This is a genomic window from Pseudomonas sp. GW822-FHT02E03, assembly GCF_058802325.1.
In genome coordinates this window covers 56,951-113,912 of record NZ_JBXAOA010000013.1, presented here as the reverse complement: position 1 = coordinate 113,912, position 56,962 = coordinate 56,951, and the positions used below count along the sequence as shown (strand labels likewise).

Here is a 56,962-nt window from a genome sequence, read left to right as displayed (position 1 = left end):
GTCCCGCCCAACGTCTACATCGACGCCCCGACCTTGAGCCCGGCAGTGCTCGAAGAGCTGCGCGACGCGCTGTTCAGCGTGCGCGGCGTGCAAGCGGTGACGGTGGTCGACATTCTTCCCGGCCAGCGCCGTCACTTGCAGCTCGATGCGTTGCTCGCCGCCATGACCGACCCGGTGTTGGCCCTCGACAGCGCTGGCAAGGTGCTGCTGGCCAACCCGGCACTGATAGCCCTGTACGGCCGCGAACCGGCGGGTGAAAGCATCAGCGAGCTGTTTGCCGACCCGGCGCTGCTCGACACGTTGCTGGAAAACGGCTTCCGCCTGCCGCTGCGCGAGATCACCGTCAACGGTCAGACCCTGCTGCTGGACGCCACGCCGATCACCGACGCCGGCGCGCTGCTGACCCTGTATCAACCGAACCGCTTGGGTGAACGCCTCTCGGCGCTGCACCACGACCATGCCGAAGGCTTCGACGCGCTGCTCGGCGAATCCCCGGCCATTCGTACGCTCAAGGCACGCGCCCAGCGAGTCGCAGCCCTCGATGCACCGTTGCTGATCCAGGGCGAAACCGGCACCGGTAAAGAGCTGGTGGCTCGCGCCTGCCACGCCATCAGCGCTCGCCACAGCTCGCCGTTCCTGGCCTTGAACTGCGCGGCATTGCCGGAAAACCTCGCCGAAAGCGAACTGTTCGGCTATGCCCCCGGGGCCTTCACCGGCGCGCAACGGGGCGGCAAACCGGGGCTGATGGAACTGGCCAACCAGGGCACGGTATTTCTCGACGAGATCGGTGAAATGTCGCCGTACTTGCAGGCGAAACTGCTGCGCTTTCTCAACGATGGCAGCTTCCGTCGGGTCGGTGGCGATCGCGAAGTGAAGGTCAATGTGCGGATCCTCAGCGCGACCCACCGCGATCTGGAAAAAATGGTCAGCGAAGGCGCCTTCCGCGAAGACCTGTTCTATCGCCTCAACGTCCTGAATGTCGAAGTCCCGCCGCTGCGCGAGCGCGGCCAGGACATTCTGCTGCTGGCGCGCTACTTCATGCAGCAGGCTTGCGCGCAGATCCAGCGCCCGGTTTGTCGCCTGGCGCCGGGCACTTATCCGGCGCTGCTAGACAATCGCTGGCCGGGGAATGTGCGGCAATTGCAGAACGTGATCTTCCGCGCCGCGGCGATTTGCGAAAGCAGCCTGGTGGACATCGGCGATCTCGATATCGCCGGCACTTCCGTGGCGCGCCAGAGCGATACCGAAGTCGACAGCCTCGAACAGGCCATGGAAGAATTCGAGAAAACCCTGCTGGAAAAGCTCTACGTCAGCTACCCCTCGACCCGCCAACTGGCCAGCCGCCTGCAAACCTCCCATACCGCGATTGCCCATCGATTGCGTAAGTACGGCATACCTAACAAACCGTAAGGCTTGTGGCTGAACACAATCCCCTCAACACCACAAAACCCTGTGGGAGCGGGCTTGCCCGCGATGGCTATCTAACATTCGGCATAGAGGTTGAATGTAATGGCCCCATCGCGGGCAAGCCCGCTCCCAGAGGTTCTGCGCTACTGTTCAAAATCATCTTCAAAAACGACCTCCATCTGTACTGAAAGCGCTACAGTGGAATGAAATCGCTACACCATCCCCTGATCACGGCTGTGCAAGGCTTTGATCCACCTCAGCTTTTTTCTTCAGTCTAGGCTGTAGCGATTTCGCTACAGCTAGTCCATTCCAGCTCTTTGCAAAAACCAATAAACCATTGATTTATAAAGAATAAATAACATTGGCCGCGATTTTGCTAGGTAACCCCTCATAAATCATGGGCATTGCCCCTGCATTCAATCGCGTCCACCAGACGAGTCTGGCCCCCTTAGGAGTTTCCATGAGCGAGTTGCGTTTTACTGAAGATCACGAATGGCTGCGCACCGAAGCTGACGGCACCGTCACAGTCGGCATCACCGCTTTCGCGCAGAACGCCCTGGGCGACGTGGTTTTCGTACAACTGCCTGAGCTGCAGTCCTACGACAAAGGCGCTGAAGCCGCCACCGTGGAATCGGTAAAAGCCGCCAGCGGCGTGTACATGCCACTCGACGGCGAAGTGCTGGAAGTGAACCCGGCGCTCGACAGCAGCCCTGAACTGGTCAACGAAGATCCGCTGGGCGAAGGCTGGTTCTTCCGCTTCAAGCCAACCGACGCCTCGGCTGTCGGCCAATTGCTGGATCAAGACGCTTACGACCGTCTGATCAAAGCCAACGCTGAAGCCTGAGGAGCGCTGACATGACTCAAATTAATCTCGGCACTGCCAACGAATTCATCGCGCGCCACATCGGCCCGCGTGCCGGCGATGAGCAAGCCATGCTCAACAGCCTCGGTTTCGACTCCCTGGAAGCTCTGAGCGCCAGCGTCATTCCCGATAGCATCAAAGGCACCAGCGTCCTCGGCCTGGAAGACGGCCTGAGTGAAGCGGATGCCCTGGCGCTGATCAAATCCATCGCCGGCAAAAACCAGCTGTTCAAGACCTACATCGGTCAGGGCTACTACGGCACTCATACGCCGTCGCCGATCTTGCGCAACCTGCTGGAAAACCCGGCCTGGTACACCGCTTACACCCCGTACCAACCAGAAATTTCCCAGGGCCGTCTCGAAGCACTGCTGAACTTCCAGACCCTGATCAGCGACCTGACCGGCCTGCCGATCGCCAACGCCTCCCTGCTCGACGAAGCCACCGCCGCTGCCGAAGCCATGACCTTCTGCAAACGCCTGAGCAAGAACAAGGGCAGCCACGCGTTCTTCGCCTCGGTTCATTGCCACCCGCAAACCCTGGACGTGCTGCGCACCCGTGCCGAGCCGTTGGGCATCGACGTGGTGGTCGGCGACGAGCGCGAACTGGCTGACGTGACGCCGTTCTTCGGCGCTTTGCTGCAATACCCGGCCAGTAACGGTGACGTGTTCGACTACCGCGAACTGACCGAGCGCTTCCACGCGGCTAATGCGCTGGTCGCCGTCGCGGCTGACCTGCTGGCCCTGACCGTGCTGACTCCGCCAGGCGAATTCGGCGCCGACGTGGCCATCGGCAGCGCGCAACGCTTCGGCGTGCCGCTGGGTTTCGGTGGCCCGCACGCGGCCTACTTCTCCACCCGTGATGCGTTCAAGCGCGACATGCCGGGCCGTCTGGTCGGCGTTTCCGTGGATCGTTTCGGCAAGCCGGCCCTGCGCCTGGCCATGCAGACCCGCGAGCAACATATCCGCCGCGAAAAAGCCACCAGCAACATCTGCACCGCTCAAGTACTGCTGGCCAACATCGCCAGCATGTACGCCGTGTACCACGGCCCGAAAGGCCTGACGCAGATCGCCCAGCGCATTCATCACCTGACCGCGATCCTCGCCAAAGGCTTGAGCTCATTGGGTCTGACCGTCGAGCAAGCCAACTTCTTCGATACGCTGACAATTAAAACCGGCGTTAACACCGCCAAGCTGCACGACCAGGCGCGTGCTCAGCAGATCAACCTGCGCGTCGTCGATGCTGAACGTCTGGGCCTGTCGCTGGACGAAACCACGTCGCAAGCTGACGTTGAAACCCTGTGGAGCGTGCTATCTGAAGGCAAGGCACTGCCGGACTTCGCCGCCCTCGCCGCCTCGGTCGAAAGCACCCTCCCGGCCGCGCTGGTTCGCCAGTCGCCGATCCTCAGCCACCCGGTGTTCAACCGTTATCACTCGGAAACCGAGCTGATGCGCTACCTGCGCAAGCTCGCCGACAAGGATCTGGCCCTGGATCGCACCATGATCCCGCTGGGTTCGTGCACCATGAAACTCAACGCCGCTAGCGAAATGATCCCGGTGACCTGGGCTGAATTCGGTGCCCTGCACCCGTTCGCCCCGGCCGAGCAAAGCGCCGGCTATCAGCAACTGACCGATGAACTGGAAGCGATGCTCTGTGCCGCCACCGGTTACGACTCGATCTCCCTGCAACCCAACGCCGGTTCCCAGGGTGAATACGCAGGTCTCTTGGCGATCCGTGCCTACCACCAGAGCCGTGGCGAAGACCGTCGCGACATCTGCCTGATCCCCTCGTCCGCCCACGGTACCAACCCGGCCACCGCTAACATGGCCGGCATGCGCGTGGTCGTGACCGCCTGCGATGCCCGCGGTAACGTCGACATCGAAGACCTGCGCGCCAAGGCCATCGAGCACCGCGAACATCTCGCGGCACTGATGATCACCTACCCGTCGACCCATGGCGTGTTCGAAGAAGGCATCCGCGAAATCTGCGGCATCATTCACGACAACGGCGGCCAGGTGTACATCGACGGCGCCAACATGAACGCCATGGTCGGCCTCTGCGCACCGGGCAAGTTCGGCGGCGACGTGTCCCACCTGAACCTGCACAAAACCTTCTGCATCCCACACGGCGGTGGCGGCCCGGGCGTCGGCCCGATTGGCGTCAAGTCGCACCTGACGCCGTTCCTGCCAGGCCACGCCCAGATGGAACGCAAGGAAGGCGCGGTCTGCGCGGCACCGTTCGGCAGCGCGAGCATTCTGCCGATCACCTGGATGTACATTCGTATGATGGGTGGCGCGGGTCTCAAGTGTGCTTCGCAACTGGCGATCCTGAATGCCAACTACATTTCCCGTCGCCTCGAAGAGCATTACCCAGTGCTGTACACCGGCAGCAACGGTCTGGTGGCGCACGAATGCATCCTCGACCTGCGTCCGTTGAAAGACAGCAGCGGCATCAGTGTCGATGACGTCGCCAAGCGCCTGATCGACTTCGGCTTCCACGCCCCGACCATGTCGTTCCCGGTGGCTGGCACGCTGATGATCGAACCGACCGAAAGCGAATCCAAGGAAGAACTGGACCGCTTCTGCGACGCCATGATCCGCATCCGCGAAGAAATCCGCGCGGTGGAAAACGGCACGCTGGACAAGGACGACAACCCGCTGAAAAACGCGCCGCACACCGCCGCAGAAATCGTCGGCGAGTGGACTCACCCGTACAGCCGCGAGCAAGCGGTGTACCCGGTAGCGTCGCTGATCGAAGGCAAGTACTGGCCACCGGTCGGTCGCGTCGACAACGTCTTCGGCGATCGCAACCTGGTCTGCGCCTGCCCGTCGATCGAAAGCTACGCTTAAAAAAAGCAGCCTCAAGCGGCAAGCCTCAAGCTGCAAGAAAGAGCCGATCGGCTTTGACTTGCAGCTTGTAGCTTGCCGCTTACAACTACTCCAACGGAGGCCAACCATGTCGTTAAGCGTGTTCGACCTGTTCAAGATTGGCATCGGCCCCTCCAGCTCCCACACCGTCGGCCCGATGCGCGCCGCTGCGCGTTTCGCCGAAGGTCTGCGCCGTGAAGGGCTGCTGGCCGCAACCACCTGCGTCAAAGTCGAGCTCTACGGCTCGCTCGGCGCCACCGGCAAAGGCCACGGCAGCGACAAGGCTGTGTTGCTGGGCCTGGAAGGCGAACACCCGGATACCGTAGACACCGAAACCGTCGCCGCTCGCCTGCAAGAAATTCGCGGCAATGGTCGCTTGAACCTGCTCGGCGAACACAGCATTGCGTTCAACGAGAAAGAACACCTGGCGATGATTCGCAAACCGTTGGCCTATCACCCCAACGGCATGATCTTTCGCGCATTCGATGCCGCTGGCCTGCAAATCCGCAGCCGCGAGTACTACTCGGTTGGTGGCGGGTTCGTGGTCGATGAAGACGCTGCCGGTGCCGACCGCATTGTCGAAGACGCCACCCCCCTGACCTTCCCGTTCAAAAGCGCCAAGGACCTGCTCGGTCATTGCACCACCTATGGCTTGTCCATCAGCCAAGTGATGCTGACCAATGAGAGTGCCTGGCGTCCGGAAGCGGAAACTCGCGCCGGTTTGCTGAAGATCTGGCAAGTGATGCAAGACTGCGTCGCCGCTGGTTGTCGCAACGAAGGCATTTTGCCCGGTGGGCTGAAGGTCAAACGCCGGGCTGCAGCGCTGCATCGGCAACTGTGCAACAACCCGGAATCGTCACTGCGCGATCCGCTGTCGGTGCTCGACTGGGTCAACCTGTACGCCTTGGCGGTCAACGAAGAAAACGCCAACGGCGGACGCGTGGTCACCGCGCCCACCAATGGTGCAGCCGGAATCATCCCGGCGGTGTTGCATTACTACATGCGCTTCATCCCCGGAGCCAACGAAGACGGCGTCGTACGCTTTCTGCTGACGGCCGCCGCGATTGGCATTCTGTACAAGGAAAACGCCTCTATCTCCGGCGCCGAAGTCGGCTGTCAGGGCGAGGTTGGCGTCGCCTGTTCCATGGCCGCCGGCGCCTTGTGTGAAGTGCTGGGCGGCACGGTGCAGCAGGTGGAAAACGCCGCCGAAATCGGCATGGAACACAACCTCGGCCTGACCTGCGACCCGATTGGCGGATTGGTGCAAGTACCTTGCATCGAGCGCAATGCCATGGGCTCGGTCAAGGCCATCAATGCGGTGCGCATGGCCTTGCGCGGCGACGGTCAGCACTTCGTCTCCCTCGACAAAGTCATCCGCACCATGCGCCAGACCGGCGCCGATATGAAAAGCAAATACAAGGAAACCGCCCGTGGCGGTTTGGCGGTCAACATTATCGAGTGCTGATGCGCGCATCTGCACTATTTTCAGGAGCTGGATATGTCCACCGAACAACTGTTGAAAACCCCGTTGCACGCACTGCACCTCGAACTCGGCGCCCGCATGGTGCCGTTTGCCGGCTACGATATGCCGGTGCAATACCCGTTGGGCGTGATGAAAGAACACCAGCACACCCGTGATCAGGCCGGGTTGTTCGATGTTTCGCACATGGGCCAGATCCGCCTGACCGGTGCCAACGCTGCCAAGGCCCTGGAAACGCTGGTGCCGGTGGACATCATCGATTTGCCGGTGGGCATGCAGCGCTACGCAATGTTCACCAACGAGACCGGCGGCATCCTCGACGACCTGATGGTCGCCAACCTCGGTAATGACGAACTGTTCCTGGTGGTCAACGCGGCCTGCAAGGATCAGGACCTGGCGCACTTGCGCAAGCACATTGGTGAGCAGTGCACGATCGAGCCACTGTTCGAAGAACGCGCATTGCTGGCGTTGCAAGGCCCGGCCGCGGTCACCGTGCTCGCACGCCTGGCGCCTGAAGTTGCGAAGATGACCTTTATGCAGTTCGCCCGCGTGAAGCTGTTGGGCGTGGACTGCTTTGTCAGCCGTTCGGGCTACACCGGTGAAGACGGTTTCGAAATCTCCGTACCGGCCGCCAATGCCGAAGCCCTGGCTCGCGCCCTACTGGCTGAACCGGAAGTGGCGGCCATCGGTCTCGGCGCTCGCGACTCCCTGCGCCTGGAAGCCGGCCTGTGCCTCTACGGCCACGACATGAACACCGAAACCACCCCAATCGAAGCCAGCCTGCTGTGGGCCATTTCCAAGCCTCGTCGTGCCGATGGCGCGCGGGCCGGTGGCTTCCCCGGCGCTGAAACCGTGTTCGGCCAGCAGCAAGCCGGTGTCAGCCGCAAACGCGTTGGCCTGCTGCCGCAGGAGCGTACGCCGGTGCGCGAAGGAGCAGAGATCGTCAACGAAGCCGGCGAAATCATCGGCAGCGTGTGCAGCGGCGGCTTCGGTCCGACCCTCGGCGGTCCTTTGGCCATGGGTTACCTCGACAGCGCTTACATCGCTCTGGATACGCCGGTTTGGGCGATTGTTCGTGGGAAAAGGGTGCCTTTGCTTGTAAGCAAAATGCCATTTGTTCCACAACGCTACTATCGTGGTTGATCGACCGTTTCTATAAGTAACGCGGTTGCGTTAACAGTGCACTAATCTGTAACGCAGCCGCCATAAAACAGTGCGAACGTTTCGTTTATGAACGTTACTTATAACGATCGAAAACAACTGAACAACTCCATCGAATAAGCCGGCGCTAGTGCCATCAACCCGAGGAAACACGGGCCTTCGCAGGGCTTGTTTTTTCTCCCGTAGTTGGCGTAGAGTTTGTTCACTGTGTTTGCATGGGTCGCTTGGAATCGTGACCTGGGCAGTAGCCTACAAGTTAGCTACATCCCGTTCGACGTCTTCTTACTCTCCTGCAACCAGCCCCAGTACTCTTTCACCAGAAGGAGACTGTCATTCATTTTTGCGTCAAAGGAAATAAGAAATGTCCCAACGTCAGAGCGGTACCGTCAAGTGGTTTAACGACGAGAAAGGTTTTGGTTTTATCACTCCAGAAAGCGGTCCGGATCTGTTCGTACATTTCCGCGCTATTCAGGGCAACGGCTTCAAGAGCCTGAAAGAAGGCCAGAAAGTGACTTTCGTTGCTGTGCAAGGCCAGAAAGGCATGCAGGCTGACGAAGTACAAGCAGAAGCCTGATCTTCTGTAGCGAAAAAGCCCCTGATACTGATATCAGGGGCTTTTTTGTGCGCGTAAATCCGTAAAATGGCTTCTTTTTCCGCTCAGAGGCTGCCATGTCGAAACACCTGCTATATCCACAGGGCGACTTCCCCGCCGTCGGCCTGGGTCGTCGCCTGGCAGCGATGTTCTACGACTTCCTGTTATGCACCGCCCTGCTGATCGTCACCAGCGGCGTTTACAAGATGATCCAGATGGCGATCATCGGCGAAGGCCAAATGCGTGCCTTGACCGAAGCCGGTGCACTGGACGGTGATCCACTGCTATCGACGGTGCTGTTGTTCGTGCTGTTCGGTTTCTTTGCCAAGTTCTGGACTTGGTCGGGGCAGACGCTGGGGATGCAGGTGTGGGGCATCCGCGTGCAAAACGCCGACGGCTCATCCATCAGCCTGTGGCAGGCTCTGTTGCGCTTTGTGGTGTCGATCGCGTCCTGGATATGCCTCGGGCTGGGGTTCTTCTGGTCGCTGTTCGACAAGCAGAAACGCAGCTGGCATGACATCTACTCCAATACCCAGCTTGTACGGATTCCAAAGAAGACAAAGTGATTCAGCCATACACAAATCAATGTGGGAGCGGGCTTGCTCGCGAAGAGGGCATATCATTCAACATTGATGTTGTCTGACACACCGATTTCGCGAGCAAGCCCGCTCCCACAGTTTTTGCATCTTGACTGACAGACCTCAGGCGTTGCCGGCCAACTTCATCCGCGCCGCCTGCGTGAAATCAAGCATCCGCTTCAACGGCCGCACCGCCTGCGGAATCAACGCCGGGTCGACGAAGATCTCGTTAGTCCCTTCCTTCAAGCTCTTCAGCGTGCGCTCAAGCGTGTTCATCGCCATCCATGGGCAATGTGCGCAACTACGGCAGGCTGCGCCGTTACCGGCCGTTGGCGCTTCGATGAAGACCTTGTCCGGACACAGCTGCTGCATCTTGTAGAAGATGCCACGGTCGGTGGCGACGATCAGGGTCTTGTTCGGCAGACTTTGCGCCGCAGCGATCAGCTGACTGGTGGAACCCACCGCGTCGGCCAACTCGATTACGGCAGTCGGCGATTCCGGGTGCACCAGGATGGCCGCATCCGGGTACAGCGCCTTCATGTCTTCGAGCTGCTTGGCCTTGAATTCTTCATGGACGATGCAGGCACCGTCCCACAACAGCATGTCGGCACCGGTCTTGCGCTGGATATAAGTGCCCAGGTGCTTGTCTGGTGCCCAGATGATGGTTTCGCCGTTATCCATCAGGCTTTCGACGATTTCCAGCGCGCAGCTGGACGTCACCACCCAGTCCGCACGCGCCTTGACCGCCGCCGAGGTGTTGGCATACACCACCACCGTACGTTCCGGATGCTGATCGCAGAACGCCGAGAACTCGTCCACCGGGCAACCCAGGTCCAGCGAGCAAGTCGCTTCCAGGGTCGGCATCAGTACACGTTTTTCAGGGTTGAGGATTTTCGCGGTTTCGCCCATGAACTTCACACCGGCGACCACCACAGTCTTGGCCGGGTGGGCATTGCCGAAGCGGGCCATCTCCAGAGAGTCGGAGACGCAACCACCGGTTTCTTCGGCCAGGGCCTGAATGACGGGATCGCAATAGAAGTGAGCAACCAGCACCGCGTCCTGAGCCTTGAGCTCGGCAGCGATGGCAGTACGGTAATAAGCCTCTTCCTCGGCCGTCAGCGGCTTGGGCTGCTTGGCATCGAGGTGGGCTTGAACCAGAAGGCGTTCGGAAATCTGCGTCATGTTCGCAAGACCTGCAGGCGCTTTCGCGCGAAAGTCGAGTATACACCCGGCTCCGGACCCTTATGGGTACCGCCGGGAGAGTGAGTATTCATCAGGCATGGACAGCGTTGAAGCTGCGCAAGGCTACAGAATATCCCGTGGATGCAAAAGATGATTCTGACCTGCGTCACCCGGACTGAGCCGACCTCAAATCGCGGGCAAAAAAAAACCCGGAAATCCTCACTTACGTGGGCCTTCCAGATTTTTTAAAATGGTGGGTCGTGTGGGATTCGAACCTACGACCAATTGGTTAAAAGCCAACTGCTCTACCAACTGAGCTAACGACCCGCTGTGTGGTGGCGCGTATAATACTGATTTTTAAGGACTATTCAACACCTAATTTGAAATAAATTAAAAATAAGGTGTTGGGTCAGTCACACCGGCCGCCGCGAAGCCTTCTGCACGCAGGCGGCAGCTGTCGCATTTACCGCAGGCGCGGCCATTATCGTCTGCCTGATAGCAGGAAACGGTCAGCCCGTAATCGACGCCAAGCTTCACGCCCGCTTGAACGATCTGCGCCTTGCTCAGGTTCTGCAGTGGCGCCTGGATACGGAAGCCCTGCCCTTCTACCCCGGCCTTGGTCGCCAGGTTAGCCATGCGCTCGAAGGCTTCGATGAACTCGGGACGGCAATCCGGGTAACCGGAGTAATCCACCGCGTTAACGCCGATAAAGATGTCACGCGCGCCCAGCACTTCGGCCCAGCCCAGCGCCAGGGACAGAAACACGGTGTTGCGCGCCGGCACGTAAGTCACCGGGATACCTTCACCCGGCGTTTCCGGCACGTCGATACTAGTGTCGGTCAACGCCGAGCCGCCGATGCCGTTCAGGTTCAGGCCGATCACCTTGTGCTCGACCACACCCAGGTCGCGGGCGACGCGTGCGGCGGCGTGCAATTCGGCGTGAGACCGCTGACCGTAATCGAAGCTCATGGTGTAGCAGCGGTAGCCTTCAGCGCGGGCCATGGCCACGACTGTCGCGGAGTCGAGGCCGCCGGACAGCAGGATGACCGCACGTTTTTCTGCAGTGTTCATTTGTTCACTCATTTCAGCGCCCCGGCTCGTCATTCCAAAGATATTTATGCAGCTGCAATTGCAGGCGCACAGGCAGATTGTCCGCCACCACCCAGTCCGCCAGATCACGCGCGTTCAGGTCATGGTGACTCGGCGAGAACAGGACTTCGCCGGCACGCTGATCCAGGCCGTACTGAATCAGCTTGGACACGGCCCAGTCGTAGTCTTCCCGCGAGCAGATGACAAACTTTACCTGATCGTTAGGCGTGAGCAGCTCGATGTTCTCGTAGCGGTTGCGGTGTGCTTCTTTCGAACCCGGGGTTTTCAGGTCGACGACGCGACTGACCCGCGGATCGACCGCCGAGATATCCAGCGCGCCACTGGTTTCCAGCGACACTTCGTAGCCGGCATCACACAACTGCTTGAGCAAGGGAATGGCATTCGGTTGCGCCAGGGGCTCGCCGCCCGTGACACAGACATAACGCGGGCGAAAACCGGCCACTTGCTCGAGGATGTCATCGAGCGTGCGAATGGTGCCGCCAGTGAACGCGTAGGCGCTGTCGCAGTATTGGCAACGCAATGGGCAACCGGTCAGGCGCACAAAAACAGTGGGCAGCCCGGCAGTCCGCGTTTCACCCTGCAACGAGTAGAAAACTTCGGTAATTCTCAATGTGTCTTGCATAGTCGCCACGGGCGTAACAGCTAAACAGGCTGTCCGCCTCCGTCAGGCACTTCAAGGAACCTCGCCAACGCGCAGATCCCAAAAAGCGTGTTTCATAAAAAGGGCATGAATTCTAACGAAAAAACCCGCGACAAGCGCGGGTTTCTTCTAAACGCATCAAGCAAGCTTACATGCGCTGCAAATCGCGTTGAGCCAACTGGGCGGCGGAAGTGCCCGGATACTGGGACACAACCTGCTGCAGAATGCCTTTGACCCGGTCGGTATGACCGAGGCGGCGCTCTACATCAGCGAGCTTGTACAGCGAGTCAGGCACTTTGGGGTGCTTGGGGTACAGCTGCGAAACCTTGGCAAATGCCTGACCTGCGCCTTGCAGATCGCCTTTGGCCAGGTTCACTTCACCCAACCAGTACTGGGCGTTGCCCGCGTACTGGCTGTTCGGGTATTTGCGCAGGAATGCGGCGAAAGCCTGGCTGGCCTTGTCGAAATCCTTGGCTTTGATCAGGTCGAAGGCTGCATCGTAATACAGCTTCTCCTTCGCCGGATCAGCCGGTTCGCCACCCGCGGCAGGCGCTTGAGCGGCTGCCGCTCCCGCATCTGCGCCGGCTGCTGCACCGGGGGCATTCAAGTTGCCACCGGTGGAAGAATTATCAGGAGTCGCGGCTGGTGCAACGCCGGTTCCTATGCGCCGATCAAGATCCTGATATCGCTCCAGGTTCTCTTGCTTCATGCGCGCTACATCATTTTGCAGAACTTCGATCACACCCTGTTGGCGTGAGATCTGCTCCTGCATCGATTGCAGTTGGTTGAACAGCTCGCCCTGTGCCGAGACAGGGGCCGAAACCCCTCCCCCGGCATAGGCGCCGTTCGTACCGTAACCCGCAGGCGGATAACTACTCCCGCTATTGTTATAGCCGGAGTTGTCCTCGACCACAGGAACCGCAGCCCACACCGCGAGCGGTGCGAGGCTGAGAGCCAAAACAGTTACAGCACGACGGCACGTTCGCATGACGAATTACTTACGCAGTTCGACGCGACGGTTTTGAGCCCAGGACTGCTCGTCGTTGCCGGTAGCAACTGGACGCTCTTCGCCGTAGGAAACCAGTTCCAGCTGAGCTGGGGAAACACCTTGCAGTACCAGGTAACGCTGAACGGCTTTCGCACGACGCTCGCCCAGTGCCATGTTGTACTCACGAGTACCACGTTCGTCGGTGTTGCCTTCCAGAACAACGCGAGCGCCGTTTGCTTTCAGGTCTTTGGCGTGAACGTCCAGAGCGCGCATGGCTTCTGGCTTCAGGTCCGAGCTGTCGTATTCGAAGTAGAAGGTGGTGATTGCGCGCAGAGCAGCTTCTTCGCTCAGGGAGCCGTCAACAGCACCAGTGTTAGCGCCGTAACCAGCGTTTGGATCAACAGCGCCTTCACCGGCGTTGTCGCCGCCTTTGGACGAGCAACCTACAGCTACAGCCATGGCCAGAGCCAGCGCAGCAAATTTACCAAACTTCAGCATTTCCATCGTGAAACTCCTAATGAACCCCAGTGTGTTAAGTACAACGTGTAGCGCCGCGTCAGTTCAGGTAAGGGGACCAGGACGGTTCTCTGACTTCGCCTTGTGCGGTAGGAAGCGGGAGCCTCACGCGTCCATTAATGGACACGAGCATCAAGACTCCCCGGCCCTGCTGGCGGGTGGCGTAGATTACCATGGTGCCGTTGGGCGCAACAGTAGGCGACTCGTCCAGAGTGCTATCAGTGAGGATCTTTACACTACCGCGCTGCAAATCCTGGGCCGCCACCTTGAAATTGGTGAAGCCTTCCTGACGATGGATCATCACCAGGGTCTTTTCATCGGCCGACAGTTTAGGGTTGGCGTTGTAGTTACCGATGAAGGTCACACGCTCCGCACCACCACCGCCTGCGCTGGTTTTGTAGATCTGTGGCTTGCCGCCACGGTCGGAGGTGAAGTAGATGGTCGAACCATCCTTACCCCAGAACGGTTCGGTGTTGATGCCCTGACCGTTGGTGACGCGACTGATCTGACGCGAACCCAGGTTCATCACATAGATGTCCGGGTTACCGTCTTTCGACAGTACGAATGCCAGACGCTGACCATCCGGCGACCAGGCTGGCGCACCATTCAGGCCTTCGAAGTTGGTGATCTGCTCACGGCGACCGGTGTCGATATTCTGCATGAAAATGCGCGGACGCTTCTGCTCGAACGACACGTAGGCAATACGCTTGCCATCCGGTGCAAAACGCGGCGACAGGATCGGCTCGCGCGATTGCAGCAGTGTCACGGCACGGGCACCGTCATAGTCCGAACGTTGCAACGTGTAGCGAGTGTTCTTCTCGGAGAACCGCTCGGCCGTCACGTACAGCAGACGAGTCGAGAACGCACCTTTGATACCGGTGAGTTTCTCGAACGACTGGTCGGAGATGTAATGCGCCATGTCACGCAGTTGATCGACGCTGCCCGACACGCTGCCGGTCAGCACTTGCTGCTCGGTGGCGACGTTGAACAGTGCGTATTGAACCTGCAGGCGACCGCCCGCTGGAACGATACTGCCAACCATAATGTACTGGGCGCCAACAGCCTTCCAGTCACGGAAAATGATTTCGCTGGCCTGGCTTGGCTGGCTGATCATGTTCTGCTTTGGAATCGGTGCGTAGTAACCCGAGTTACGCAGGTCGTTACCGATGATTTCGGCCATGTCATCCGGCAGCACGGTGCCACCCTGGAAACCGAATGGCACTACGGCAATTGGAGTTGCCTGGGAGCTACCACTGCTGACCAGGATATTTTTTTCATCTGCCGTGGCCAGTCCTGCAAAGCAGAACATGACTACAAGCAGTCCTCGAAGAAGGTTTCTCACAAGGCTAGATCCTCAGGTGTGAATGTCATCTTGAATGAACGATAGGGTGCGAAATCAGCTGGCTTCAGCCCCTGCATTTCGGTCAATCGACCAATATTTTTTACTGCCGCTACCGCTGAACTGTCGAACGGCACATCACCACTGGAACGGGCAACCGATACGCCGGAGATCGTTCCGTCAGGCAGCATGTTGATTTGCAGGATCACTTTCATGCCCTTGCGGGCCGACGGTGGCTGCGCCCAACCTTCAGAAGCACGCGAGCGAATCAGGTCATCGAAGTTGCCGGCGACTTCGTCACCCTGCTCATCGGCCAAGGCCTGCTGACGCTGCGGCGTGTCGGAAAGCAAATCTGCCAGGGCCTGAGCCTTTTTCTCATCGACGGATTTACGTGCCGCTTCCTGCGATTTTTTCTTCGCGGCATCGGCAGCAGCTTTCTTCTTCGCGTCTTCGGCGACTTTCTTCTTCGCCTCTTCAGCTTCAGATTTCTTCTTGGCGTCTTCGGCGGCTTTCTTCTTCGCGTCTTCGACGATCTTTTTCTTCGCTTCTTCAGCGGCCGCTTTCTTGGCCTCTTCTTCAGCAGCTTTCTTGGCTTCTTCTTCAGATTTCTTCTTGGCTATATCAGCCAATTGTTTCTCTTCGGCCTTTTTGGCTTCGGCGGTCTTCTTGGCTTCATCGGCTTTCTTGGCTTCATCAGCCTTTTTTGCCTCTTCCGCTTTCTTCGTCTCGTCGGCCTTCTTGGATTCTTCGGCTTTTTGAGCCGCATCTTCCTTCTTTTGTTCCGCGGCCTTGATCGCTTCCTGTTCGATCTTTTTCTGTTCCATCTGTTCGACTTCGGTCTGGCGCGCAGCAGATTTCTGCGCTTCACCCGCAATCTTCTGATTGGTCTGGGTGGTCGCCCGACTTTTCGATTTCAACTGGTACAGGGTCGCCTGGACGATCGGCTTGGCCGGCGGCAGCTCCGGTGTGAAGGCAAAACTGACGAACAGCATGCCGAACACCAGCACGTGCAAGACAATCGCCCAGACACTAGGCCAGAAGTAGCTTTCCGAGGCGGACGGCTCTCGCATTTGCTGCATCAGGGTGCCTCGGTAATCAAGCCAACATTACCGACCCCGGCTTTCTGCAACCCGCCCATCGCGCCCATGACGGAGCCGTAATCGACAGTCTTGTCGCCGCGAATGAATACCTGGGTACGCTTGCCGCCTTCAGTACCGGCGCGAATGATCTTGGTCACCGCGTCAGTCATTTGCGGCAAGGTCATGGCCTTGTCCTGCTGCTTATCGGTGTCGACTTCGCTGCCAAGGTTCCAGTAGTAGGTCTTGTCAGACTTGATCGAAATGGTCAGGACTTGAGTGTTGTTGTCCTGCGGCAAGGCTTCGCTGGAAACCTTGGGCAGATCAACTTTCACGCCCTGATTGAGCATCGGAGCGGTCACCATGAAGATGACCAGCAGCACCAGCATCACGTCGATGTAAGGCACCACGTTCATCTCGGCAACCGGCTTGCGCTTTTTGCGAGCTCGAGCGATTAAAGCCATTGGAAATTACCTGCTTATTCTTCGCTGGTGTGCACTTTGCGGTGCAGGATCGCCTGGAATTCATCGGCGAAGGTGTAGTAACGGCCCAGCAGGGTTTCGCTGCGAGCAGCAAAACGGTTGTAGGCGATTACGGCCGGGATGGCGGCGAACAAGCCAATCGCGGTAGCAATCAGTGCTTCGGCGATACCCGGAGCCACGGTGGCCAGGGTCGCTTGCTGGGCAGTGGCCAGGCCACGGAAGGAGTTCATGATGCCCCAGACCGTACCGAACAGACCGATGTACGGGCTGACGGAACCGACGGTGGCGAGAAACGGCAGGCTCTGCTCGAGTTTTTCTTCCTCGCGGGAGATGGCCACGCGCATGGCACGGGCCACGCCTTCCATGACCGCTTCCGGGTCAACGCCTGACTGCTGACGCAGACGGGAGAATTCCTTGAAACCGGCACGGAAGATTTGCTCCACACCCGAATCCGGATCAGGGTTGCTACCGGCCTGACGGTAGAGTTTGGACAGGTCGATACCGGACCAGAAGCGCTCTTCAAAGCTCTCCAGGGCACGTCGACCGGCGCGCAGCAAGTTGCTGCGCTGAAAGATCATGATCCATGAGGTCACCGATGCGGCTACCAGGATCAGCATTACCAGTTGCACCACGATACTGGCATTGCTGACCAGGCTCCACATGGAGGAATGGTCGACGACGTTAGCTTCCACGCTTTATCTCCTGCTTTGAGTGTGTACCCGCGCCGCTCACGTCGGCAAAGGCCGCACGTAGAGTTTCGGGAATGGCCCGGGGTTTCAAACTGTTGGTGCGCACACAGGCCACCAGAAACTGCCCTTCGCAGAGCAGCACATTATCCGTAGCCCGCCTGACCTGCTGTTTGAAGCGCAGGCTGACCCGGTTCAATTCAATTACTTCAGCGCTTACCAGCAGTTCGTCGTCCAGTCGCGCCGGCGCGTGGTAACGCGCTTCGCTGGAATGCACGACAAACAACAGGTCCTCCCCTGCCAGCGCCGACTGGGCAAAGCCCAGCTCCCGGAGCCGCTCGGTTCGAGCCCGTTCCATAAACTTGAGGTAATTGACGTAATACACGATGCCGCCCGCATCGGTGTCCTCGTAATAAACGCGACAACGATGTGCGAACGGCTCAAGCCCGTTTTGCGCGCGCATACTCTAGTGCTTACTCCTCAGGTTGCCAATCCGGCCAGGCAACTGTTTTTCATTGATTCGCGGCTTTCTGGTGAAAGTACGGTCCTGGGACCGCACAAACCCCGAATAAATCAGCGCGCAAAGGTTACTAATCGTCCACGGCATCGAGGAACTCGTCTACCACGGGCATCTCGCCTAATCGTGACGGGATGTTTAAACCGAAGTGCAGGTACGCATGTCGAGTGACCACCCGCCCCCGCGGAGTGCGCATGATATAGCCCTGCTGGATCAAATACGGCTCCAGCACGTCTTCAATGGTGTGACGCTCTTCGCTGATCGCCGCCGCCAGACTGTCCACCCCCACCGGCCCACCGTCGAACTTCTCGATCATGGTCAACAGCAGGCGTCGATCCTGGTGATCGAAGCCACGCTCGTCGACATCCAGCAGGTTCAGCGCCAGGTCGGCGATCGGCTTGGTGATGTGGCCTTTGGCGCGAACCTCGGCGAAATCCCTCACTCGGCGCAGCAAGCGGTTGGCGATCCGCGGCGTGCCACGGGCACGGCGGGCGATTTCGAAGGCGCCTTCCGGGTCCAGCGGCAAACCGAGAATGTTCGCCGAACGGCTGACAATCGTTGCCAGGTCGGCGGTGTTGTAGAACTCCAGACGCTGAACGATCCCGAAACGGTCGCGCAACGGGTTGGTCAGCATGCCGGCCCGGGTGGTTGCGCCGACCAGGGTGAACGGCGGCAGATCGAGTTTGATCGAGCGCGCGGCCGGCCCTTCGCCGATCATGATGTCGAGCTGGAAATCTTCCATGGCCGGGTACAGGACTTCTTCGACGATCGGCGACAACCGATGGATCTCGTCGATGAACAGCACGTCATGAGGCTCAAGGTTGGTCAGCAACGCCGCCAGATCACCCGGACGCTCGAGGACCGGCCCCGAGGTGCTTTTGATCGACACACCCATTTCCTGGGCAATGATGTTGGCCAGGGTGGTTTTACCCAGACCCGGAGGGCCGAAAATCAGGGTGTGATCCAGGGATTCATTGCGCCCACGCGCGGCCTGGATGAACAACTCCATTTGCTCGCGAACAGTCGGCTGGCCAATGTATTCGGCCAGGCTGACGGGACGAATCGCCCGGTCCTGGACTTCCTCGCGGTCACGGGGACCACCCGTGGCGGCGATCAGACGATCAGCTTCAATCACTTAGATCATTCCCTTCAGGGCACGACGAATCATGTCTTCACTGCTCAAGCCTTTCTCCTTGATCGCGGAAATCGCCTTGCTGGCCTCCTGCGGCTTGTAGCCCAGGGAAATCAGCGCGCTGACCGCGTCATTTTCGGCGGTGGCGACCGGAGCTGGCGCATCTGGCCCACCCGGCTGGTTTGGCACCAACGCGAACATCGCTGGCACGGTTTCCCACGCCTTGAAGCGATCCTTGAGTTCCACCAGCAAACGCTCGGCCGTTTTCTTGCCCACGCCCGGCACCTTGGTCAGGGCCGAAGTGTCCTGGGACTGCACGCAACGAACCAGCTCGTCGACCTCCAGGCTCGACATCAAGGCCAGCGCCAGTTTCGGCCCCACACCATTGAGACGGATCAGCTCGCGAAAAAAGTCTCGCTCGCGCTTGCCAAAGAAGCCATAGAGTAACTGCGCGTCTTCGCGTACGACCAAATGGGTATGCAAGGTCAGCGGTTCACCGACCGACGGCAAGCGATAAAGCGTGGTCATGGGGACTTCCAGCTCATACCCCAGACCGTTTACATCCAGAATCAGGTGCGGCGGCTGTTTCTCAGCCAAAGTGCCGCGCAAGCGTCCAATCACGTTTCAGATCCTTGAGCCTTGGCCAGATCAGTGCTGGCGACTGAAAGAACAAAGGTTTTGCGCCGACAACACAGGCGCAAAACCCTCATTCCATAAAAAATGATTGCTGATGCTATCAGAGACGCAGGCGCCCGCCACGACTGCGTGCTGTGCCCAGACCATGGGGCAACAGGCTGGAACGGGTGTGAGCGTGGCAAATCGCGATGGCCAGGGCATCCGAAGCATCGATTTGCGGCTTGCTGGTCAATTTCAGCATGTGCATGACCATCATTTGCACTTGTTCCTTGTTCGCCCCGCCGGTGCCGGTCACCGCTTGTTTGACCTGGGTCGCGGTGTATTCGGCGATTTCCAGGCTTTCCTCGGCACCGGCCACGATGGCAGCGCCGCGGGCCTGACCGAGCTTGAGGGCGGAGTCGGCATTGCGCGCCATGAAGACCTTTTCGATGCCCATGGTCACCGGACCGTAGGTCTGGATCACTTCACGTACGCCCCGATAGACGATTTGCAGGCGCTCGTGCAACTCGCCGGAGCCCGTGCGAATGCACCCCGATGCCACGTACACGCAGCCACGCCCGGTATCACGTACCACGCCATAACCGGTGATACGCGAACCGGGGTCGATACCAAGAATTAAAGTCATAACGCCTGCGGGTTAGGTAAGAGCACGATATTCAATACAGCGAATAACAAATGTGGGAGCTGGCTTGCCTGCGATGGCGTAGGCACATCAAACAATGATGTAGCCTGACACGCCGCCATCGCAGGCAAGCCAGCTCCCACACTGAATCTTAGTCGCCCTTATCCGAGCTGTGCGGCGACCGACTCTGGGATATCCGCGTTGGAGTACACGTTTTGCACGTCATCCAGGTCTTCGAGCATATCGATCAGCTTCAGAACCTTCTCGGCGCCTTCCAGGTCCAGTTCGGCACTGGTGGTCGGCAGCATGACGATTTCCGCGTCATCGCCCTTGAAGCCTGCAGCCTCCAAAGCGTTGCGAACGGAATAGAAGCCGGCGAACGAGGTGAACACGTCGATTGAACCGTCTTCGTGGGTCACCACATCATCGGCGTCAGCCTCCATGGCCGCTTCCATCAGCGCATCCTCATCCACGCCTGGCGCGAAGGAAATCTGCCCCTTGCGCTCGAACAGGTAGGCCACCGAACCGTCGGTGCCGAGGTTGCCGCCGCACTTGCTGAACGCATGGCGAACAGCCGCTGCAGTACGGTTGCGGTTGTCGGTCATGCATTCGACCATCACCGCTACACCGCCCGGACCGTAACCTTCGTAGGTCAGCTCGACCATGTCGTCGGTATCGGCGGCGCCAGCGCCGCGGGCCACTGCGCGATCGATGATGTCGCGGCTCATGTTCGCACCCAGCGCTTTATCCAGCGCCAGACGCAAGCGCGGGTTGGAGCCTGGATCACCGCCGCCCTGACGAGCAGCAACCGTCAGTTCACGAATCCACTTGGTGAAAATCTTGCCCTTCTTGGCATCCTGACGTTCTTTGCGGTGCTTGATGTTCGCCCACTTGGAATGACCCGCCATAACTCGCTCCGAATTATCTTTGAAACATTGCCCGCCACGCCATGATGCGCCAGCCAGCAAATAAAAATCTCGACCGTTCTATAAAGAAAGGGCGCATCCGAAGATGCGCCCTTCTGGTCAGCCTTACTCAGCTTTCGGCGTTTCGCGCAGACGAATGTGCAGTTCGCGCAATGCCTTGGCATCCACCAGCCCCGGTGCCTGAGTCATAACGCAGGCAGCACTCTGGGTTTTCGGGAAGGCGATTACTTCACGGATCGACTGGGCGCCGGTCATCAGCATCACCAGACGGTCCAGACCGAAGGCCAGACCACCGTGCGGCGGCGCGCCGTATTTCAGGGCGTCGAGCAGGAAGCCGAACTTCTCTTCCTGTTCCGCTTCGCTGATACCCAGCAGACGGAACACCGACTGTTGCATTTCCTTGCGGTGGATACGGATCGAACCGCCACCCAGTTCGGTGCCGTTCAGGACCATGTCGTAGGCACGGGACAGCGCGGTTGCCGGGTTGGCTTCCAGTTCTTGCGGCGTGCACTTCGGCGCGGTGAACGGGTGGTGCAACGCGGTGAAGCTGCCGTCGTCGTTCTCTTCGAACATCGGGAAGTCGACAACCCACATCGGTGCCCACTCGCAGGTCAGCAGGTTCAGATCGTGACCAACCTTGATCCGCAGCGCGCCCAAGGCTTCGCTGACGATCTTCGATTTATCAGCGCCGAAGAACACGATATCGCCATCAACTGCACCGACGCGATCGAGGATCACGTTCAGGTTAGCCTCAGGGATGTTCTTGACGATTGGCGATTGCAGACCTTCAACGCCTTTGGCGCGCTCGTTGACCTTGATGTACGCCAGGCCCTTGGCACCGTAGATGCCGACGAACTTGGTGTAGTCGTCGATCTTGCTGCGCGGCATGCTTGCCGCGCCTGGAACGCGCAGAGCGGCAACGCGGCATTTCGGGTCGTTGGCAGGGCCGCTGAACACCTTGAAGTCGACTTCTTTCAGTTGATCGGCAACGTCAACCAGTTCCAGCGGGTTACGCAGGTCCGGCTTGTCGGAACCGTAACGACGCATGGCCTCTTCGAAGGTCATGTGCGGGAAGTCGCCGAACTCCAGGTCCAGCACTTCCTTGAACAGGTTGCGGATCATTTGTTCGGTGATGCCCATGATCTCTTTTTCATCGAGGAAGCTGGTCTCGATGTCGATCTGGGTGAATTCAGGCTGACGGTCGGCGCGCAGATCTTCGTCGCGGAAGCACTTGGCGATCTGGTAGTAACGGTCGAAGCCGGCGACCATCAGCAGCTGCTTGAACAGCTGTGGCGATTGCGGCAAGGCGAAGAAGCTACCGGCGTGAGTACGGCTCGGCACCAGGTAGTCGCGAGCGCCTTCTGGCGTGGCGCGGGTCAGAATCGGCGTCTCGACATCGAGGAAGCCGTTCTCGTCCAGGAAGCGACGGATGCTGGTGGTCATACGCGAACGCAGACGCAGCTTCTCGAGCATTTCCGGGCGACGCAGGTCGAGGAAGCGATAACGCAGGCGGGTTTCTTCACCGACGTCGGAGAACTCGTTCAGCGGGAACGGCGGGGTTTCCGCTTCGTTCAATACTTCCAGCTCGTAGCCCAGCACTTCGATCATGCCCGACGCCATGTTGGCGTTGGTGGCACCGGCCGGACGCAGGCGCACCTTGCCGGTGATCTTGACCACGTATTCGCTGCGCACGCGATCGGCGGCGGCGAAGGATTCAGCGCGGTCCGGGTCGAACACCACCTGGGCCAGACCGTCACGATCACGGATATCGAGGAAAATCACCCCACCGTGGTCACGACGACGGTGGACCCATCCGCAAAGGGTAATTTCCTGGCCTTCCAGGCTTTCGTTCAGTTGGCCGCAATAATGGCTGCGCATCATGGTAGTGGTTTCGCTTCTCGTAATTCGAAATTCGGTTGGAGGTCTTGCCGCACCCCCACACTTGAATAAGGTGCCAGATGATGCAAGAGCTCGCGCGTGTCATTCAGCCCGGGCGCTAGACCCTAGTCAGCTTTGTCGCCACCGGCCAGATTTTTCTTGGAACCGGTCTTGAAGTCGGTTTCGTACCAGCCGGTGCCGCTGAGGCGGAAGCCCGGCATGGACAGCATCTTTTTAAGCTCTGGCGCCTGGCAGGCAGGGCAGTCGACCAGCGGTGCTGCGCTGATCTTTTGAATGGCTTCCAACTGATGACCACAGGAAGCACATTGATAGTCGTACATCGGCATGGGGGTTGTCTCGGCGATCAGATTGCTACCGCGCATGCTGGGCTTTGCGGCAAAGGGCGGGATTATATCCATTAAATGCAGCCTGTGCAGCCGTAAGACTACACAGACCGACACTCGACCCGATCAACCGCCATCGTCAGGCCATGACCGGGCAACCTCCTTCCTTCAGGCTGTGCACGACGCAGACAACCCGCACCAGCCCGGTGAAGTTCTTTACCCCGCCGTGACGCAGATGCACTTCGCGATCCACGTGGGACAACAGCGCACTGACCGAGCAGCAATTGACCTTGGCCATATCACCCAAAATATCCCAATAAACCTGCTCCAGCCGCAAACAGGTCGCAAAGCCATTCAAGCGCACTGACCGGGATGATGGCTGGGCCAGGCCCATATCGAATTCGCTGACAAATGAATCAATCCTTACATCCTTGAGTGGACCGACCCTCCCCTCGCTTCGCCTGTCTTGATAAACCATAGCGTTGACACTCCTTTGCCATCCTTGCTGCTTATAAGAGTCATATTCCGTTTCCTTATAAAAGCGCAGGCGCACAGGCATATCCAGATGACTTTATGACCATCAACGTAGGATAAGCCAACAACGGAGGGGAGATCATGGAGCACGTCCTAGGCCGGACGTTTTCCCACAAGTACTGACGCAACATCACTCAATGAAGAGGCAAAAGATCCGAGGAACACTGCGCGCGAACAACGATCAGCAAGCGTCACTCGCACACCGGCCAGTGGAAAGCACCGCTGGACCGCCTGATTTGAGTAGCTGCGGGCTTTGCTGTTAAATAGGCAGTGTGTCGCTACCGCCTATTTTCCGGGGGCTGCGCATAGGCTGATAGCGGGAACGTGTCCAACGCCTCTTATTGTTCCGAAGCGAACCGTGCTCCATCAGCTCTTCCTTGTGATCCGTCTTAACGTGAGTTAATCAAAATGTTGAAAATCGTCCACCTGCTAATGGGCGCAGCAGCCTTGCTGCTGTCCTTCATCCCTAGCCTGCGATCCGAAGCGCTACCTTACCTGCAACAACCCGATGCGCTGTACCTGGCCTTTTTCGGCCTGCTCAACCTCACCCTTGCACCTGTTATCCCTTACTGGAACAAAGGCCCACGTCATCAACTGCAAAACCTGGTCAGCGCCTTGCTGGTTCTGGCTGTCGTATTGCAAACACTGACATTGTTCGCCCCGATGCCTGTCATCGCCGGTCAACCTGCCGTTCTGTTCAGTCTGGTCGTTGCCCTGATCGCCATTCTTTTGCACCTGGCCGTCAGCTTCTACAAATCTTCACCGGCCGCCGCCTCGCCAAGCTATGACATGAGCAACCGCGATACTGGCACCGTTAAATGGTTCAACACCTCCAAAGGCTTCGGCTTTATTTCCCGTGATTCCGGCGATGATATTTTCGTGCACTTCCGGGCAATTCGCGGTGAAGGCCACCGTGTTCTGGTCGAAGGCCAGCGCGTGGAGTTCTCTGTGATGAACCGTGACAAAGGCCTGCAAGCCGAAGATGTGATCGCCGCCCTGCCGCGTCGCTGATTCCAAGGCTAAAAAAAACCGCGAACGGCCCAGGCTGTTCGCGGTTTTTTTATGGCCTGCTCTTCACTAATGAGGCTCAGTAATGTGGCGGCGGCGCCTCTTCTTCGAAGGATTCGAACTGACCAACCATTTCCTCCTGCCGCTTGAGCAACGCAGCCATTTGCAGTTGCAGGCGCTCCACTGCGCGTTGCTGCGTCGCCAGCACATCACTCAATGCCTGGATGGTGTCATCCTGAAACGCCAACTGGCTTTCCAGATCGGTAACGCGTTCTTCCAGGCTCATGACTCAACCCTCCAGAAACGTGAAGTCATCGGTCAACACCAGACGCAGCCGTTCGCGAATTGTCGCGATCTGCTCTGGACTGTAGGGTTTGGCCGGCTGCTTGCCCCAGACCGGAGCTGGCCAGGCGGCGTCCTCACGCTTGCGCACAATCACATGCATGTGCAACTGGCTGACGACATTACCCAGGGCCGCGACGTTCAACTTGTCCGCATCGAACGAGTCCTTGAGCATTTCTGCCAGTGCGGTGGTTTCCTGCCACAGCTGCTGTTGATCTACGACATCTAATTGAAATATCTCACTGATATCCTCGCGGCGGGGCACGAGGATGAACCACGGGTAGTTCGAATCATTGGACAACAGCAACCGACAGAGCGGGAAATCGCCGATAGGCAACGTGTCTTGTTGAAGTCGTGGATCTAAAGCGAACACAGCGCACACTCCCCTCTGGTGATCTTTTTTCAGCTTAGCGCCCCATTGCGAAAGACGGCGCACCAAGCGACAGGACGGCAGCATACCTGCGAACGCCACACGCTTCACGACGAACTGCCACCTGCTGCGCCCTACGGGCGCCCCGACATGAGCCATTTTGATCCGGTATGCACCATGACAGAACCAGCCGCCGCACAAAAAATGCCGAAATGACCGATAAACGACGGGCCGTTCGAATCCACGACAAAGCGACACTGTGTGAATTCGGTACAGCAATTGAAATTTTTTGCACCAAAACCGCACAACGCGTCTACGCTCAGTGCGTCAGCATCCGCTAACTACTCACTGGCGGGGTGAACCGGTAACATTTTTGGTTGTCGCCCCCACTGGATCGATGTGGTAAACACGATGCGAAGCATGGCGTCAAGCTCAGGTACAACGAGCTTGAACCCCCCGGTTTTATGAGGTTTTTACAGCAACAGGCAGGCCTTTGGAAAAAAACAGCAACAGAATTCCGATTTGTGCACGCTTGTTGCATTCACACCCGTATCGTCTATAAGCGCTCCGCTGGAAGTGGAAGCCTTAAGGCCAATAAAAACAGCGGCAGGGTTGCCCGATGGAGATTCAAGTGCAGGACAAGGGACTCTTTTTTACCGACGCTCAAGCCATGGAAAACAACGTTGAAGTTGTCAGTCCGATTGCGTCGGGATTGTGAATTTGCGACATCTACCGAGCCATTTGCGACAGGGTCGTAAAGAAGCTGAAAGGTTAGATGCGCAAGTATCGCCAACATGGTCGGCGTGATATAAGTTTGCGCCGACACAAAAAGAAAGAGCCGCCCGGATAATAAAACAGGCGGGACGGCAGTACTCTTCTAAAAACCAAAGGAGCAAATCACGATGCGCGTGATGAAGTGGAGCATGATCGCACTGGCAGTTGCAGCAGCAGCCAGTACTCAAATGGCTACGGCCGCACCGTTTGTAAGTGACCAGGCTGAAGCCAAAGGTTTTGTTGAAGACGCCAAGTTCGACTTGCTGCTTCGCAACTATTACTTCAACCGTGACAGGAAAGACGGCGCAACCGATCAGAAAGACTGGACACAGGGCATCTGGGGCAACTTCAGCTCCGGTTACACCCAAGGTACCGTAGGCGTCGGCGTTGATGCGTTCGGTTACCTGGCTATCAAACTGGACGGTGGCGACGGCACCGGCGGCACCGGCAACATGAGCCGCGATGCCGATGGCGACGTTAACGACAGCCAAGGCAAAGCCGGTGCGGCCGCTAAATTCCGCATCTCCAAAACCGAGCTGAAAGTCGGCGACATGCAGCCAAGCACTGCTCCAGTGTTCGCTATTGGCGGTTCCCGTGTTCTTCCTCAAACTGCCAGCGGTTTCCAACTGCAGAGCAGCGAAGTCAAAGACCTTGACCTCGAAGCCGGTCACTTCTATTCGGCGACCAGCCAGGACAGAAACGCTCGTGACGGCGGTCTGTGGGCAACCTACGCTGGTGTAGAAGCTGACTCCATCGACTACTTCGGTGGCAAGTACGGCATCACCGAAAACTTCAGCGCATCGTTGTACGGCGCCAAGCTGGAAGACATTTGGAACCAGTACTACGCCAACCTGAACTACACCATCCCAATGGGTGGCAGCGAGTCGCTCAACCTGGACGGTAACATCTACAACACCAAAGATACCGGTGATGCCAAAGCGGGCGAAATCAGCAACACCGCGTTCTCCCTGGCAGCCGCTTTCTCGTTCCTGAAAGCGCACACCATCACTGTCGCCTTCCAGAAGGTTAACGGTGACACTCCATTCGACTACATCGGTGTGGGCAAGAACAACCGCGGCGGCGACTCGATCTTCCTCGCCAACTCCATCCAGTACTCTGACTTCAACGCCCCTGGCGAGAAGTCTGCTCAGGTCCGTTACGACCTGAAAATGGCTGAGTACGGCGTTCCAGGTCTGAGCTTCATGACCCGTTACGTAAAAGGCTGGGACATCGACGGCACCAACACTCCTGCAGGCAGCCCTTACGCTGGCCTGTACGGCGAAGACGGCAAGCACAACGAAACCAACTTCGAAGCCAAGTACGTTGTTCAGTCTGGCCCGGCAAAAGATCTTTCCTTCCGCATTCGTCAAGCATGGCACTTCGCTAACGCTGACGAAGGTGAAGGCGATATCAAAGAGTTCCGCCTGATCGTCGACTACCCGATTTCGGTTCTGTAATTGCCGAAAGTCAGTTCGCGGTAATCAAAAAAAGGCCCATCTTCGGATGGGCCTTTTTTATTGGTTACAGCATTGTGTTTAATGGATCGGGCTCTTGCAGAACAAGTCTGACCGAAAGGTCAAACATGTATCGAAGACCAATCATTACACCGTTGCCGATTCCTGCATCACTCGAATAACCCGCTGCGGAAATGGAATATCAATACCGGCAGTCTTCAACCGATCGCGCGATTGCTCGTTAAACATGAACATCACATTCCAGTAGTCAGCGGTCTTCACCCACACCCGCAGGGAAACAGTGATCGAACTGTCACCCAGCATGGAAATTACCGCTTCGGGTGCCGGATCAGCCAATACTCGCGGGTCCTTGGCCAGTTCCAGTAACACTTCACGGGCCTTCTGCAAGTCCGCCTCGTAAGCCACGCCGACGTCAAACACGACCTTGCGCGTCGGCTGACGGTTGGTGTTGGTGATAATGCCGTTCGACAGATTGCCGTTAGGCACGATGATGGTTTTGTTATCACCGGTACGCAGCACAGTGTGGAAGATCTGGATGCTATCAACAGTACCCGCAACACCTTGAGCTTCGATCCAGTCACCGATGCGGAACGGACGGAACAACAGAATCAGCACGCCGCCGGCGAAGTTCGCCAGGCTGCCCTGCAACGCCAGACCGATCGCCAGGCCAGCAGCACCGATCGCTGCGACGAACGAGGTGGTTTCCACGCCGATCATCGACGCTACGCTGACGATCAGCAGAACCTTGAGAATGATGTTCGCCAGGCTGCTGATGAAACCTTGCAGCGCCAGGTCGGCGTTACGCAACGCCAGCAGGCCGCCAAGCTTTTGCGTGACTTTGTTGATCAGCCACCAGCCGACGGCCAGGGTAATCACCGCCAGCAGTACGCGACTGCCGTACTCCATGATCATCGGAATCCAGGCTTGGGATGCCTTGACCAGGTTGTCCACTTCAGCATTCAAATCCATCTTTTTTCTCCTGATTTCCGGCTACCCGGCACGCAAAAAATGAGCGGCAGAAAGACCCGCCGGGTTAAGCACAATCGATGCGGGAGCGGCGGTGCGACGATTCGACTTGCTCGCGAAAGCGGTGTGTCATTCAACAGTGATGTTGACTGATACGCCCTCTTCGCGAGCAAGCCCGCTCCCACAGGTTCCCGCTTGAAAAGTCAGTCGCGGAAGTTATTGAACTGCAGCGGCATGTCGAACGTCTTGGCGCGCAGGGCTGCAATAGCTTCCTGCAAATCGTCACGCTTCTTGCCGGTGATGCGCACTTGCTCGCCCTGAATGGCGGCCTGGACCTTGAGCTTGGCGTCTTTGACGTGAGCGACGATTTTCTTCGCCAGCTCTTTGTCGATGCCTTCCTTGAGGACCGCTTCCTGCTTCATCAACTTGCCCGACGCGTAGGCATCCTTGACTTCAAGGCACTGCACATCGATCTTGCGCTTGACCAGGGCCAGCTTGAGGATCTCGATCATCGCTTCGAGCTGGAAATCGGCTTCCGCGGTCAGGTTGACGGTCAGGTCCTTTTCCTTGAACTCGAAGGTGCCTTTGCCTTTCAGGTCATAGCGACGATCGAGTTCCTTGACGGCGTTCTCGACCGCGTTGGTGACTTCGTGTTTGTCCAGTTCGGATACCACGTCGAACGACGGCATGTAATCTCTCCAATAAAAGGCGCGCTCGATAACGATGGAGCGCGCTTGGCTTGCGGTTAAAATCGGGCTCATTATAACGGGTCTTTTCCAACCGATACTGCGAGCCTCACATGCCAGCGTCAAACCGAGCAAAAAGCTGATGTCCACGCCTTGGCATATTCTGGGCGCCGGCAGCCTGGGCACCCTTTGGGCCACACGTCTGGCGCGGGCTGACGTGCCGGTCAGGCTGATCGTGCGGGACGCGACACGTTTACAGGCCTATCGGACGGCTGGCGGTTTGACGCTGGTCGAACATGGCAAAGCGCAGTTGTATCCGGTGCCGGGCGAAACAGCCGACAGCGACGGGCCCATCAGCCGTCTGCTAGTGGCCTGCAAAGCCTACGACGCCGTAACAGCCGTGGCCCGCCTCGCCCACCGGTTGACACCCGACGCCGAACTGATCCTGCTGCAGAACGGCCTCGGCAGTCAGGACGCGGTTGCCGCGCAGGTGCCTCAGGCGCGCTGCATCTTCGCCTCCAGCACCGAAGGCGCGTTTCGCGATGGCGACTGGCGCGTGGTGTTCGCCGGTCATGGCTACACCTGGCTGGGGGATGCGGGCCATCCGGTAGCGCCGATCTGGCTGGAGGACTTGAGCGCCGCCGGTATTCCCCATGAGTGGAGCACCGATATCCTCACAAGGCTGTGGCGAAAACTGGCGCTCAATTGTGCGATCAACCCGCTGACCGTGCTGCACGAATGCCGCAACGGCGGTTTGCAGCAACATCATTGCGAAGTCGCCACCCTGTGCGCCGAGCTCACCGAGCTGCTTGAGCGCTGCGGCCAACCGGCAGCGGCGCAAAACCTCCGGGAGGAAGTCGAACGAGTGATCCAGGCCACCGCGGCCAATTTCTCATCGATGTACCAGGACGTCGCGAGTCAGCGCCGCACAGAAATCAGCTACCTGTTGGGCTATGCCTGCAAGGTCGCGTCGCGGCATCAGTTGAACCTGCCCCACCTCAGTCAATTGCAGGAGCGCCTGATTGCTCATCTGCGCAGCCTTGGATTGCCCAGCGACTGAGCAGCGGCTACGCTGGCCACTTGTTCCTTTTTAGCGATGAACCTGATGCCATTGCGCCAGCGCCTTGAAAACCTTCCAGTCGGCCAGAAATTGCTGGCCGCCCTGCTGGTGCTGTTGACCACCGTTTTGCTGGTCGCCAACCTGACCTTTATCAGCGCCGCCTATTACATTTCCCAGGAAAGCATGGCTCCTCAGGCCTTGCAGACCATCGGCCGACTGGTGTCCAACCCAAGCCTGATCTCCGACGCCTTGAAGTCGCCACAAACCGCCGAGCGCCTGCTCAACGAACTCAACAGCTATACACCGTTGCGTGCGGCCGCGCTCTATGACGGTAAAGGTGTGCTTCTGGCGCAGCTGCAGCAGGGAGACGAGCTCCATCTACCGGAGCATTTCCGGCATCTGGAAGCCTGGCAAGCCATGGAGTTTCGCAGCAACCAAGTGATCACCCTGCCCCGCCCCGGTACCGCGCCGGGGCACTTGCTGCTGGTAGCCAGCAGCGAATTGCCGATGGCGTTCTATACCGGGACCCTGACCGCCAGTTTGGGGATTCTGATCTTCAGTGTGCTGTTATGGCTGGTGATTGCCCGGCAGATCAAACGCCTGATTACCCGGCCGATCCATCAGCTCGAAGAGTTGTCCCGGCAAGTGACCCGGGAAGAGAACTACGCCCTGCGCGCCTCTCGCGGCAACCACGACGAAATCGGCAGCCTCGCCGAAGCGTTCAACACCATGCTCTCGCGCATCGAGGCCCGGGAGCAGCAACTCAAGCGCGCCCGCGACGATTCCCAGGCCGCTTACGACCAGGCTCAGGGGCTGGCCGAAGAAACCCGTCACACCAACCGCAAGCTGGAACTGGAAGTTCAGGTGCGCAGCAAGATCGAAAAGAAACTCACCGGTTTCCAGAACTACCTCAACAGCATCATCGACTCCATGCCGTCGGCACTGATCGCCCTCGACGAGCAGCTCTACGTAACCCAGTGGAATCAGGAAGCCAGCGCCCTGTCCGGCACACGCCTGGACGAAGCCTTGAACCAGCCGATCTTCCTCGCCTTCGAACCGCTCAAGCCATTCCTGCCGCAACTCAGGCAAACCGTCGAGCAGCACACCGTGGCGAAAATCGAACGCGTGACCTGGCTCAAGGACGAAGAGCCCCGGCACTACGCCCTGACGTTCTACCCTTTGATGGGCGGTGCCGGGCGCGGCGTGGTGATCCGGATCGACGACATCACCCAGCGTCTGTCCCTGGAAGAAATGATGGTGCAGTCGGAAAAAATGCTCTCGGTCGGCGGCCTCGCCGCCGGCATGGCTCACGAGATTAATAATCCGTTGGGCGCGATCCTGCACAACGTACAGAACATTCGTCGGCGTCTGTCACCCGATCTGCCGAAAAACCTCGAACAGGCCGAGCAACTCGGCATTGAGCTGGAAACGGTCAACCAGTATTTGAAAGCTCGCGAAGTGCCGCAGTTACTCGATGGCATTCAACAGGCCGGCGCCCGGGCGGCGAAAATCGTGACGCACATGCTCAGCTTCAGCCGCCGCAGCACCCGGCAGATGGCGCCCTGCGATTTGCCGGCGTTGATCGATCAAGCGGTGGAGATCGCCGGCAACGACTTCGACCTGGCCATCGGCTTCGACTTCAAGGGGCAGGCGATCATTCGGCAGTTCGATCCGGCACTGGGCCCGGTGCCCGGCACTGCCAACGAACTGGAGCAGGTGCTGCTCAACTTGCTGAAAAACGCCGCACAAGCCATTCACCAACGTACCGACGACCGCGAACCGGGGCGGATCATTCTGCGTACAAAACTGAATCCGCCATGGGCGGAAATTCAGGTCGAGGACAACGGCATCGGCATGAGCGAGAACGTGCGCAAACGTACGTTCGAGCCGTTCTTCACCACCAAGGAAATCGGTCAGGGCACCGGCCTTGGGCTCTCGGTCTCGTACTTCATCATCACCAACAACCACAAGGGCCAGATGGAAGTGCAATCGACGCCGGGCCAAGGCACCTGTTTCACCTTGCGCCTGCCGTTGTCAGGCACTCCGGTGGTCTCTCAAGAACTCAATCAGCTGTCGAGGTAACCATGGGCTTTCGCTTGTCGAAGATTTACACCCGCACTGGCGACAAAGGCGAAACCGGGCTCGGCGATGGCCGCCGGGTGCCCAAGGACCATCCGCGCATCGAGGCCATTGGCGAAGTCGATACGCTGAACAGCCAGGTGGGTGTGCTGTTGGCCGGGTTGGCGGCGCAAAGTGATACGTATCCGGGGTTGAACGAAGTGATCGAGGTGTTGGCGCCCTGCCAGCATCGGTTGTTCGACTTGGGTGGCGAACTGGCGATGCCGGTGTATCAGGCACTGAACACGGCAGAAGTCGAGCGCCTGGAGGCGGCAATCGATGTGTGGAATGAAGAGTTGGGGCCGCTGGAGAATTTCATTCTGCCCGGCGGTTCGGCGCTGATCGCCCAGGCTCACGTATGCCGCTGTCTGGCGCGCAGCGCCGAGCGACGGTGTCAGCAGTTGAATGCGATCGAGCCATTGGCCGGGGTTGGCCTGGCGTATATCAATCGGTTGTCGGATTTGTTGTTTGTGGCGGCGAGGTTGATTGCCAAGCGTCAGGGGGTTGCCGAGATTTTGTGGCAAGCGGCTGCGAAGCCAGAGGGTTAGTCGGCGAGTCCGAAGACGCCATCGCGGGCAAGCCCGCTCCCACAGGGATCAGTGTCGTACACAAACCTGTGTCCACCACGGACCACTGTGGGAGTGGGCTTGCCCGCGATGGCGCCAGCAGCAACACCGCAGAATCAAGCCTCAGGCCAAAACGCCCGAATCCCCGCCACACCCTGCGCCCCTGCTTCCCAAGCCTTTTGCCGCTCCGCCGGACCAACCCCGCCGAGCAAAAACACCGGCTTGCTAAAGCCTTCGATCAAGGTAGACGCCTGCTCCCAACCCAATGGCAGCGCATCCGGATGAGTCTGCGTCGGCTGCACCGGCGACAGGGTCACGAAGTCCACGCCCATCTGCTCGGCCAGTGCCAGCTCCTCAGCATTGTGGCAAGACGCTGCCAACCAGCGCGACGCCGGTAGCGGACGCCCGGCCGCCGCATACTTGCGCAACTGCGCCGACGTGATGTGCCAACCGGCGGACGGGAAGTCCCCCAGCCATTCAAACGGCCCCTTGATCATCAACTGCGCCTTGCCGGCACACAGCCCCGCCGCATCCACCGCCAGATCGCGGTATTGCGGGTCGTAGCCGTTGGGCGCGCGCAACTGAATCAGCTTGATGCCGCCAGCGATGGCTTTCTGGATACCGCGCAGCAAGGCCGGGGTTTCCAGACCCTCCGGGGTAATCAGGTAGTCGCCGGGCAAGCGTGCAGCGGCGACGATCGGCTGGTTGGCGGCCGGAAACTCGTAGTCCACCAGTTCCCGCGCGGTCACCCAGGCCAAAGGCTGACCTTCGGCGCCATGGGGTTCGCCGGTAAACGCCGAGACTTCCCAGACATCCAGCAACACCTGCTTGTCCGGGTAGTCGTGGCGGACTTTGATCATCGGTCGCGCGGTATTGACCACGATACCCAGCTCTTCGTGAAGCTCGCGAGCCAGGGCCGTTTCGACGGATTCGTCTTCCTCGACCTTGCCACCGGGGAACTCCCATAAACCGCCCTGATGCTGGGTGTCGGCACGGCGGGCAATGAGGATCTTGCCGCTGCTATCGCGGATAACCGCGGCTGCTACATGGACTCGTTTCACCGCTCTATTTCCTCCAGACCTGCCTTCCGCCAGGCCTTGAAGGCTGGCCATTGGTAGATGGTTTCGACATAGGCCGCATCGGCTTCGGGCAGTTTTACCTGATAGGTGCGCAGGCGTACGGCGATCGGTGCAAAAAACGCATCGGCCAGGGTCGCACCGCCAAACAGGAACGGGCCGGTTTCAGTCGCGGCGGCGCGACATTCAGCCCATAACGCCAGCATGCGCTCGATTTCAGCCTGAACCTCAGGCGGGGTCGGCGACAGTGGCGCATCGTGGCTCAGGTCGAACGGCATATTGCTGCGCATGGCGAAGAAACCGCTGTGCATCTGCGCGCACGCCGAACGCGCCTGGGCACGGGCAGCAGTGTCTTTGGGCCAGAGCCCGGCATCGGGGAATTGTTCGGCCAGGTATTCGGCAATCGCCAGGGAATCGGCGATGGTGCCGTGTTCGGTTTTCAGCAGCGGGACTTTCCCGGTCGGCGAATGCTTGAGCACGCGCTCGCGAGTGTCCGGCTGGTTCAGCTTGATCAGTTCTTCGGTGTAGGACGCGCCGGTCAGGTCAAGGGCCAGGGCGGCGCGCAGGGACCAGGAGGAATGCAGTTTGTCACCGATGATCAGGTGGAGGCTCATGTTCGGGCGCCTTTTGGTAAGTGGAACAGGCCAGAATTTCTAGTGTCTGGCCGTCCGTCATCGCGGGCAAGCCTGCTCCCACATTGACCGAGTCAGCCGCACGATTGACGGCTGACACTGAACCCTGTGGGAGCGGGCTTGCCCGCGATAGCGTCGACTTGGTCTTAAGTACGGTACTCGGCGTTGATCTTCACGTATTCGTGGGACAGGTCAGTGGTCCAGATGGTTTCGCTGCATTCACCGCGACCCAGCTCGATACGGATGGTGATTTCTTCCTGTTGCATCACTGCCGCGCCCTGGGCTTCGGTGTAGGTAGCGGAGCGAGCGCCGCGGCTGGCGATGCACACGTCACCGAGGAATACGTCGATCTTGCTCACGTCCAGGTTCGGTACGCCGGCACGGCCCACGGCAGCCAGAATGCGGCCCCAGTTCGGGTCGGAGGCGAACAACGCGGTCTTGATCAGCGGCGAATGGGCCACGGTGTAACCGACGTCCAGGCACTCCTGGTGATTGCCGCCGCCGTTGACTTCCACGGTGACGAACTTGGTCGCGCCTTCGCCGTCGCGCACGATGGCCTGGGCCACGTCCATGCAGACTTCGAACACCGCTTGTTTGAGCAAAGCGAACAGCGGACCGCTGGCTTCGGTGATTTCCGGCAGTGCTGCCTGACCGGTGGCGATCAGCATGCAGCAGTCATTGGTCGAGGTGTCGCCGTCGATGGTGATGCGGTTGAACGACTTGTTGGCGCCGTCCAGCAGCAGGTTTTGCAGCACCTCGCGGGAAACTTTAGCGTCGGTGGCGATGTAACCGAGCATGGTCGCCATGTTCGGGCGGATCATGCCCGCGCCTTTGCTGATACCGGTGACGGTGATAGTCACGCCGTCATGCTGGAACTGGCGGCTGGCACCCTTGGGCAGGGTGTCGGTGGTCATGATGCCGGTAGCGGCGGCTTCCCAGTTATCGACCGACAGGTCGTCAAGGGCGGCTTGCAGCGCGCCTTCGATTTTTTCGACCGGCAGCGGCTCGCCGATCACACCTGTGGAGTACGGCAGCACCAGGCTTGCATCGACGCCAGTCAGCTCAGCCAGCTTGGCGCAAGTGCGTTCGGCGGCAGCAAGGCCTGGTTCGCCGGTGCCAGCGTTGGCATTGCCGGTGTTGGTCAGCAGGTAACGTACCGGGCCTTGCACGCGTTGCTTGGCCAGGATAACGGGAGCGGCGCAAAAAGCGTTCAGGGTGAACACGCCCGCGACCGTGGAACCTTCGGCACAGCGCATGACCACGACATCCTTGCGCCCCGGGCGCTTGATACCGGCCGAGGCGATACCGAGTTCAAAACCGGCAACCGGGTGCAACGTTGGCAAAGGACCAAGACCAACAGCCATGAATGCGCTCCTTAAAAAGTAGTGTCTGCACCGTCATCCCCGTTCTTTTAACGTGGCGCGGTGGTTTAAATGGCAAAACGCCGCGACGGCATAAGCCGGTCGCGGCGCGGGTATTTCAGCGTATGAAACGGGTTTACTGGATCTGCCCGTGGCAATGCTTGAACTTCTTGCCCGAACCGCAGTAGCACAGCTCGTTACGGCCCAGTTTCTGCTCGTTGCGCACCGGTGCGGTGGCGAGGGCTACGTCGACCTCTTCACCCAACACTTCCGGTTGCTCCAGGCCAGGTGCTTCGTCGTGCTGGAACTGCATGCGCGCAGCCAGTGCTTCGGCTTCCTGACGCAGGCGAGCTTCTTCTTCGATCGGATCTTCGCGGCGGACCTGAACGTGCGACAGCACACGGATCGAGTCGCGCTTGATCGAATCCAACAGCTCGGAGAACAAGGTGAAGGACTCGCGCTTGTATTCCTGCTTCGGGTTCTTCTGCGCATAACCACGCAAGTGGATGCCGTGACGCAGGTGGTCCATGGTCGACAGGTGGTCCTTCCACAGATCGTCCAGTACGCGCAGAACGATTTGCTTCTCGAAGGTACGCAGTGCTTCGGCACCGGCCTGGTCTTCTTTCTCGTTGTACGCGGCGATCAGCTCGTTCATCAGCTTTTCGCGCAGGGTCTCTTCGTAGAGGTGATCGTCTTCGTCGAGCCACTGCTGGATTGGCAATGCCACACCGAAGTCGCTCTGCAACGCCGCTTCCAGACCGGCCACATCCCACTGCTCAGGCAGCGATTGCGGTGGAATGTGCGCGCTGACAGTTGCGTTGAGCACGTCCTGACGGAAATCGGCGATGGTTTCGCCGATGTTGTCGGCGGCCAACAAACTGTTACGCATGTGATAGATCACTTTACGTTGTTCGTTGTTGACGTCGTCGAACTCGAGCAGTTGTTTACGGATGTCGAAGTTGCGGCCTTCAACCTTGCGCTGAGCCTTCTCGATGGCGTTGGTCACCATGCGGTGCTCGATCGCCTCACCGGACTGCATGCCCAGCGCCTTCATGAAGTTCTTCACCCGGTCAGAGGCGAAGATGCGCATCAGGCTGTCTTCCAGCGACAGGTAGAAACGGCTGGAACCGGCGTCGCCCTGACGACCGGCACGACCGCGCAACTGGTTGTCGATACGGCGCGATTCGTGACGCTCGGAAGCGATCACCTGCAAACCGCCCGACTCCAGCACTTGCTGGTGACGTTTCTGCCAGTCGGCCTTGATCTGGGCAATCTGCTCAGGGGTCGGGTCTTCAAGCGAAGCGACTTCCACTTCCCAGTTACCGCCCAACAGGATGTCGGTACCACGACCGGCCATGTTGGTGGCGATGGTCAGCGCGCCCGGACGACCGGCCTGAGCGATGATTTCGGCTTCCTTTTCGTGGAACTTGGCGTTCAGAACCTTGTGTTCGATGCCTTCCTTCACGAGCAGGCTGGACATGTGCTCGGACGTTTCGATGGTGGCGGTACCCACCAGCACCGGACGGCCCTGAGCCATGCACTCCTTGATGTCGCCGATGATCGCCGCGTATTTCTCTTCGGCGGTCAGGAACACCAGGTCGTTGTAGTCCTTACGCGCCAAAGGTTTGTTCGGTGGGATGACCATGACCTGCAGGCCATAGATCTGATGAAACTCGAACGCTTCGGTGTCCGCGGTACCGGTCATGCCGGACAGTTTGTTGTACAGACGGAAGTAGTTCTGGAACGTGGTCGACGCCAGGGTCTGGCTCTCGGCCTGGATGTTCAGGTGTTCCTTGGCTTCGATGGCCTGGTGCAGGCCTTCGGACAAACGGCGACCCGGCATGGTACGGCCGGTGTGTTCGTCGACCAGTACGACCTGGCCGTCCTGCACGATGTATTCGACGTTGCGATTGAACAGTTTGTGCGCGCGCAGACCAGCATAAACGTGGGTCAGCAGACCGAGGTTATGCGCCGAATACAGGCTCTCGCCTTCAGCCAGCAGGCCGACGCGGGTGAGCATGTCTTCGATGAACTGGTGACCGGCTTCGTTGAGTTCGACCTGACGGGTCTTCTCGTCCACGGTGTAGTGGCCAGCCTTGGTGACTTCGCCTTCGACTTCTTCGACGTGCAATTCCAGCTGCGGGATCAGTTTGTTGATCTCGATGTACAGCTTGGAGCTGTCCTCGGCCTGACCGGAAATGATCAGCGGGGTACGAGCTTCGTCAATGAGGATGGAGTCGACTTCGTCGATCACGGCAAAATTGAGTTCGCGCTGGAATTTTTCTTCCATGCTGAACGCCATGTTGTCGCGCAGGTAGTCGAAACCGAATTCGTTGTTGGTGCCGTAGGTGATGTCGGCGGCGTAAGCAGCGCGCTTTTCTTCCGGCGGCTGGAATGGGGTGACCACGCCGACCGTCATGCCGAGAAATTCGTAGAGCGGACGCATCCAGTTGGCGTCACGGCGGGCCAGGTAGTCGTTCACCGTCACAACGTGCACACCCCTACCGGACAGCGCGTTGAGGTAAACGCCCAGTGTCGCCACCAGGGTCTTGCCTTCACCGGTACGCATTTCCGCGATCATGCCTTCGTGCAAGGTCATGCCGCCGATCAGCTGGACATCGAAGTGACGCATACCCATGACACGCTTACCGGCTTCGCGGGCGACCGCAAAGGCTTCTGGCAGCAGTTTGTCGAGGGTTTCCCCTTTGGCGAGGCGGGCCTTGAACTCGTCTGTCTTGGCACGCAATTGATCGTCCGAAAGGGCCACCATTTGCTCTTCGAAGGCATTGACGAGCTGCACCGTCTTGAGCATGCGCTTGACTTCACGCTCGTTCTTGCTTCCAAAAAGTTTCTTTAACAAAGGCGCAAACATATCGGCAGGATCTTCCACACTAAAGGGATGGAGGGCGGCCCCGTGAGTCGCCCGTGCAGCCCTCATGGCCGCATGCGAACGAGTATTCTACCCGGAAACGATGGTGAGGAAAGTGGCGTTATTCCACGATGCATGCACTGCGCTATGACGGGGCTCACTTAAAATAAGGGCATTTTGCTGAACTTCAACCCATCAAGGGCACAAGTTACTTGTTGATTTAATGGGTAAAGCGCTCGCAAAGCAATGGGTCGGGGGCAGCGGGTGCTTTCTGTTACCATGGCCGCTCTGTTACTTCAGGTGTCTGATCATGGCATTTCGCCCTCTCACGGCCAGAGCACCCGCCGTTCTGCTTCGCGAAGCCAAACCGCTGAAAGCCATTTTTGGCCACGCTCAACGCCTGGGTCATTTACAACGCCTGGTGGAAAGTCAGTTGCAGCCGGCGGCCCGCGAGCACTGCCATGTAGCGTCGTGGCGCGAAGGCAGTTTGCTGCTGATTGTCACCGACGGCCACTGGGCCACCCGCCTGCGTTATCAACAAAAGCGTCTGCAACGGCAGTTACAGCTGTTCGACGAGTTCGCCAGCCTGACGCGAATTCTGTTCAAGGTTCAACCGCCTACCGTTCAGCAAGGGGCTGCGGGGCATACGATAAATTTGTCGACCGATGCGGCGGCGACCATTCAGGCGACGGCCGATGGCATCAGCGATCCGAACCTGCGGGCGGCCCTCGAACGCCTGGCGGCTCACGCCAAACCCAAAACCTGACATAAAACCAAAGTGGGAGCGGGCCTGTGGCGAGGGAGCTTGCTCCCGCCGGGCTGCGAAGCGGCCCCAAAATGGGACTGCTTCGCAGTCCAACGGGAGCAAGCTCCCTCGCCACAAGCCAGCCCCCACATTTTGATTGCCCACTGGCTATCGGCGTTTGCTGCCACCGAGCAATGAGCCCATCAACCCGCGTACCAATTGTCGGCCCAATTGATTCGCCGCCTGTCGCATCGCTGATTTCAATGCCTGGCCTGCCGCTGTGCCGAGGAATTCCCCAGCCTGTTCGGTGAAACTCGGCTCTTCAGGTGCAGGTTTGCCCGGCACGGCTTCGGGATCCGGCGCCAGCCCTTTACGCCCCATCAGCACTTCATAAGCCGATTCGCGATCGACCGGTTTGTCGTAACGCCCCTTGAACGGCGAACCGGCGATCAGCACGGTGCGCTCGGTCTCGGTCAGCGGCCCGATCCGCGATTGTGGCGGTGCAACCAATACACGCTGGACCATCCCGGGTGTGCCCTTGTCCTGTAAGGTGCCGACCAGTGCCTCGCCGATCCCCAACTCGGTCAACACCGACAAGGCTTCAAATGCCGGGTTCGGCCGGAAACCGTCGGCCACCGCGCGCAGGGATTTCTGCTCTTTGGCGGTGAATGCGCGCAAACCGTGCTGAATGCGCAGGCCCAGTTGAGCCAGTACATCATCCGGCAAATCACCTGGCGATTGGGTGACGAAATACACCCCCACGCCTTTCGAGCGAATCAGTCGCACCACTTGTTCCAGACGCTCCTGCAACGCCTTGGGCGTACCGGCGAACAACAAGTGCGCTTCGTCGAAAAACAGCGCCAGCAGCGGTTTCTCGGCATCGCCGCGCTCCGGCAGTTGCTCGAACAGTTCGGCCAGCAGCCACAGCAGGAACGTCGCATAGACCTTCGGTGCTTCATGCACCAGACGGCTGGCATCGAGCAAGTGAATGCGCCCGCGACCATCCACGGCCGGTTGCAACATGTCTTCCAGCTGCAGCGCCGGTTCACCGAACAATGCTTCGGCGCCTTGCTGTTCCAGCGTCGCCAGACGGCGCAACAGCGCCTGGCTGGAACCGGTGGTCATCAACGCGGCGTCATCCCCCAACAACTCGGGGTTGTCGCGCAGATGATTGAGCAGCGCCTTCAAGTCCTTCAAATCCAGCAGCAACAACCCTTCGCGGTCGGCCACCTTGAACGCTGCATAGAGTGCCGACTGCTGGCTGTCGGTCAGCTCCAGCAGGCTGCCGAGCAACAACGGGCCCATTTCGCTCAAGGTTGTGCGCAGTGGATGGCCGGACTGACCGTTAATGTCCCACAGGGTCACCGGATACGCCTGAGGCTTATGGTTCAGCCAAGGCATGCCGGCGATCCGCTCGGCGACTTTGCCTTGAGGGTTGCCGGCAGCGCCCAGGCCGCACAGGTCGCCTTTGATGTCCGCCGCGAACACCGCCACGCCGGCGTCGCTGAAGGCTTCGGCCAGACGCTGCAAAGTGACGGTTTTACCAGTCCCGGTAGCCCCCGCTATTAGCCCGTGACGGTTGGCCAGGCGCATGGCCTGGGCGATGGACTGGCCCGCGAGGTCGGCGCCGATAACGAGTTGCGATGAATCAGGCATTTTGTCACCCATGGTTAATCTTTGATCCTTCATGGCCGATAACAAGCGAGAGACCAGACTGAAAATAGCGTCGGTAATTCCCTAAGGAGAGGTGGAAATATCAGCTTACTTTCAACACTGCCCATTTTGCGCGCCTTCATAAAAGCACGCCCTGGACATTAAGACTTTAGCGGACCCCCAAGCCATGAATAAAAATCTGCGCTTCAGCCATAAAATACTGCTTGCCGCCGCCCTCATCGTTATTGCTGCCTTCGCCTCGTTCACACTGTACAACGACTATCTGCAGCGTAATGCGATACGCAACGACCTGGACAACTACCTGCAAGAAATGGGCAGCGTAACGGCCAACAATATCCAGACCTGGCTGGCCGGACGCAGCCTGCTGATTGAGAACCTGTCACAAAACGTCGCACTGAACGCCGACACCGACAACGTCTCCAAACTACTCGAACAGAAGGCGGTAACCTCGACTTTCATGGGTGCCTATCTGGGCAACAAGGATGGCACCTTCATCATCCGTCCTGACAGCAAGATGCCTGATGGCTATGACCCTCGCGTCCGGCCTTGGTACAAGAGCGCCCAAAGCACCGGCGGCTCGGCACTGACCGAACCGTACATCGATCTCGCGTCCGGCCAACTGGTCATTTCCATCGTCAACAGTGTGCTCAAGGACGGTCAAAGCATCGGCGTGGTCGGTGGCGACTTGAGCTTGCAGGTGATCGCCGACAGCCTCAACGCGCTGGACTTCGACGGCATGGGTTACGCCTTTCTGATCAGCGCCGATGGCAAGATCCTGGTTCACCCGGACAAATCCCTGGCGATGAAGTCCCTGAGCGAGGCGTATCCGAAAAACACCCCGCGCATCGGCAGCGAACTCAGTGAAATCGACGTCGACGGCAAGACCCGCATCGTCACGTTCACCCCAATCAAAGGCTTGTCCTCGGTCAATTGGTACATCGGCCTGTCGGTGGATAAAGACAAAGCCTTCTCGATGCTCAGCGAATTCCGTACCTCGGCAGTCATCGCGACCATAATTGCCGTGGCGATCATCATCGCCTTGCTCGGCATGCTGATCCGCCTGCTGATCCAGCCGCTGCACGTCATGACCCGCGCCATGGAAGACATCGCCGACGGTGAAGGCGACCTGACCAAGCGCCTGACCATTCAAAATCAGGACGAATTCGGCATCCTCGGCACGGCGTTCAACCGTTTCGTGGAACGGGTTCATACCTCGATCCGCGAAGTGTCCTCGGCCACCGGCCAAGTCAACGAAGTAGCCCTGCGTGTGGTGGCCGCCTCGAACTCGTCGATGTTCAATTCCGACCAGCAAGCCTCGCGTACCAGCAGCGTTGCTGCGGCAATCAACCAGCTCGGCGCCGCTGCCCAGGAAATCGCCCGCAACGCCGCGCAAGCGTCAAGTCAGGCCAGCGACGCGCGCAGCTTGGCCGAAGATGGCCAGCAAGTGGTGGATCGCAGCATTGCCGCGATGAATCAGCTGTCGACCATGCTCAGCGCCTCGAGCACCAACATCGAATCGCTGAACAGCAAAACCGTGAACATCGGGCAGATTCTCGAAGTCATCACCAGCATCTCCCAGCAAACCAACCTGCTGGCGCTGAACGCCGCCATTGAAGCGGCACGGGCCGGTGAAGCCGGGCGTGGTTTTGCCGTGGTGGCCGACGAGGTGCGTAACCTGGCGCACCGCACGCAAGAGTCGGCGCAACAGGTGCAAACCATGATCGAGGAGCTGCAAGTGGGCGCCCGGGAATCGGTTAGCACCATGAGCGACAGCCAGCGCCACAGCCAGGACAGTGTGGAAATCGCCAATCTGGCCGGCGAACGCTTGAACAGCGTGACGTTGCGCATCGGCGAAATCGACGGCATGAACCAGTCCGTGGCCACGGCGACCGAGGAACAGACGGCGGTGGTTGAATCGATCAACGTGGATATCACCGAGATCAATACGCTGAACCAGGAAGGCGTGGAAAACCTGCAATCGACGTTGCGGGCATGCTCGGACCTTGAGCAACAGGCTTCGCGATTGAAGCAGTTGGTGGGTAGTTTCCGGATTTAGTGCCTGAACTGGCCCCTTCGCGGGCAAGCCCGCTCCCACAATGATCTCTGTCGTACACAAAATATGTGTCCACCGAAGATCATTGTGGGAGCGGGCTTGCCCGCGATGAGGTCCACCCAGACACCACAAATCCCGCTATCGCCCCCCACCCGCAAAACCCCGACCGAACATCTATCCTTCATATAGGTCAACCCAAGGGAGAACAAACGGACCGGAGGGATGTTCATCGTGCATATCGCTGACATAACCATGTTCTACGCCCCTGCCAGCGGTGGCGTGCGCACCTATCTGGATGCCAAACACCGTCGACTGGGCAGCAAGTCAGGCATTCGCCACAGTTTGCTGATTCCTGGGGCTCATTTGAGTGAACAGGATGGCATTTACACGGTTCCGGCCCCTGCCCTGCCCTTTGGCAAGGGTTATCGCTTCCCCCTCCGCCTCGCGCCGTGGCGCAATGTCCTGCAGGATTTGCAGCCTGACCTGATTGAAGCCGGCGACCCTTACCTGACTGCCTGGGCCGCTTTGGACGCCAAGCGGCAGCTCGATGTGCCGGTGATCGGTTTTTATCACTCGGATCTGCCGCTGCTGGTCAGCAATCGCATGGGCAATTGGGTTACACCCAATGTCGAAGCTTATGTCAGCAAGCTTTATAGCAACTTCGACCGGGTTCTGGCACCGAGTCAAATCATGGCCGATAAACTGATCGGGTTGGGCGTCAAAAACGTTTTCGTACAACCGCTGGGCGTCGACCTGCAAACGTTCAACCCCAATGCACGGGATCCAGGTTTGCGGGCCGAATTGGGCATCGATGAAAATACGCATCTGCTGATCTTCGCCGGCCGTGGGTCCAAGGAAAAAAACCTGCCGGTGCTGCTCAAATGCATGAAACGCCTGGGTCGTCGTTACCATCTGTTACTGGTGGGTTCATCAATGCCGACCCTGGTGCCGCGCAATGTCACCGTCCTCAATGAGTTCTACCCGGCGGCGCAAGTCGCGCGCTTGATGGCCAGTGCCGATGCGCTGGTGCATGCCGGCGATCAGGAAACCTTTGGCCTGGTGGTCCTCGAAGCCATGGCCAGTGGCATTCCGGTGGTGGCCGTGGCAGCCGGGGCTTTTCGGGAAATTGTCACCGATCAATGCGGCCTGCTTTGCGCGCCGAACAATCCAGCAGCGATGGCCAACGCGGTGCGCGAACTGTTCAGTCAGGGCAGTGCCGCGCTGGGCAAGAAAGCCCGTAGCCATGTCGAGCAGCATTACGCCTGGGATATCGTGGTCGACAGCCTGCTGGGGCACTATCACGCGGTACTCGGCACTCAATGGCCACTGATCGCCAATGGTTGAGCCCATGAACGCGCCCAGCCTGATACTGGTATTGCACGACGTTGCGCCGCAAACCTGGCCCGATTACCAAGCCTTTGTCGAAGCCGTCGACGCATTGGGTAAGGTGCCGATCACCTGGCTGGTGGTGCCCGATTTGCACAAACATAACGACCTGGCCGCATATCCGGCGTTTCGACGTTTGCTGACCCGCCGCGTCGCTCGCGGCGACGAACTGGCACTGCACGGTTACTTTCATTGCGATGAAGGGCCAATCCCCATCACTCCCCGAGACTGGTTCATGCGCCGAATCTACACCCATGAAGGCGAGTTCTACGATTTGCCTCTGGAAGCCGCCCTCTCCCGCCTGCGCGCCGGAATCGAGGTGTTTCACCGTTATAACTGGCCACTCGAAGGTTTCGTCGCCCCCGCCTGGCTGATGAGCGAAGGCACCCGCCAGGCCTTGCGCCAGGTACCGCTGCGCTACACCAGCGACTCGCAGCATCTGTATCGTTTGCCGGATTTCACCGCGATCGATGCCCCCGGTCTGGTCTGGAGCGCACGCAGCGCCTGGCGCCGCGGTCTGTCGAAAATCGTCAGCGATCAGCGCGAGCAACGTTGGCGCCAGGCGCCGGTGATTCGTCTCGGCCTGCACCCCGTGGACATGCGCCATGAGTTTTCGCGTCACTACTGGCTGCACACCCTCAAACGCTTGCTCGACGAGGGACGTGTGCCGATGACCAAGGCCAACTGGCTGGCACAGCAACGCGACGTCGTCGGTCGCGCCGCATGAGCCGCGGGATTCTGCTGGTCGTCGCCCTGCTCGCTGCGGTGCTCATCCCGTCGTTACTGGGCGGCGGCGAGACATGGTCGCGGCTGCAAAGCTTTCCGCTGAAATGGTTGCTGGTCATGTTCGGCATGATCCTGCTGTGCTGGATGCTCAACACCCTGCGCTTGCGCCTGTTGCTGGGAGATCAGCGCGGCAAAATCAGTCACGTCAAAAGCCTTGGGGTGGTGATGTCCGCCGAATTCGCTTACTGCGCCACCCCCGGTGGCAGTGGCGGACCGCTGACCATCATGGCCCTGCTGGCACGCCACGGCGTACGACCGGCCAGGGGCAGCGCCGTATTCGCCATGGATCAGTTGAGCGATCTGCTGTTTTTTCTCTGCGCGCTGAGCGCGATTCTGATTTATGCACTGTTCCAGCACCTCAGTCAGCGCATGGAATGGCTGCTGACCGTCAGCGCCATCTCGATGTTCGGCGGACTGTTCAGCTGCGTATTGGCGGCTCGCTACCACCGCTCGCTGATTCGTCTGAGCGGTCGGTTGCTCACTCGTCTCAATGTCCAAGGCACCACCCGGATGCGCTGGGCGCGAAAACTCCTGCACTTTCTGGCGGCATTCACTGACACACTGAAGTTGCCCTTTCAGACATTGATCACTGTGTTTGCACTGACCTGCCTGCATTGGCTCTTGCGCTATAGCGTGTTGTATCTGGCATTGCGCGGGCTGGGTGTGGACTTGCAGTGGGCCTGGTGTTTTCTGATCCAGATGCTGTCGCTGAGTGCCGGGCAGTTCAGCCTGTTGCCGGGCGGGGCCGGAGCGGCGGAATTGACATCGGCGGCGCTGCTGGCGCCTATGGTCGGGAAATCCACCGCGGCGGCGGCGATTCTGATCTGGCGGACAGTGACTTATTACTTCTACCTGGTGGTCGGTGGTCCGGTGTTTTTGCTGATGCTCGGGCGGCCATTGCTCAGGAAGCTGATGAAGTTCAAACGGGCTTAAAAGATCGCAGCCTTCCTTCGGCAGCCACAGGGTGATCTTTTTCAGGAGTCCCCGGATTCATCCTCAGAATCGCCCTGCAACTGCTCCCACAACTCGGCTGCGCCGGGAAACTCCGTGCCGTCATCGGCGCTCAGGTCATCCGGGTCATAGCGACTCAAACAGCCCTCACCCAATGTGGCGGGTGCTTTGGAAGTGGCTTTGTCCAATGGATCGGCCATGGTCATGTTCTCAGTGCAAAAAACGGCGAAGGGCCTGCAGCGATTGAACGCTCAGGCCCTTCGAATTTCAACCGTATGGCTATCAGAACACCACGGTTTTATTGCCATGCACCAGCACCCGGTCTTCCAGGTGATAACGCAGACCACGGGCCAGCACCATTTTCTCGACATCACGGCCGAAGCGCACCATGTCTTCAATACTGTCGCTGTGACTCACGCGCACCACGTCTTGCTCGATGATAGGACCGGCGTCCAGCTCTTCGGTGACATAGTGGCAAGTAGCGCCGATCAACTTCACACCGCGCATCGAAGCCTGGTGATAGGGCTTGGCACCGACGAACGACGGCAAGAAGCTGTGGTGAATGTTGATGACTTTATGGGCATATTCGCTGCACAACTCAGGCGGCAGAATCTGCATGTAACGGGCAAGTACCACCACTTCGGCCTCGTGCTGTTTAACCAGACGCGAGACTTCGGCGAAGGCCGGCTCCTTGTTCTGTGGATTGACCGGAACATGGTAGTAAGGAATACCGTGCCACTCGACCATGCTGCGCAAATCATCATGGTTGGAAATCACGCAGGTGATTTCACAGTCCAGTTCGTCGCTGTGCCAGCGGTGCAGCAAGTCCGCCAGGCAGTGAGATTCACGGCTGGCCATCAACACCACGCGTTTCTTCTGCTCGGTGTCGGTGATGCGCCAATCCATCGAGAACTCTTCGGCGATCGGTGCAAACGCTTCACGAAAGGCTTCGATACCGAAAGGCAGCGAATCGGCACGAATTTCGTGACGCATGAAGAACCAGCCACTGAGATTATCCGAGTGATGGCTCGCTTCAGTGATCCAGCCGTTATGTGACGCCAGAAAGTTACTGACTTTAGCAACGATGCCGACGCGGTCCGGGCAAGCAATCACCAGCCGAAAAGTGCGCATGAGGGGGAAACTCCAGAACTTCGCAAAGGCCGCTATTCTAGCGATTGCGCAGCAAAACTGCAGTATTGATGACGTATGGCTTTGCCCACAGGTCCGGTACAGGTTCTGCAAGCACCAGGCCGCCCCACGCGATGGTGTTCTTGCGGGCAATCTTCAAGAGGTCAACTGTGAATATTTGTGACGCTATTTAACTATCCCTCCAATGTGCGTCCTATTCCGCAACTAATTTAAATAAAACTCCGGTTAAATGTTTACTTGATGAAACACCCTGACTATTATTGTCGCACTGTCACCCTGCCATCCAGCGCCCAACATAAGGTAGTCCTCATGTCCTTGATCAACGAATATCGCGCCACCGAAGAAGCTATCAAAGAGCTGCAAGCCCGTTTGAAGAATCTGTCCCAAGACGACAAACTGCAAACCGAGCTGGAATTCGAAGGCAAACTGCGCACCCTGATGGGCGAATACTCCAAATCCCTGCGCGACATCATCGCGCTGTTGGATCCAGAGTCCAAAACCAAGGCTCCACGTGGCGGCGCAGTAAAAACTACTGGCACCAAGCGTGCTCGCAAAGTTAAACAATACAAAAACCCGCACAACGGCGAAGTCATCGAAACCAAAGGTGGCAACCACAAGACTCTGAAAGAGTGGAAAGCCAAGTGGGGCGGTGATGTGGTTGAAGGTTGGGCTACCCTGCTGGGCTAAGCCGCAAGCGTGTCGCAGACTGATTCGCGACCAAAAGAACGCCAGCAAATGCTGGCGTTTTTTTATGCCTGAAATTCAAGCGCGGATTATTTTCGTTTTCAAAGACTCAAACGTTTGCGTAATGACTGGACATGATTCTGCCATTGATCCAGAACCTCTCGCTGAAACGATGTAGCACTAGTCGTCAATTGAGCAGCCGCCTCCAGAAAACTATTCAGCGTATTTGGCGCGCCCCACTCAGGCGCACATAAACGTTTCTGACAGAATATTCGCCAGCGTTCTTGCTCTTCCAGGCTCAACGTATCGGGAAAGTTGCGTGCGCGATAACGAAACAATAATTCAGGCAAACGTTCATCATCGAAAGGCCACTGTTCTTGTGCTAATTGCGCAGGGTCGGCAGCTCTGACTTGCTCACATAGACGCCGGTCCCGATCACCGATAAAACCGTCGTATAACTGTTGCTCGGGGTCTTGGCTCGGAGAAAAATCGTCGCTGGCGTAAATGCCTGCAACTTTATCTCGCCAAACGTGTTGTGCGTCACTTAGCCGCAGCGCCCGCTCCTGATAAAGCGCCATATCCAGCCCCAGACGTTGCTGATCTACAGGACGGAGTACCGATAACGGCGCCACTACCGGGCACTTGTTTATGTGTATGAGCTTGAGCGGCACCGGCAGTTCGCCTTCGGCCAAGTCATCGCGGCGGGTATAAAGCCGCTGACGCAAGGCTTCGGCATCCAGATCAAGCAGCCCCTGAGGGTCCAGGTGCAAGTCACAGACAATCAGCGCGTTGCGATTACGTGGATGCCAGGCCAACGGCAGTACCACACCCACATAGTTGCGGGCCGCCGAGAAGCGCCCGGAAATATGCACCATCGGCTGCAACAGCCGAATTTGATCCATGACCTTTTGTTTACTGCGCAGTTGAAACAGCCAGTCATATAACTTCGGCTGTTTTTCCCGAATCAGGCGCGCCAAAGCGATAGTTGCACGCACATCCGACAGCGCCTCGTGCGCATGCCCATGATCGATACCATTGGCGGCGGTCAGACGTTCGAGTTTGAGCGTGACTCGCCCCTCCTCGTCCCTGGGCCAGACGAGGCCATCGGGACGCAAGGCATAAGCTGCGCGCACCACATCGATCAAGTCCCAGCGGCTGTTGCCGCCCTGCCACTCCCGTGCATAGGGGTCGAAAAAGTTTCGATACAGGCTGTAACGGGTCATCTCGTCGTCAAAACGCAGCGTGTTGTATCCGGCCCCACAGGTACCGGGCGCCGCGAGCTGGGTATGAACCCGTGTCATGAAATCGGCTTCGCTCAAACCTTGTTCGGCCAGACGCGCGGGCGTAATACCGGTGATCGCACACGCCGCCGGATGAGGCAGGATGTCGTCACTGGGCTGGCAATAAAGGTTGACCGGTTCGTCTATTTCATTGAGATCGAAGTCGGTGCGAATCCCCGCCACTTGCAGCGGACGGTCGCAACGGGGGTTGATGCCAGTGGTTTCATAGTCGTACCAGAAGATCGAGGTCACGGGCTGTTCCTGAACTGAAGACCGGCGAAGTCTAGGCGCACATATGCCGCCCCGACCAGAAACTTGTCATTCAATCACCTCTGACCACGCACCGTGCAATACATAGTTATGTCGTTTTCCCCCGAGAGGCTGCTAGCATCCGACGGACCAGGCCACATCAAGGTTGCCCATGCTCGACACCACAGCACTGCCAGGGAAAGCGACGCTGTCCCGGCCACTGGACACGCGGTATCACGTCGAAACGCCCGAAGGCATCGACTTGCCGCTGCGCCCGGCCGGGTTGATGGTGCGTGCGCTGGCGTTCGCCATCGACCTGGGCCTGCGCGGGGTGATGCTGGGCCTGCTGTTCATTGTGTTGGCGTTTCTCGGAAAACTCGGCGCCGGGCTGGGTTCGATTCTGCTGTTCGTGGTGAGCTGGTGGTACATGGTGCTGTTCGAGGTGCTCAATCAGGGCCGCTCGCCGGGCAAGCAATGGATGGGATTACGCGTGGTGCATGATGATGGCACGCCGATCGGCTGGTCCGCGTCCTTGCTGCGCAACCTGCTGCGATTTGTCGACATGTTGCCATTCGGCTACTTTCTCGGAGCAATCAGCTGCCTGCAACATCCCACCTTCAAACGCCTCGGCGACCTGGCCGCCGGTACGCTGGTGATCTACCGCGAACAACCGCTCACCCGACCGCAACTGCCCGACGTCCCGCCACGGCGCGTAGCCTTCGCGTTGACGCTGACCGAGCAGCGCGCCATCCTCGGGTTTGCCGAGCGCCAGGGTGAACTCTCCGAGGCACGGGCCAATGAGCTCGCCTCGATACTCGCGCAACCGTTGCAGGTATCGAAGCCGCAGGCGGTGGCCGAACTCAACGGCATCGCCCGTGGCCTGTTGGGCCCGACATGAAGCAAAGCCTTTTCGAAAGTCGCCACAGTGCCGAATGGGAGCAGTTTGCACTCATGCTTGATCGGCTGGAACGCGGCAAGGACGCCTCTGGAGTCGCCAGTTTCCCCAGCGATTATCGACGGCTCTGCCAACACCTGGCCCTGGCTCAGGAGCGCGGCTACAGCAGTTTCCTGATCGACTCATTGCAGCAACTGGTCCTGCGCGGGCATCAACAGCTTTATCGGCATCGCAGTCGACTGGGTGCCAACGTGTTGAGTTTCATCCTCGCCGATTTTCCGCGATTGGTGCGCGAACAGTGGCGCTTCGTCCTGGCCGCCAGCCTGATATTTTTTGGCAGCCTGATCGGCTTCGCGTTACTGGTCTATCTGTTCCCGGAACGGGTCTACAACCTGATTCCGGCCGAACAGGTCAGTGAGATGCAAAGCATGTACGACCCCGTCGCCGGTCATTTGGGACGTTCGGCCGAACGGGCGGCCAGTGAGAACTGGGTAATGTTCGGTTACTACATCATGCACAACATCGGCATCGCCTTTCAGACCTTCGCCAGCGGTTTGCTGTTTGGCCTGGGCAGCGCGTTTTTCCTGTTCTACAACGGGTTGATGATCGGTGCGGTGGCCGGGCACCTGACGTACATCGGCTATGGCCAAACCTTCTGGTCGTTCGTGATCGGCCATGGCGCCTTCGAATTGAGCGCCATTGCCCTGGCCGGCGCCGCAGGCCTGCAACTGGGCTGGGCCTTGATCGCGCCGGGGCGTTTGCCTCGCGCCGAAGCCCTGCAGCTGGCGGCGCGCAAGAGCGTGTTGCTGATTTGCGGGGTCATGTTGTTTCTGCTGATTGCGGCGTTTATCGAAGCCTACTGGTCATCGCGGACCGGGCTCGCGCCGCTGACCAAATACCTGGTCGGCGCGGCGCTCTGGGGCTTGGTGGCGATTTATCTACTGTTCGCCGGTCGGACTCGCCATGCGCCTGAGTGATGCCAGTGTGGTGATCCGCCCGCGCACGACCTGGGAAGCCATGGACCTGGGCGTGCTGCTGAGTCAGCGCCATCGGCGCCTGTTGATGACCAGTTGGGCCATCGTGACCTTGCCGATCTTCACCCTGCTCACCTTGCTGTTGTGGGATTCGCCCTCCCTCGCCGTGTTCCTGTTCTGGTGGCTCAAACCGGCGTTCGATCGGCTGCCGCTGTACATCCTGTCCAAAGCCATGTTCGGCGAAACGCCCACACTGAAGCAGGCCCTGCGCCAATGGCCGCGCCTGCTCAAACCGCAATTGCTGGCCAGCCTGACCTGGCGTCGCCTGAGCCTGAGCCGCAGTTTTCTGATGCCGGTGGTGCAACTCGAAGGTCTGGAGGGCGAAGCACGCCAACAACGTTTGCGCGTGCTGCTGCAGCGCAACCCGGGTGCCGCCCAATGGCTGACGATCATCGGCGTGCATCTGGAAACCGCGCTGTGGATCGGCTTGATGGTGCTGTTCTATATGTTCTTGCCGCAACAGGTCGAACTCGACTGGGGCTGGCAGACCTTGATTACCGCCGCCACCCAAGACTGGCTCTGGCTGGAACACCTGACCAACACCTTTTACGTTCTGGTGCTGATTGTCTGGGAACCGATCTATGTGGCCTGCGGTTTCAGCCTTTATCTGAACCGGCGCACGCGGCTGGAAGCCTGGGATATCGAGCTGGTGTTTCGCCGATTGCGCCAACGCTTGACCAGCACGGTCGTCACGCTGCTGCTGGCCGCGATGCTGCTGGTGCCGACGGCGCAAAGTGGCTGGGCCGCCGAACCGAATACTTCACCCGAATCTGCCCGCCTGTTGGAGCAACCACTGACCAGTCAGGCATCTCGGGACAGCATCAAGACCATCCTCGATCAGCCCCCCTTCAAGAACAAGGAAACGGTCACGCGCTATCGTTTTGGCGAAGACAAACCCGCCGCCAACAACGCGGACGAAGGTCAAACACCCGCCTGGCTGAAGGCGCTGTTCAGCTTGCTGGACAGCCAACGCTTTGGCGTATTGGCCAACCTGATCGAAGTGTTGCTGTGGGGCACAGTGATCGGCGCCATTGGGCTATTGATCTGGCGTTACCGCGATTGGTTGCAGGCGTTCGTCAGCCGTCGCCCCACGTTAAATCGCAAAGTCGCGCGGCCATTACCGCAGCAGGCGTTCGGCCTGGACCTCAACCGCGAAACCCTGCCCGCCGACATCGCCGCCAGCGCCGAAAGCCTCTGGCAAACCCATCCCCGTGAAGCCCTCGGGTTGCTCTATCGCGCCCTCCTCAGCCACTTGCTGCACGATTTCAACATGGCGCTCAAGCCCGCCGACACCGAAGGTGAAGTTCTTCAGCGGGTCGAACAACTGCAACAACCTGCCTTGCTGGCCTTCAGTAAAAACCTCACCGGGCACTGGCAGAACATGGCCTACGGGCATCGCCTGCCACCGGCGCATTTGCAGCAGGAACTCTGTGACGGCTGGCGCGCGTTATTCGGCCCGGGAGCGGCCCGTTGAACCGGCGTTTGTGGCTTTCGGTCGGTGCGTTCATCGCCCTGCTAGTGTGTGCGCTGAGTGTTTACCTGTATTTCAAGGCCATACCCTATCAGGCAGAAATCGATCACGGCCCGTCCCCCGAAGCCCAGGCCAACCCCTATCTGGCGGCCGAGCATTTTCTGCGCAAGCAGGGCCTGACTGTCAGCCACGCCAACAGCCTCGACATCTTGCCGACACTCGAGCCTCATCAGCGCAGTTTGTTGTTGCTCGGCGATCGGTCGAACATGTCGCCGCGACAGGTGGATCAGGTGTTGAACTGGACCCGGGCCGGTGGACGTCTTTTGTTCGTCGCCGAAGCCCTGTGGGATGAGAAGACCGGTCAGAGCAATGACCTGCTGCTCGACCGAGTGCAGGTGCACCAGTCCCTGAGCAAAGACCTCAAAGAACCGCCGCCCGATCCTGAAGACGACCCCTACCCGAAACTGACCAAGCTGTACCTGGAAAACGAAGAGGCGCCAGCCTACGTCAGCTTCGATACTGCGTTCCATCTCGACGATCCGAAAAACCTCGCCCAGGCCTGGGCCAACAGCGGCAAAGCCACGCACATGATGCAACTGACTCACGGGCTGGGTTCGATCACCGTGGTCACCGACGCCGACCTCTGGAAAACCCCGGCTATCGACCAGTACGACAACGCCTGGCTGCTGTGGTACCTGACGGCCGACACAGACGTGACCCTGCTGTTCAATACTGATCACGACAGTCTGCTGACCTTGCTGTGGCGCAACTTTCCACAAGCTCTGGTGGCCCTGATTGCCTTGATCGCCTTGGGGTTCTGGCACGTCGGCGTGCGCAACGGCCCATTGCTCGAACCTGCCCCAAGGGCACGTCGTCAACTTCAGGAACACCTGCGTGCCAGCGCCGATTTCATGCTGCGTCGCAACGGCCAGCACAGTCTGTTGCAAGCCTTGCAACAAGACATCCTGCGCCGTGTCCGTCACCGTCATCCCGGTTTTGAACAACTCGGCGTTGCCGAACAATGGCTGGTGCTCGCACGCCTGAGTGGCCAACCCACACGCGCCATCAGCCAGGCCATGAGCCCGCGACCGAAGCAGCGACTGCCCAGCGCTGAATTCAGCCGTCAGGTCGCCCAGCTGCAAACCTTGAGGAATGCCTTATGAGTGAACAGATCGATCCCGGCACACAGACCCACGCCGCCCAGCAGCGCCAGCGCGCCAGTCAGTTGGCCCAAGCGGTAAGAACGGAACTGCAAAAAGCCGTGATCGGCCAGAACACTGTGATCGACGACGTGCTCACCGCCCTGATCGCCGGCGGCCATGTGCTGCTCGAAGGCGTGCCGGGGTTGGGCAAGACGTTGCTGGTGCGCGCCCTCGCCCGCTGCTTCGGCGGTGAGTTCGCACGCATCCAGTTCACCCCGGACCTGATGCCCAGTGATGTCACCGGGCACGCGGTGTACGACTTGCAAACCGAGCAATTCAAACTGCGCAAAGGCCCGCTATTTACCAACCTGCTGCTGGCCGACGAGATCAACCGCGCCCCGGCGAAAACCCAGGCGGCGCTGCTCGAAGCCATGCAGGAACGCCAGGTCACCCTCGAAGGCCGCGCCCTGCCGATCGCGCAACCGTTCATGGTACTCGCCACGCAAAACCCGATCGAACAGGAAGGCACTTACCCGTTGCCGGAAGCCGAGCTCGACCGCTTCATGCTCAAGGTGCGCATGGACTACCCCGATGCCGAGCAGGAGTTGAACATGGTGCGCCAGGTCAGCCGCTCGACCCGGGCCGACATGCTCGACGTGCAACCGTTGCGCACCGTGTTGCAAGCCAAGGACGTGCTGGCCTTGCAACGCATTGCCAGTGATCTGCCCATGGACGATCAGGTGCTCGATTACGCCGTGCGCCTGGCCCGCACAACCCGGACCTGGCCGGGGTTGACTCTGGGCGCCGGGCCACGCGCTTCAATCGCGCTGGTACGTTGCGCCCGCGCCCGGGCCTTGTTGCGCGGTGGCGAGTTTGTGATTCCGGATGACATCAAGGGTTGCGCGCTGTCGGTGTTGCGCCACCGGGTGCGGATTGCCCCGGAGCTGGACATCGAAGGGCTGGAAGTCGATCAGGTGCTCCGGCAGTTGCTCGACCAAGTGCCGGCACCGCGGCTGTGACCACAGTCATGCGACGCCTCCTTGTGGCGAGGGAGCTTGCTCCCGCTGGGTTGCGCAGCAGCCCCAAAAGCAGTCAACGCGTACTGTCAGCTAGAACGCGTCTACCCGTTTTACGACTGCTTCGCAGCCGAACGCGGGCAAGCCCGCTCGCCATAAAGGTACTGTGCCAGATGGTTGAACGTAGCCCTTACCAAGGAATCGCGACGCCATGAAACCCTCGCGCCTGCTGCTGATCTGGCTCGCAGCCCTACTGGTTATCGGCATCGTGTTGGGCACATTGCGGGCATTGGACATCGAGGTTCCATCGAACCTGTTGTCGATCAACTGGGGATTGCTGTTAGCGCTGCTGGCCCTGGCGGCACTCGACGCCATCCGCCTCAAACGTCTGCCCTCGCCTCGTGTGCAACGGCATATGCCCGGCAGCTTGGCGCTCGGTCGATGGGGCGAAGTACGGCTGGAGGTCGAGCACGACTTTGCTCAACCGCTGAACGTACACATCTTCGACCATGTGCCGCACGGCCTGGACTTCGAACACCTTCCATTGTCCGTCGAACTGCAACCCGGCCAACAGAGCCAGATCGGCTATCGCCTGCGCCCACTCAAGCGCGGCCACTTCACCGTCGACCACTGCGAAATCAGCCTGCCGAGCCCAATGGGCCTATGGTCAGGCAAACGTTTACTGAACATAGTCGACAACACCCGTGTCTACCCCGACTTTGCCCGCCTCTACGGCGGCCAACTGCAGGCGGTGGATAACTGGCTCAGCCAGCTCGGCGTGCGCCAACGCCAGAGACGCGGTCTGGGTCTGGAGTTTCATCAACTGCGCGAATTCCGCGAAGGCGACAGCCTGCGTCAGATCGACTGGAAAGCTACGGCACGCCAGCGCACACCGATTGCCCGTGAGTATGAGGACGAGCGTGATCAGCAGATCATTTTCATGCTTGATTGTGGGCGGCGCATGCGCAGCCAGGACGGCGAACTTTCGCATTTCGATCACGCGCTCAATGCCTGCCTGTTGCTCAGCTACGTCGCGCTACGACAGGGCGATGCGGTGGGCCTGAGCACCTTCGCCAGCCATCAGCCGCGCTACCTCGCCCCGGTCAAAGGCACTGGTCAACTCAACGTGTTACTCAACAGCGTTTACGATCTCGACAGCACACAATGCCCCGCTGACTATCTGGTCGCCGCCAACCAGTTATTGGCCAGACAAAAACGCCGGGCACTGGTGGTACTGGTGACCAACCTGAGGGATGAAGACGACGAAGAATTGCTTGCCGCCGTCAAACGGCTGAGCCATCAGCATCGGGTGTTGGTGGGCAGCCTGCGCGAAGAGGTGCTCGACAGTCTGCGGCACGCGCCGGTACAAACATTGCCCGAGGCGCTGGCCTATTGCGGGATAGTGGATTATATGAATGTACGGGCAGAGCTCCATGAGCAGTTGAGTGCTCATGGTGTTCCGGTGCTGGATGCTCGGCCCTCAGAACTGGGGGCCGAGATGGTGACGCGGTATATGGGATGGAAAAAAGCTGGAACGATGTAATGGCCAATCCCATACAAAATAGTCATGTCACGATATGAATATGATGTGC

53 protein-coding genes, 1 tRNA gene and 1 pseudogene (1 of these 55 only partly in view) are annotated in these 56,962 nt (G+C 59.0%); 25 read left to right on the top strand and 30 right to left on the bottom strand.

The window, feature by feature from the left end:
• From gcsR to AC1RQB_RS12635, 7 genes are all read left to right on the top strand, one after another.
• Positions 1-1,410 carry the 3' portion of a transcriptional regulator GcsR gene (gcsR, locus tag AC1RQB_RS12665; RefSeq protein WP_063341310.1) on the top strand. The gene continues 99 nt to the left of window position 1, outside the view, so the window shows 1,410 of its 1,509 coding nt (coding positions 100-1,509); the start codon falls outside the window, past its left edge; it ends in the stop codon at positions 1,408-1,410.
• Between the two features lie 457 nt (positions 1,411-1,867).
• Positions 1,868-2,251, top strand: a complete 384-nt coding sequence (gene gcvH, locus AC1RQB_RS12660; RefSeq protein ID WP_007903329.1) for a glycine cleavage system protein GcvH — start codon at positions 1,868-1,870, stop codon at positions 2,249-2,251.
• Positions 2,252-2,262: 11 nt separating this feature from the next.
• The gene (gene gcvP, locus AC1RQB_RS12655; protein WP_063341311.1) at positions 2,263-5,115 is read left to right on the top strand and encodes an aminomethyl-transferring glycine dehydrogenase; all 2,853 of its coding nucleotides are present in this window, start codon (positions 2,263-2,265) and stop codon (positions 5,113-5,115) included.
• Positions 5,116-5,221: 106 nt separating this feature from the next.
• Positions 5,222-6,598 (top strand): L-serine ammonia-lyase, encoded by a 1,377-nt coding sequence (locus tag AC1RQB_RS12650; protein ID WP_008072921.1) that lies wholly within the window; start codon positions 5,222-5,224, stop codon positions 6,596-6,598.
• A 33-nt stretch (positions 6,599-6,631) separates the two neighbouring features.
• Complete coding sequence (gcvT, locus tag AC1RQB_RS12645) at positions 6,632-7,756, top strand: glycine cleavage system aminomethyltransferase GcvT (protein ID WP_063341312.1); 1,125 nt, start codon at positions 6,632-6,634, stop codon at positions 7,754-7,756.
• A gap of 379 nt (positions 7,757-8,135) precedes the next feature.
• On the top strand, positions 8,136-8,348 hold the full coding sequence (locus AC1RQB_RS12640) for a cold-shock protein (RefSeq protein ID WP_003175786.1): 213 nt from the start codon (positions 8,136-8,138) through the stop codon (positions 8,346-8,348).
• Positions 8,349-8,443: 95 nt separating this feature from the next.
• Positions 8,444-8,932 (top strand): RDD family protein, encoded by a 489-nt coding sequence (locus tag AC1RQB_RS12635; protein ID WP_063341313.1) that lies wholly within the window; start codon positions 8,444-8,446, stop codon positions 8,930-8,932.
• Between the two features lie 135 nt (positions 8,933-9,067).
• Here AC1RQB_RS12635 and nadA read toward each other — a convergent pair whose 3' ends face one another.
• The 18 genes from nadA to AC1RQB_RS12545 all read right to left on the bottom strand — a co-directional run bounded on the left by nadA (position 9,068) and on the right by AC1RQB_RS12545 (position 23,496).
• The gene (gene nadA, locus AC1RQB_RS12630; protein ID WP_063341314.1) at positions 9,068-10,126 is read right to left on the bottom strand and encodes a quinolinate synthase NadA; all 1,059 of its coding nucleotides are present in this window, start codon (positions 10,124-10,126) and stop codon (positions 9,068-9,070) included.
• A gap of 251 nt (positions 10,127-10,377) precedes the next feature.
• Positions 10,378-10,453 (bottom strand) — tRNA-Lys (locus AC1RQB_RS12625).
• Positions 10,454-10,516: 63 nt separating this feature from the next.
• A complete protein-coding gene (gene queC, locus AC1RQB_RS12620; RefSeq protein WP_063341315.1) occupies positions 10,517-11,209 on the bottom strand; it encodes a 7-cyano-7-deazaguanine synthase QueC in 693 nt (230 codons plus the stop codon).
• 1 nt (position 11,210) lies between these two features.
• A complete protein-coding gene (gene queE / locus AC1RQB_RS12615) occupies positions 11,211-11,858 on the bottom strand; it encodes a 7-carboxy-7-deazaguanine synthase QueE (protein WP_008072914.1) in 648 nt (215 codons plus the stop codon).
• A gap of 166 nt (positions 11,859-12,024) precedes the next feature.
• The gene (gene ybgF, locus AC1RQB_RS12610; protein WP_063341316.1) at positions 12,025-12,864 is read right to left on the bottom strand and encodes a tol-pal system protein YbgF; all 840 of its coding nucleotides are present in this window, start codon (positions 12,862-12,864) and stop codon (positions 12,025-12,027) included.
• Between the two features lie 6 nt (positions 12,865-12,870).
• Positions 12,871-13,368, bottom strand: a complete 498-nt coding sequence (gene pal, locus AC1RQB_RS12605) for a peptidoglycan-associated lipoprotein Pal (RefSeq protein ID WP_003178634.1) — start codon at positions 13,366-13,368, stop codon at positions 12,871-12,873.
• A gap of 52 nt (positions 13,369-13,420) precedes the next feature.
• Positions 13,421-14,689 carry a Tol-Pal system beta propeller repeat protein TolB gene (gene tolB / locus AC1RQB_RS12600; RefSeq protein WP_008072425.1) on the bottom strand — a complete coding sequence of 423 codons (1,269 nt, stop codon included), beginning with the start codon at positions 14,687-14,689 and terminating at the stop codon, positions 13,421-13,423.
• 29 nt (positions 14,690-14,718) lie between these two features.
• The gene (gene tolA, locus AC1RQB_RS12595) at positions 14,719-15,798 is read right to left on the bottom strand and encodes a cell envelope integrity protein TolA (protein ID WP_008072426.1); all 1,080 of its coding nucleotides are present in this window, start codon (positions 15,796-15,798) and stop codon (positions 14,719-14,721) included.
• Positions 15,798-16,250, bottom strand: a complete 453-nt coding sequence (gene tolR, locus AC1RQB_RS12590) for a protein TolR (protein WP_162130599.1) — start codon at positions 16,248-16,250, stop codon at positions 15,798-15,800. Before tolR ends, tolA begins: the two co-directional genes overlap by 1 nt.
• 23 nt (positions 16,251-16,273) lie before the next feature.
• Positions 16,274-16,969, bottom strand: a complete 696-nt coding sequence (gene tolQ / locus AC1RQB_RS12585; protein ID WP_007897030.1) for a protein TolQ — start codon at positions 16,967-16,969, stop codon at positions 16,274-16,276.
• Positions 16,959-17,426 carry a tol-pal system-associated acyl-CoA thioesterase gene (gene ybgC / locus AC1RQB_RS12580; RefSeq protein WP_063341317.1) on the bottom strand — a complete coding sequence of 156 codons (468 nt, stop codon included), beginning with the start codon at positions 17,424-17,426 and terminating at the stop codon, positions 16,959-16,961. Before ybgC ends, tolQ begins: the two co-directional genes overlap by 11 nt.
• Positions 17,427-17,553: 127 nt before the next feature.
• Positions 17,554-18,615: a Holliday junction branch migration DNA helicase RuvB gene (gene ruvB / locus AC1RQB_RS12575; protein ID WP_008006678.1), complete on the bottom strand. Its 1,062-nt coding sequence runs from the start codon at positions 18,613-18,615 to the stop codon at positions 17,554-17,556.
• Positions 18,616-19,233 (bottom strand): Holliday junction branch migration protein RuvA, encoded by a 618-nt coding sequence (gene ruvA / locus AC1RQB_RS12570; RefSeq protein WP_007897033.1) that lies wholly within the window; start codon positions 19,231-19,233, stop codon positions 18,616-18,618.
• Between the two features lie 115 nt (positions 19,234-19,348).
• Positions 19,349-19,873: a crossover junction endodeoxyribonuclease RuvC gene (gene ruvC / locus AC1RQB_RS12565; protein ID WP_007897036.1), complete on the bottom strand. Its 525-nt coding sequence runs from the start codon at positions 19,871-19,873 to the stop codon at positions 19,349-19,351.
• A 158-nt stretch (positions 19,874-20,031) separates the two neighbouring features.
• On the bottom strand, positions 20,032-20,778 hold the full coding sequence (locus AC1RQB_RS12560; protein WP_008072427.1) for a YebC/PmpR family DNA-binding transcriptional regulator: 747 nt from the start codon (positions 20,776-20,778) through the stop codon (positions 20,032-20,034).
• 123 nt (positions 20,779-20,901) lie between these two features.
• Positions 20,902-22,677 carry an aspartate--tRNA ligase gene (gene aspS, locus AC1RQB_RS12555; RefSeq protein ID WP_008072428.1) on the bottom strand — a complete coding sequence of 592 codons (1,776 nt, stop codon included), beginning with the start codon at positions 22,675-22,677 and terminating at the stop codon, positions 20,902-20,904.
• Between the two features lie 122 nt (positions 22,678-22,799).
• Positions 22,800-23,021 carry an FmdB family zinc ribbon protein gene (locus AC1RQB_RS12550; RefSeq protein WP_010457489.1) on the bottom strand — a complete coding sequence of 74 codons (222 nt, stop codon included), beginning with the start codon at positions 23,019-23,021 and terminating at the stop codon, positions 22,800-22,802.
• Positions 23,022-23,157: 136 nt separating this feature from the next.
• A complete protein-coding gene (locus tag AC1RQB_RS12545) occupies positions 23,158-23,496 on the bottom strand; it encodes a ribbon-helix-helix domain-containing protein (protein ID WP_063341318.1) in 339 nt (112 codons plus the stop codon).
• A 464-nt stretch (positions 23,497-23,960) separates the two neighbouring features.
• Between AC1RQB_RS12545 and AC1RQB_RS12540 the strand changes: the two genes are divergently transcribed.
• Positions 23,961-24,563: a cold-shock protein gene (locus AC1RQB_RS12540; protein WP_007897045.1), complete on the top strand. Its 603-nt coding sequence runs from the start codon at positions 23,961-23,963 to the stop codon at positions 24,561-24,563.
• A 76-nt stretch (positions 24,564-24,639) separates the two neighbouring features.
• Here AC1RQB_RS12540 and AC1RQB_RS12535 read toward each other — a convergent pair whose 3' ends face one another.
• Together AC1RQB_RS12535 and AC1RQB_RS12530 are read right to left on the bottom strand one after the other, a co-directional pair.
• On the bottom strand, positions 24,640-24,846 hold the full coding sequence (locus AC1RQB_RS12535) for a SlyX family protein (RefSeq protein WP_007897047.1): 207 nt from the start codon (positions 24,844-24,846) through the stop codon (positions 24,640-24,642).
• A 3-nt stretch (positions 24,847-24,849) separates the two neighbouring features.
• Positions 24,850-25,275: an HIT domain-containing protein gene (locus AC1RQB_RS12530; RefSeq protein WP_063341319.1), complete on the bottom strand. Its 426-nt coding sequence runs from the start codon at positions 25,273-25,275 to the stop codon at positions 24,850-24,852.
• Positions 25,276-26,174: 899 nt separating this feature from the next.
• Here AC1RQB_RS12530 and AC1RQB_RS12525 point away from each other — a divergent pair.
• On the top strand, positions 26,175-27,503 hold the full coding sequence (locus AC1RQB_RS12525; RefSeq protein ID WP_063341320.1) for an OprD family porin: 1,329 nt from the start codon (positions 26,175-26,177) through the stop codon (positions 27,501-27,503).
• Positions 27,504-27,647: 144 nt separating this feature from the next.
• On the opposite strand, the gene AC1RQB_RS12520 is transcribed toward AC1RQB_RS12525, so the two are convergent.
• Together AC1RQB_RS12520 and AC1RQB_RS12515 are read right to left on the bottom strand one after the other, a co-directional pair.
• A complete protein-coding gene (locus tag AC1RQB_RS12520; protein ID WP_063341321.1) occupies positions 27,648-28,490 on the bottom strand; it encodes a mechanosensitive ion channel family protein in 843 nt (280 codons plus the stop codon).
• Positions 28,491-28,690: 200 nt separating this feature from the next.
• Positions 28,691-29,176, bottom strand: coding sequence for a YajQ family cyclic di-GMP-binding protein (locus AC1RQB_RS12515; protein ID WP_007906601.1), 486 nt, complete (start codon positions 29,174-29,176; stop codon positions 28,691-28,693).
• A gap of 139 nt (positions 29,177-29,315) precedes the next feature.
• Between AC1RQB_RS12515 and AC1RQB_RS12510 the strand changes: the two genes are divergently transcribed.
• From AC1RQB_RS12510 to AC1RQB_RS12500, 3 genes are read left to right on the top strand one after another with little or no spacing between them, the layout of a single operon-like run.
• Entirely contained in the window at positions 29,316-30,233 is a 918-nt protein-coding gene (locus AC1RQB_RS12510) for a putative 2-dehydropantoate 2-reductase (protein WP_063343881.1), read from the top strand.
• Between the two features lie 45 nt (positions 30,234-30,278).
• Positions 30,279-32,315 (top strand): sensor histidine kinase, encoded by a 2,037-nt coding sequence (locus AC1RQB_RS12505; protein WP_063343882.1) that lies wholly within the window; start codon positions 30,279-30,281, stop codon positions 32,313-32,315.
• A gap of 2 nt (positions 32,316-32,317) precedes the next feature.
• Entirely contained in the window at positions 32,318-32,899 is a 582-nt protein-coding gene (locus tag AC1RQB_RS12500; RefSeq protein ID WP_063341322.1) for a cob(I)yrinic acid a,c-diamide adenosyltransferase, read from the top strand.
• Between the two features lie 134 nt (positions 32,900-33,033).
• Here the strand turns inward: AC1RQB_RS12500 and AC1RQB_RS12495 are convergent, their stop codons facing one another.
• The 4 genes from AC1RQB_RS12495 to secA all read right to left on the bottom strand — a co-directional run bounded on the left by AC1RQB_RS12495 (position 33,034) and on the right by secA (position 38,858).
• Positions 33,034-33,978 (bottom strand): Nudix family hydrolase, encoded by a 945-nt coding sequence (locus AC1RQB_RS12495; RefSeq protein WP_063341323.1) that lies wholly within the window; start codon positions 33,976-33,978, stop codon positions 33,034-33,036.
• Positions 33,975-34,607 (bottom strand): glutathione S-transferase family protein, encoded by a 633-nt coding sequence (locus AC1RQB_RS12490; RefSeq protein ID WP_063341324.1) that lies wholly within the window; start codon positions 34,605-34,607, stop codon positions 33,975-33,977. The genes AC1RQB_RS12495 and AC1RQB_RS12490 overlap by 4 nt, the downstream gene beginning before the upstream one ends.
• Positions 34,608-34,771: 164 nt before the next feature.
• The gene (argJ, locus tag AC1RQB_RS12485) at positions 34,772-35,989 is read right to left on the bottom strand and encodes a bifunctional glutamate N-acetyltransferase/amino-acid acetyltransferase ArgJ (RefSeq protein ID WP_063341325.1); all 1,218 of its coding nucleotides are present in this window, start codon (positions 35,987-35,989) and stop codon (positions 34,772-34,774) included.
• Between the two features lie 133 nt (positions 35,990-36,122).
• Complete coding sequence (gene secA, locus AC1RQB_RS12480; RefSeq protein ID WP_032830487.1) at positions 36,123-38,858, bottom strand: preprotein translocase subunit SecA; 2,736 nt, start codon at positions 38,856-38,858, stop codon at positions 36,123-36,125.
• A 307-nt stretch (positions 38,859-39,165) separates the two neighbouring features.
• Between secA and AC1RQB_RS12475 the strand changes: the two genes are divergently transcribed.
• Positions 39,166-39,621, top strand: a complete 456-nt coding sequence (locus AC1RQB_RS12475; RefSeq protein ID WP_050683206.1) for a DUF721 domain-containing protein — start codon at positions 39,166-39,168, stop codon at positions 39,619-39,621.
• A gap of 147 nt (positions 39,622-39,768) precedes the next feature.
• Here the strand turns inward: AC1RQB_RS12475 and AC1RQB_RS12470 are convergent, their stop codons facing one another.
• Positions 39,769-41,256, bottom strand: coding sequence for a helicase HerA-like domain-containing protein (locus AC1RQB_RS12470; protein WP_032830489.1), 1,488 nt, complete (start codon positions 41,254-41,256; stop codon positions 39,769-39,771).
• A 184-nt stretch (positions 41,257-41,440) separates the two neighbouring features.
• Between AC1RQB_RS12470 and AC1RQB_RS12465 the strand changes: the two are divergent.
• The 5 genes and pseudogenes from AC1RQB_RS12465 to gpgF all read left to right on the top strand — a co-directional run.
• Positions 41,441-42,472: pseudogene (locus AC1RQB_RS12465) on the top strand (HAMP domain-containing protein); the annotation flags it as partial.
• Between the two features lie 93 nt (positions 42,473-42,565).
• On the top strand, positions 42,566-43,330 hold the full coding sequence (locus AC1RQB_RS12460; protein ID WP_427623017.1) for a methyl-accepting chemotaxis protein: 765 nt from the start codon (positions 42,566-42,568) through the stop codon (positions 43,328-43,330).
• A 219-nt stretch (positions 43,331-43,549) separates the two neighbouring features.
• Complete coding sequence (gene gpgS, locus AC1RQB_RS12455) at positions 43,550-44,671, top strand: N-acetylglucosaminyl phosphatidylglycerol synthase (RefSeq protein WP_063341327.1); 1,122 nt, start codon at positions 43,550-43,552, stop codon at positions 44,669-44,671.
• The gene (gene gpgD, locus AC1RQB_RS12450) at positions 44,664-45,440 is read left to right on the top strand and encodes an N-acetylglucosaminyl phosphatidylglycerol deacetylase (RefSeq protein ID WP_207267242.1); all 777 of its coding nucleotides are present in this window, start codon (positions 44,664-44,666) and stop codon (positions 45,438-45,440) included. The genes gpgS and gpgD overlap by 8 nt, the downstream gene beginning before the upstream one ends.
• Positions 45,437-46,432: a glucosaminyl phosphatidylglycerol flippase gene (gpgF, locus tag AC1RQB_RS12445; RefSeq protein WP_008072447.1), complete on the top strand. Its 996-nt coding sequence runs from the start codon at positions 45,437-45,439 to the stop codon at positions 46,430-46,432. The genes gpgD and gpgF overlap by 4 nt, the downstream gene beginning before the upstream one ends.
• A 41-nt stretch (positions 46,433-46,473) precedes the next feature.
• On the opposite strand, the gene AC1RQB_RS12440 is transcribed toward gpgF, so the two are convergent.
• Positions 46,474-46,650: a hypothetical protein gene (locus tag AC1RQB_RS12440; protein ID WP_198537191.1), complete on the bottom strand. Its 177-nt coding sequence runs from the start codon at positions 46,648-46,650 to the stop codon at positions 46,474-46,476.
• A gap of 82 nt (positions 46,651-46,732) precedes the next feature.
• Positions 46,733-47,581 carry a formyltetrahydrofolate deformylase gene (gene purU / locus AC1RQB_RS12435; RefSeq protein WP_008072448.1) on the bottom strand — a complete coding sequence of 283 codons (849 nt, stop codon included), beginning with the start codon at positions 47,579-47,581 and terminating at the stop codon, positions 46,733-46,735.
• A gap of 327 nt (positions 47,582-47,908) precedes the next feature.
• Here purU and mvaT point away from each other — a divergent pair, with 327 nt between their 5' ends.
• Positions 47,909-48,286: a histone-like nucleoid-structuring protein MvaT gene (gene mvaT / locus AC1RQB_RS12430; protein ID WP_007933316.1), complete on the top strand. Its 378-nt coding sequence runs from the start codon at positions 47,909-47,911 to the stop codon at positions 48,284-48,286.
• Positions 48,287-48,384: 98 nt separating this feature from the next.
• Here mvaT and sbcB read toward each other — a convergent pair whose 3' ends face one another.
• The gene (sbcB, locus tag AC1RQB_RS12425) at positions 48,385-49,815 is read right to left on the bottom strand and encodes an exodeoxyribonuclease I (protein ID WP_063341329.1); all 1,431 of its coding nucleotides are present in this window, start codon (positions 49,813-49,815) and stop codon (positions 48,385-48,387) included.
• Positions 49,816-49,984: 169 nt separating this feature from the next.
• Between sbcB and AC1RQB_RS12420 the strand changes: the two genes are divergently transcribed.
• The 6 genes from AC1RQB_RS12420 to AC1RQB_RS12395 all read left to right on the top strand — a co-directional run bounded on the left by AC1RQB_RS12420 (position 49,985) and on the right by AC1RQB_RS12395 (position 56,913).
• Positions 49,985-50,710, top strand: coding sequence for an RDD family protein (locus tag AC1RQB_RS12420; protein WP_063341330.1), 726 nt, complete (start codon positions 49,985-49,987; stop codon positions 50,708-50,710).
• Positions 50,707-51,684, top strand: a complete 978-nt coding sequence (locus AC1RQB_RS12415; RefSeq protein ID WP_063343883.1) for a stage II sporulation protein M — start codon at positions 50,707-50,709, stop codon at positions 51,682-51,684. Before AC1RQB_RS12420 ends, AC1RQB_RS12415 begins: the two co-directional genes overlap by 4 nt.
• Positions 51,671-53,215, top strand: coding sequence for a DUF4129 domain-containing protein (locus tag AC1RQB_RS12410; RefSeq protein WP_063341331.1), 1,545 nt, complete (start codon positions 51,671-51,673; stop codon positions 53,213-53,215). Before AC1RQB_RS12415 ends, AC1RQB_RS12410 begins: the two co-directional genes overlap by 14 nt.
• A complete protein-coding gene (locus AC1RQB_RS12405) occupies positions 53,212-54,375 on the top strand; it encodes a DUF4350 domain-containing protein (RefSeq protein ID WP_063341332.1) in 1,164 nt (387 codons plus the stop codon). Before AC1RQB_RS12410 ends, AC1RQB_RS12405 begins: the two co-directional genes overlap by 4 nt.
• Positions 54,372-55,373: an AAA family ATPase gene (locus AC1RQB_RS12400; protein WP_063341333.1), complete on the top strand. Its 1,002-nt coding sequence runs from the start codon at positions 54,372-54,374 to the stop codon at positions 55,371-55,373. Before AC1RQB_RS12405 ends, AC1RQB_RS12400 begins: the two co-directional genes overlap by 4 nt.
• Positions 55,374-55,581: 208 nt before the next feature.
• Positions 55,582-56,913: a DUF58 domain-containing protein gene (locus AC1RQB_RS12395; protein ID WP_063341334.1), complete on the top strand. Its 1,332-nt coding sequence runs from the start codon at positions 55,582-55,584 to the stop codon at positions 56,911-56,913.
• Positions 56,914-56,962 lie beyond the last annotated feature (49 nt).

Excerpts from the sequence above, each read along its gene's own strand:
- gcvH (WP_007903329.1), top strand. The coding sequence starts at position 1,868 with ATGAGCGAGTTGCGTTTTACTGAAGATCACGAATGGCTGCGCACCGAA.
- gcvP (WP_063341311.1), top strand. The coding sequence starts at position 2,263 with ATGACTCAAATTAATCTCGGCACTGCCAACGAATTCATCGCGCGCCAC.
- AC1RQB_RS12650 (WP_008072921.1), top strand. The coding sequence starts at position 5,222 with ATGTCGTTAAGCGTGTTCGACCTGTTCAAGATTGGCATCGGCCCCTCC.
- gcvT (WP_063341312.1), top strand. The coding sequence starts at position 6,632 with ATGTCCACCGAACAACTGTTGAAAACCCCGTTGCACGCACTGCACCTC.
- AC1RQB_RS12640 (WP_003175786.1), top strand. The coding sequence starts at position 8,136 with ATGTCCCAACGTCAGAGCGGTACCGTCAAGTGGTTTAACGACGAGAAA.
- AC1RQB_RS12635 (WP_063341313.1), top strand. The coding sequence starts at position 8,444 with ATGTCGAAACACCTGCTATATCCACAGGGCGACTTCCCCGCCGTCGGC.
- nadA (WP_063341314.1), bottom strand. The coding sequence starts at position 10,126 with ATGACGCAGATTTCCGAACGCCTTCTGGTTCAAGCCCACCTCGATGCC.
- queC (WP_063341315.1), bottom strand. The coding sequence starts at position 11,209 with ATGAGTGAACAAATGAACACTGCAGAAAAACGTGCGGTCATCCTGCTG.
- queE (WP_008072914.1), bottom strand. The coding sequence starts at position 11,858 with ATGCAAGACACATTGAGAATTACCGAAGTTTTCTACTCGTTGCAGGGT.
- ybgF (WP_063341316.1), bottom strand. The coding sequence starts at position 12,864 with ATGCGAACGTGCCGTCGTGCTGTAACTGTTTTGGCTCTCAGCCTCGCA.
- pal (WP_003178634.1), bottom strand. The coding sequence starts at position 13,368 with ATGGAAATGCTGAAGTTTGGTAAATTTGCTGCGCTGGCTCTGGCCATG.
- tolB (WP_008072425.1), bottom strand. The coding sequence starts at position 14,689 with ATGTTCTGCTTTGCAGGACTGGCCACGGCAGATGAAAAAAATATCCTG.
- tolA (WP_008072426.1), bottom strand. The coding sequence starts at position 15,798 with ATGCAGCAAATGCGAGAGCCGTCCGCCTCGGAAAGCTACTTCTGGCCT.
- ybgC (WP_063341317.1), bottom strand. The coding sequence starts at position 17,426 with ATGCGCGCGCAAAACGGGCTTGAGCCGTTCGCACATCGTTGTCGCGTT.
- ruvC (WP_007897036.1), bottom strand. The coding sequence starts at position 19,873 with ATGACTTTAATTCTTGGTATCGACCCCGGTTCGCGTATCACCGGTTAT.
- AC1RQB_RS12560 (WP_008072427.1), bottom strand. The coding sequence starts at position 20,778 with ATGGCGGGTCATTCCAAGTGGGCGAACATCAAGCACCGCAAAGAACGT.
- aspS (WP_008072428.1), bottom strand. The coding sequence starts at position 22,677 with ATGATGCGCAGCCATTATTGCGGCCAACTGAACGAAAGCCTGGAAGGC.
- AC1RQB_RS12550 (WP_010457489.1), bottom strand. The coding sequence starts at position 23,021 with ATGCCGATGTACGACTATCAATGTGCTTCCTGTGGTCATCAGTTGGAA.
- AC1RQB_RS12545 (WP_063341318.1), bottom strand. The coding sequence starts at position 23,496 with ATGGTTTATCAAGACAGGCGAAGCGAGGGGAGGGTCGGTCCACTCAAG.
- AC1RQB_RS12540 (WP_007897045.1), top strand. The coding sequence starts at position 23,961 with ATGTTGAAAATCGTCCACCTGCTAATGGGCGCAGCAGCCTTGCTGCTG.
- AC1RQB_RS12535 (WP_007897047.1), bottom strand. The coding sequence starts at position 24,846 with ATGAGCCTGGAAGAACGCGTTACCGATCTGGAAAGCCAGTTGGCGTTT.
- AC1RQB_RS12525 (WP_063341320.1), top strand. The coding sequence starts at position 26,175 with ATGCGCGTGATGAAGTGGAGCATGATCGCACTGGCAGTTGCAGCAGCA.
- AC1RQB_RS12520 (WP_063341321.1), bottom strand. The coding sequence starts at position 28,490 with ATGGATTTGAATGCTGAAGTGGACAACCTGGTCAAGGCATCCCAAGCC.
- AC1RQB_RS12515 (WP_007906601.1), bottom strand. The coding sequence starts at position 29,176 with ATGCCGTCGTTCGACGTGGTATCCGAACTGGACAAACACGAAGTCACC.
- AC1RQB_RS12510 (WP_063343881.1), top strand. The coding sequence starts at position 29,316 with ATGTCCACGCCTTGGCATATTCTGGGCGCCGGCAGCCTGGGCACCCTT.
- AC1RQB_RS12505 (WP_063343882.1), top strand. The coding sequence starts at position 30,279 with ATGCCATTGCGCCAGCGCCTTGAAAACCTTCCAGTCGGCCAGAAATTG.
- AC1RQB_RS12500 (WP_063341322.1), top strand. The coding sequence starts at position 32,318 with ATGGGCTTTCGCTTGTCGAAGATTTACACCCGCACTGGCGACAAAGGC.
- AC1RQB_RS12490 (WP_063341324.1), bottom strand. The coding sequence starts at position 34,607 with ATGAGCCTCCACCTGATCATCGGTGACAAACTGCATTCCTCCTGGTCC.
- argJ (WP_063341325.1), bottom strand. The coding sequence starts at position 35,989 with ATGGCTGTTGGTCTTGGTCCTTTGCCAACGTTGCACCCGGTTGCCGGT.
- secA (WP_032830487.1), bottom strand. The coding sequence starts at position 38,858 with ATGTTTGCGCCTTTGTTAAAGAAACTTTTTGGAAGCAAGAACGAGCGT.
- AC1RQB_RS12475 (WP_050683206.1), top strand. The coding sequence starts at position 39,166 with ATGGCATTTCGCCCTCTCACGGCCAGAGCACCCGCCGTTCTGCTTCGC.
- AC1RQB_RS12470 (WP_032830489.1), bottom strand. The coding sequence starts at position 41,256 with ATGCCTGATTCATCGCAACTCGTTATCGGCGCCGACCTCGCGGGCCAG.
- AC1RQB_RS12460 (WP_427623017.1), top strand. The coding sequence starts at position 42,566 with ATGTTCAATTCCGACCAGCAAGCCTCGCGTACCAGCAGCGTTGCTGCG.
- gpgS (WP_063341327.1), top strand. The coding sequence starts at position 43,550 with ATGTTCATCGTGCATATCGCTGACATAACCATGTTCTACGCCCCTGCC.
- gpgD (WP_207267242.1), top strand. The coding sequence starts at position 44,664 with ATGGTTGAGCCCATGAACGCGCCCAGCCTGATACTGGTATTGCACGAC.
- gpgF (WP_008072447.1), top strand. The coding sequence starts at position 45,437 with ATGAGCCGCGGGATTCTGCTGGTCGTCGCCCTGCTCGCTGCGGTGCTC.
- AC1RQB_RS12440 (WP_198537191.1), bottom strand. The coding sequence starts at position 46,650 with ATGGCCGATCCATTGGACAAAGCCACTTCCAAAGCACCCGCCACATTG.
- purU (WP_008072448.1), bottom strand. The coding sequence starts at position 47,581 with ATGCGCACTTTTCGGCTGGTGATTGCTTGCCCGGACCGCGTCGGCATC.
- mvaT (WP_007933316.1), top strand. The coding sequence starts at position 47,909 with ATGTCCTTGATCAACGAATATCGCGCCACCGAAGAAGCTATCAAAGAG.
- AC1RQB_RS12420 (WP_063341330.1), top strand. The coding sequence starts at position 49,985 with ATGCTCGACACCACAGCACTGCCAGGGAAAGCGACGCTGTCCCGGCCA.
- AC1RQB_RS12415 (WP_063343883.1), top strand. The coding sequence starts at position 50,707 with ATGAAGCAAAGCCTTTTCGAAAGTCGCCACAGTGCCGAATGGGAGCAG.
- AC1RQB_RS12410 (WP_063341331.1), top strand. The coding sequence starts at position 51,671 with ATGCGCCTGAGTGATGCCAGTGTGGTGATCCGCCCGCGCACGACCTGG.
- AC1RQB_RS12400 (WP_063341333.1), top strand. The coding sequence starts at position 54,372 with ATGAGTGAACAGATCGATCCCGGCACACAGACCCACGCCGCCCAGCAG.
- AC1RQB_RS12395 (WP_063341334.1), top strand. The coding sequence starts at position 55,582 with ATGAAACCCTCGCGCCTGCTGCTGATCTGGCTCGCAGCCCTACTGGTT.